Below are 57,671 nucleotides of genomic sequence, written 5' to 3'. Positions count from 1 at the left end.
TGCATTAATGTTTTGAACGACTTTGTAGAAAATTTAAAAGAAGATCAAGAAGATTTCATAATATCAGAAATTGTTTTTAGAAAAATACTAAAAATTTATGAATTTACTATGTCAAAACTTGCAAATGATTTTAAAACCACTTTATTTAAAAAAGGTTATAAAAGCGAAGAAGAATTAAGTGAAGCTTTGATTGATTCAGGAGTTGAAGGATATTATCTATTTTTAGAAAGTATAAAAAAAGAGGAAATTTAGAAGAATACCTCATTTCAAGGGTTATTTCAAGAAAATATTGGTCGCAAAAGATTAAAAATCTATATATATTTAGGTATAATTAAACTATTGGAGGTATTTTATGGGTAGATTCAATAAGGAATGAGTTAATGAATTGTTATCTAATAATCCAGCTTATACTTTAAGAGCTAATAAATTATTTGATTATCGAGATTTATTTTGATATCCCGAAAATATTTCTGAAGAGCATTCGGATAATTTTAAAGGAAATGTAGATAATTTAGTTCTTTCGTCAATAAGAGGTCAATATAACTGAACTTTAGGAAAGTCATTTTATCCTTTAAATACAAGAAACGAAGTTTCTAAATATAAAATAAATATTCAAGGAAATGAATTTAATTTAAAGTTATATCCATCTTATATTGAAGATGATCAGCTAGATGATTGACTTTATCAAACAATTAAATATACATATAGCAGAAATCTATTTAAAACAAGCTTTTTTAAATATTGTAGATATTTAGCTTATACCATAAATCAAAATGTAAAAAGGTTCAATCATTTTTATCAAATAGATCTTTTTAAAGATAAATTTTTTGTTTTAACAGTACTAAAATTGTCACAAGAGTTAACAAGTTTTTTTGTTTCAAAATTAAGTACAGCTGTAAACATGAATTTTGAGGGAAAAGAAAATGAAAAAATCATAATAGATATAATAGAAATGGGGAAACCTTACTATGAAAAATACACAGAATATTTGTTTGAGTTATTTGAAGAAGTTTGTCAGTTATTAGAAGATATATCAAGCTTAAATAAATTAAATAATAAAGATAGTTTTGCAAACATTTTAGGTTCAAATGCAAGTTTTATGGAAGACTCAAACAGTTTTTTTGCAAATGATTGAACTTTAAATCCAAATATTACTATTGAACAAAATAGAATGTTTATAAATCAAGATTTTGCAAATAATTTTGATGATAATACAAATACATTTGATTATAATTCAAGAAATAGTATGTATAAAAACAACAGAGAAAACTTTGAAGAATTTAGTAGACAAAACAAGAATTTTTATCAAGGTTCTGAAGACAATGCAACAGATTTTAGAAATTCAAAAGATCTAAAAAATGAGTATTATTATTGAGAAGATTGATGAAAAGAAGCATATAAAAATAATAGTAGTAATCAAAATGAAAATAACTATAATGAAGGAGATTATAATAATCAAGAATTACAAAATGCACTTAAGTTTTTTAATTTAAGTGGTAACACAACCTATGAAGAATTTAAGAAAAGATATCGCGAGTTAGCAAGAGCATTTCATCCAGATAGTGGAAGGGAAAATAGTCAAGAGCTGATGACACTTTTAAATAAATATAGAATGCTTTTAGATAACCATTTCAAAAATCATTAATTAAATTTTTTTTAAAAAACTTATATATAGAAAGGAAATATTAAATGTATATAACAACAGATGAACAAAGAAAAATATTAGACTATATCAATAAAGGTTATAATGTTGAATTAAATTCCAAAGTCGGTACGGGTAAATCTACTCTTGGTTTGATAATTGCTCAAAGTAATTCTGAAAAAAGCATTTTGTTTTTAACATATAGTCAAAAGTTAGCAGTTGAATACAAAATATTAGCAGAAAAAGAAAATCTGAATAATATTGAAGTTAAATCATTTAATACTTTTTTTCAAAACTCTTATTCAACCGATAAGGATATAAAAACTGATTTAGATTTAATTCACTTGATTGAAAACAATACCACATTATTAGATGAATTACCTAATTATGACATAATTATAATTGATGAGGCTCAAGACCTTGATTTTTCTATTTATAAATGTTTGACTAAAGTGCTTGCTAAAACCTATAAAAACTCTCAATTAGTTGTTATGGGTGATGCTGATCAAAATATATATAGATTTAAAGGTTCTGATACAAGATTTCTTGATAATGCTCAAGCGGTATTTAAGTTTAATGATAGAGAGTGAAAAAAAGCACATTTATCAAAAAGTTTAAGGCTAACAAAAGATATTACAGATTTTTTAAATAAAATATACTATCAAAAAGATTATATTGAAAGTGATATATCTATAAATAATTCTTTTAATTATATTGTTTGTGATTCTGCAGATGTGTATGATTTATATAAAAAATTAGAACCAATTTTTGACAAATATAAAGATGAAGAAATTATAATCGTCACTTATGCATATAGATACTATGAGCAAAGTCACTTTTCAAACTTTTTAAATTTTTTATCTTCTCAAGACCATTTAATATATAAACAAAATCATCTAGATCATGAAGTAAGTGTGAGTGATTATAAAAATAAAATTGTAGCTACATCTGTGCTAGCTTCAAAAGGTTTTGAAAGAAAAGTAGCAATTTTATTTGATTATGATAATGAGTATCTGGACTATGTTATGCAAGATGTGCATAATAAAAAACCAACCAACTTTCATATGGTAGGACTTACTAGAGGTAAGGAAAAAACTATAATATTAAATGATTATTTGTCTAGTCCTTTGCGTTTTTTAAACAAAGAAAATCTTTTGAAATGTGTGTCTACTACATTAGAAGATGACAAGTTTAATGAATGAAAAGAAATATTAGATGAACCAGACTATAAATATCAAGAAGCTTTAAAAGGTAAAAAATATAAATATAGTGTTAAAACACTACTTAGGAGTGTATTGATAACTAATTTAAAAAATGAGTTGCAAGGTCTTAGGTTTTATGAAAAAGATCTTGTTTCTAATTATGATTTTAATGAAGTTATAAGCAATATAAGTTACTACAAACAAGAAAAAGATAATCAAATTCTTTATACAGAAAACGTTAATATTTTAAATGCTTTATTTTTCAAGATGTATTATCAATATAAAAAAAATAAACTTGATGATTTTATATCTAAAATTGAAAGCATATTTGAATTGATAAATGTTGAAAACTACAAAGGGGAATTAAGTTATCTATTACCATATAAAGAGCGTATAAAAAAATTTATTGATAATTACAAAAATAATGACTTTAACTTAATGGAGTTAGTTTTAATAGTGTATGTTTTTAAAGAACATAAATTTTTTAAATTAAATCAAATACAAAAAAATAGTTGAATTACTGATGAACAAAAAGTTGCAGCATTTAAATTATATGAAAGTATTTTATCTGATGATACAACTTTTGAATTAAATTTGGAATTAAAAACTGAAAGTATTGAGTTATATGGTGTGGCTAGTTGTTTTGATCATAAAACCAAAACAATATGAGATTTTAAATTTACAGATGAAGTTTCATTGGCCAGTATGTTACAACTTTTAGTTTATAAATATATAATATTAAAAAATGAAAATTTTGAAGAATATAAGGATTACCAATTAAAAATATTCAATTTAAAAAAATGTAAAGAAATGACATTTTATTTAGATGATGAAAGTATAATACGATTGGTAGAAAAAATAATTTCAATCAAGCTCGAAAATAAAAAAGAAATTGGTGAAGAACAATTTCTACAAAAATGTCTTGATTGAATTTTGAAGCAGTAGGATGTATATATGAAAACTTTACTTAACTTTTTAGCAATTACAACAACAGGATTAAATACAATAACATTATCAATTAATTCTCAGTCATGTCATATTGAAGGTGATTTAAACAGATTGAATTATGTGGAATCAATAAATGACAAATCTTTTATAAATGAATTTTTGCAAATAAATCCAGAGTTATATGATAATGGTAGAAGTAAAATTCAAAAAAGGCTTAATATAAATGAAAAAAATTTTACTCTTGAAGAAGATTATAATTGTACAAAAAATCTACGTTTGGCAAATAATGTATATTTAGATTTTTTAACAATTGAAGGAAATGTGGTTTCTAGTTTCGATATATTCAAAAATAATTTTATAGAACTTAAAAATATAAAAGAATTTGAGTATAGTGATGATCGAGATGATTTTACACAGTATATTCCTACATTATATGGTCAAAAAGGGGATAAAAATATCGTAATAAACATTTTTAAATTTGAATTTAAAAATAAAATATATATTAGAGAAAATATTTTAACTTATTCTTATAATAGAATATATTTCAAAAAAATAGCATTAATTTAAATAGTATTTTGAAATAGAAAAAAGGAAGCTAAGTAGACCAGTTGTATATACAACTGGTTTTTATATTAGAAAGGAAAATATGCCTAGAAAGTATAGTGAAGATTTAAAAAAGAATGCCTTAAAAAGGTATTGGTCAGGAGAAAATTTAGATAAAATCGCTTTAGAAATGAATATTAAGGCTGGTTCTCAATTAATAAGAATTTGAGATAAAAAAAGTAAACTTACTCATTATGATAGTAGAATTAAAACATGCAAAGAAGTTGAAATAATGAGTAAAAAATTAAAAAAAGAATTTGTATATAAGGATTTAAAAACAAAAGAAAAAGAAAATAAAGTTTTAAAAGAAAAAATTAGACTTTTAGAAAAACAATTAAAGTTCGAAAAAGAAGAAAAGATATTAGCAATGGCAAGTAAAGAAATTTTGGAAAAGTCCATACCTTCTTGCACAGCAACTATAATGTTGAACATGTTGAAGATGAGCAAGAAGGACAAGATAATGATAATGGCAACAAAAGCTTATAAACATTATGCATGCTGTCAAATATATTATTTTATTGCTAAGCATGGTATGGGGACTAATAGATTAATTAGTTATTTTAAAATTCATAAAAATACATTTTCTAAGTTTAAACTAAAAAATAATTTAGAGAACCCAATAATTATATTTAAAAATGGTCTATATTTTAATGATTTACCAAATTTTAATAGTCCTAAATATACAATAGCCAAAAAACTAATAATAGACTATAATCTAAAAAATAATAGTTTAGCAAGCGGCGCAAATTTAATAAGTAAGTGAATTTATGTAAATAAAGGCGTAAAAGTATCTGAAAAAATGATTAGAAAAATTAGAGTAGATCATCCATGAATATTAAATAATCCAAGTAGAAAGAAACGTAGTGTTAAGAAATCAGAATCAAAAAAACATAATATCTATGTTAGAGAAGACTTGGTGGAAATGAATTATAGTCGACCAAATATAATTGGTATGGATGGAACAAACTTTAAGATATTTTTAAATAATGGAAAAAACAGAAGTAAAATTAATTGTTTAATATCATATGATTGAGAAAAAAGAACTATAGTTAGTTATAGTTTTGATAAAAGTGAAAATTCAAATAGTGCATTATCTGTTTTTAAAGAAACAAATAACTATGCCATTGAAAAAGCAAATCAAAAGATAATACAATCTGATAGAGGTTCTGCCTTTGCTAATGAGCTTATTTTTAACTATGTAAATGAAAATGATTTTATAGTTCATTCTATGTCTAAAAAAGGCTTTAAACATAATGCACCAACCGAAAGTCTAAATGGATGAATTAAACAAAAATTTTATAAAACTTTTGGTAATAAATTTGAAAATAAGGAAAATTTTTATTATTATTTTAAGAAGTTCTCAAATATTTACAATAATTTACAACAAATAAAATATAATTTTAATATATAAAAGACCATTTATTATATTTGCAAATGGTCTACTTAACTTCCGTTATTCTAATGCTATTTTTTTTAAAAAAATATATAATAAGTTATATAAATTAAAAAAGATTAACAATGAGTTCAAGAGGTTGTTTATGAAGGTTAAAGAAATAAATTTTGACTATGAGTATATATATGTATGCTTTTTAAATAAAGTTTTTGATGATTTTAAAAAGTATGCAAATAAGGTTTTTCCATCTTCAAAAGTGCTGATAAAAAAACTTGAAAAAGTAAAAGAGTTTAATAAAATAAGTGATATTTTAGTTTTTACTCAAAGTTTTGAAAAATTATATAATAAGTATAATAGTGAAGAAGGAATAATTTATACACAAAATATTTTAGATGATTTAAGAAACTTTTTAATTAATTACAAAACTTACTATTCAATTTTAAAACATGCGTCAATACAAGTCAAAATGCATAACATATTAAAAAATGCGAAAGAATTAAGAATGTTTTGTAATTTATTGGCGGCTATTTTTAAATTACAAGTAGAAGAAGTTCTTGTTGAATTTGATAATATAAAAGAAGAGTACAAAATTGACTTTCCCTTTAATGAAATAAATAAAAAATTAATGGAGTATGATAGCACTATAGATTTATGAAAATTTTATGATATTTTTGAGAGTAGTAATAACTTATTTTTTGATTATATTGAACTAATTGATTCATATGATATAAAAATGAAAGATCAAAGTTTTTTGAAAAAAATTCATAATAATGGGAGTTATGCAAGGATGTATTCTAGTTATAAAATATTGTATTATTATGCAATATTTTCATATAAACTTTCATATTTAGCACAATTATCTTTAAATAAAAATATATCAAATGAAGAAATAGAACAAATATCTAAAGACTTAGTTTTTTTTGAAACTAATATTGAAGATATAAATAGATTCACTCATAATATAGAAAATTGTAAATATGTTTGTCCAGTTCATGGTTTTGATAATTATTTGAATGTTACAGGTGATTTATATACATCATTTACAGGCGAGGATTGAAGTTTAGACGAGGATTTTTTTAGTTTTTTTAAAAATAACTTTAATTAAAGGATGACAAAGTACTTAAATATTTAAATTAAATAAAAAATTGTATTTATTTCAAAAAATTTAAAATACTTTTTTTATTTTTTTAAAGGTATATAATATAATAAATCTTATTTAATATTTAAGTTTTTTATAAATTATGTTTAATATAACTTTAAAAATTAATATTCTTTGTTTTGTCTGAATTAGTTATATGAAAGTTAATTTATTATAAATCTTTATTTAAAAAATTTAAATTAAAAAGCACCAAGTTTAGGGAGGAAAAAATGCAAAAAATTGAGGAAAGAATAAAATTTTTTTCAAAAGATAAGTTTAAAAAATATGGAGCTTTATTAAAAGGAGCTATAAAAGCACACCCAGCTTTATTTTGAAGTTTTTTATGACTGTCAATAATAGATACTTTACTTTTTTCTGGTATGTCTCTCATAATTTCGAATCTAATTAAAAACATTACAAATGAGGGTGGAAGTAATATATTTGGATTAAATATGCATTGATATAGCTGAGTTGCTGTTGGTTCGATTATGATTTTTTTATATGCTTGTATTGAATTTTTATTAAACTATGTTGGTGGTATTTGAACCAGAAAAATTGAAATTTGAGTTAGAGTTAAATGTTTAAAAGCTTTGGTAGATGTGGACCTAAGTTTTTATTCAAAACATCAAATAGGTAACTATATGACTAAGATTATTGGTGATTCACAAGGAGCAGCGGATGGTTTAAATGAGTGATTTACTAATTTAAATTATGTGATCATTATGTTTGTAACTATAAATATAATAATGTTTTCATTAGATCCTTTTATAGCTGGAATAGCTGTTGGAATTTTTATTTTATTATTTGTAATTTCGTTAATTGTTTTTTTTGCTTATCAAAAAGCACTTATCATATCATTGGATTACAAACAAAATCTTGATGCTGATAATACAGATAGACTTATGAATATTAGACTTATCAAATCTAGTGGTACTGAGTTAAGTGAGATTGATAGAATTAAAGGTTATAACGAACAATACGGTAAAAAAATAAATAAAATAGTTTGATTGGAGACTTTATTAATTATTTTTGCTAACTTTTTTGGTTGAATATTACCAGGAGTCATAACCATATGCATAATTGCTTTGTATAATGGTACACACACACTTGAACAAATATCCGCTTTAGTAATTCCATTTGTTTCAACTCTTTCAATTTTGACTGGAGCAATGTTTTTGATGCCGATGATTTTAAGATCTTTATCAAGATCAATGAATTGTAACTGAAGACTTAATTACATTTATACACAAAAAAGTCTTCTTGATTATGTATCAGACCCAATCAAAATTGATAAAATAGATACAATCGAAATAAAAGACTTAGAGTTTATATATCCTGAATCACCAAATAAGTTAATATTACCTGTAACATCATTCAAGTTTGAAAAAGGTAAAAGCTATGCCTTTGTTGGTGAAACAGGTAGCGGTAAATCTACAATCGCAAAAGTGCTTTTAAGATTTTATGATCCATCTAAAGGCCAAGTCCTTGTTAATGGTATAGATTTAAAAAATATTGATTTACAAAGTTATTTAGATAAAATTGGCTATGTTGAACAAGAACCCCAAATATTATATGGTACTGTTATGGATAATATTAGATATGCAAAATTTGATGCAACCGACGACGAAGTGATAGAGGCTGCAAAAAAAGCGAGACTACATGACTTCATATTAACTCTTTCTGATAAATATGACACAATTTTAGGAGAAAGAGGGTTTATCTTTTCGGGTGGACAAAAACAAAGGTTAGTTATTGCGAGAATGTTTTTAAAAAATCCTGAATTATTAATTCTTGATGAAGCGACTAGTGCATTAGATAACATTGTTGAAAAAGAGGTTCAGGCTCAGTTAGATAAATTGGTTATTGGTAGAACTACAATTGTTATTGCGCATAGACTCTCAACAATAAAAAAATGTGATCAAATTATTGTTTTAGGGGGTAATGCTGGAGGTATTGTTCAAGTAGGTACATTTGATGAGTTAAAAGTTAAAGAAGGACATTTTTCTAAATTGTATAATGCAGGACTGATGGGATAGGTGAAAGTAAAATGATTTATGAAGAAAAAACGAAATCTAAAATACAATCTAGTATTTTAGAGGAAAAAAAACAACATGGTTATTTATGATTGCTCTTCTCATACTTAAAAAAACATCCAGGATTTGGAATTTTGATTTTTATCCTATCAATATTAGGTAGTGCTATGGCAGTTTCAATACCATTATTAATGCAACAAACACTTAATTGTTTAAGGTTGGGAAATGGGGCAACTACAACTTTTGTTATTTGACAATTTGCTTGGCAAGATTGAGTTGCTCTACAATTAGTTTTTTATGTGGTATTGGCTATATTTATTTTTACAAGAAATATAGCGGTTGGAAAATTAGGTAAAGATATAGAAATATTCTTAAGAAATGAAACATTAAAAGCTTTAATTAAACAAGATATTTCATACTACAGTAATCAAAAAATTGGGGAAATTCTTACTAAAATTGGAGCTGATACTTGATTGATTGGTGAACAAACTCGTCAAATCCCGACAATGATGTTAATGGCCGTCTTTAACTTTATTGGTTCAGCAATTGTTTTAATATTCATTGACTGAAAACTTGGTTTAATATCTATGAGCTTTGTTCTGTTTGGTCTATCAATGATGTTTTTCTTTTTAAAAAGAGTAAGAATGTGAATTGGGAGATTAAGAACTACTATAACTTATGTTAATGGAGATATAACCGATAGAATCGGAGTGATAAGATTAATAAAAGCTAGTGGAACTGAAGAATATGAGAAAAAACGTTTTCAAGAAATACATGGAGATTTTTATGATACTGTTAAAAAGTTCTTTAAAAGATTAAGTTTTGTTTTGACAGGAGCATTTCTAACAATAATGTCTATTCAATTGATTGTACTGTCATCTGCTTATGGTTTTTATAGCAATGATCTACAACACTTGGTAATAATAGCAACAACATTTATTGCCGGTTTGGGAACTATGACTTCACCAATATTTTTATTGTTAAGATTTGCTTTTGGTTATATGATGGCAAATGAATGTACAAGAAGAGTTCACCAAATTACAAACTCAAAACCAAGATTTGATGCTCATTATTATAAAGGTGAGGGTAAAGAACTACTACAAATTGATAAAGACATTGTTTTTCATGAAGTTTCATTTAATTATCCCGAAAAACCAGAAGTAAATGTTTTACCAAATTTTAATTTCACTTTTGAAAAAGGTAAAAGTTATGCCTTTGTTGGTGAAACTGGAAGCGGTAAATCATCAATAGCAAAATTATTACTAAGATTTTATGATCCAACTGAAGGTAAAATACTTATAAATGGAGAAGATAATTTAAAAGACTTGAATTTAAAATCATATTTAGATAAAGTGGGCTATGTTGAACAAGAACCACAAATAATGTTTGGTACTGCAAAAGAAAATATTATGTATACAAGCCCAAATGCTTCAGAAGAAGAAGTTATTGCTGCTGCTAAAAAAGCAAATTTACATAATCTAATTATGAGTTGACCAAATAAATATGAAACAATGCTTGGTGAAAGAGGATTTATGTTATCAGGTGGGCAAAAACAAAGACTTGTTATTGCAAGAATGTTTTTAAAAAATCCACAATTATTAATTCTTGATGAAGCAACTAGTGCTTTAGATAATATTGTTGAAAAAGAAATACAAGCTGAACTTGATAAACTCATGAAGGGAAGAACAAGTATTTCTATTGCACACAGATTATCAACAATCAAAAATGTTGACCAAATAATAGTTTTAGCAAGAGGTTTAGGTGTTGTTCAAATGGGAACATTCAACGAGTTGAAAAATCAAGAAGGGCACTTTAAAAACCTTTACGAAGCAGGATTAATGAAAGAAGAAAAAGCTGTAAAAGAATAAATAAAAAAGGTGTAATATCCTTTTTTATTTATTTTTTAAGTTATAATGTTTAGGAGTTTATGACAAATAAGGAGTATTATGTTTAATTTACATGAAATAAAAAAAGCAAGAATTATAATATTGGTTTGATTTTCATTTTTAATTTTTTTAACTTTTATTCATTTAGTAGTAATAAGTTTAATATATTCATTTATGCAAAACGACAAATCATATTTTGTAGATAAATATTCAGACATAGTGGGAACAAAAATATTTGAGTTTATCACTGCTAGCAAACCATTTTCTATAATACCTAATTTGATAACATCAATTTTAGTAATTATTGTTTCGGTCATTGTTATATCTAAAATTTATAAATTCGCAACAATTGATATAAAAGATGAAGTTTCAATTGACTGAAATATAAAAACAGGTTTGATAGGATCAAAAAGACGTAAGGCCAAGGAATTAAAAGAACTTAATTATGTTATTTCTGTGCCTTTGGTAAATGAAAGACTTTTTGTTAGTATAAGTCTACTTTCTATAGTTGCTGCAATTGTTTCTGATGGTATATTTATATTTTCAATATACAGTGCAATGAAGTTAACAATGGTAACAATTTTGATAAACTTAATTTTATCTTGAATTATATCTACTTTTTTAAATTGGTTTATGAATAGAGTAAGAAAATTACCTGATAATGATAAACTAAGAAAAAGCTTTAATAAAGAAAAAATATCACAATTAAGTTCACATAATATTAGACACTATGTTAAAAATATGAATTTAAAAACTATTCAATACTATGTTAGTCCAAAATGAATGTTTAAAAATGATGAAGTTGAAAAAATGAGAACAACTTATCTAAGTCTTGTGGTTTATTTGGAATCAGAGTTATTATTATTTTCAAATTTGATAAATATTGAAGATTTAAATCAAGAAAGAATAATTTCTTTAAAAGCTAAGGTTCTAGAATTAAATAAAAATAAATTAGACATAAATAGCAAAGCAAATAAAATAAGAAAAATTTTAGAAGAAGCTAAATTTGATAAAATAAATTACAAAAAATTTAGTGATGAAAAAATATTAGAACTATTTTATATTTTTAAAATATTTTTATTTAAAAAATTTATTTACACAGATTTATATAAAAATTATTTAACTAGTTTATTTAAATTAAGTAATTATCAATCTGACATGCTAGCTAATGACGTTGAATGAGTATATAATGAAAAACAATAGAGATAACTCTATTTTTTTTTAATCTAAATATTTTTTTAAAAAATTCATTATACCATTATCGAGACAATTATCTGTTATGTATTTAGCTGCATCTTTTACTTCTTGTAAAGAATTTCCCATAGCAACACTATTTTTATATAACTTTAATGCAGGTATGTCATTACCACTATCTCCAAAAAAAATAATTTCTTCATTTTTATAACCTAAACTCTCCAAAAACTTAAATGACTTAATTCCTTTATTTGCGCTTATATTTGAAACTACGTAATGAATTTGTGTTTTTTCATCATCGCAATCTCAAATAACAGATATATTTTCTTGATATATATCTTTCAATTTTTTAAAAAAAATGTTTAATTTCGAGTCTATTGGAAAGTGAGAAAACATAAAACTTACATTCTCAAAAAATTTTAATTCATTATTTTTTATCAATTCATTTTCTCTTGAAAAAAACTTATGTTCTAACCCAAAACTGTTTGTCAAAAATATATTTTCGTTATAAAAGTTTTTTAAAAAAACAGCTATTTTATCTTTGGTTAATTTATCAAATATTTCCTTTACAACATTTGAATCAACGAAATCAATTAATATTGGATTGAATGAGCTAACATCTGATAAGTAAACACCATTGTCACATAATACTTTATTAAAAAACTTATCTATTTTTAATGTTTTTGCCACATCAATTGTTTGCAATCAATTTCTTCCTGTGGCTATCATTAATTTAATACCTTTTTTTTGTAAATTTATCAAATATTCATTTTGTTCTTCACTAGCATATTTATTATTAAATAATAATGTTCCATCTAAATCGGTTATTATAACTTTTATATTTTTTAATTTCATCACTACAACTCCAATTTTTTTTTCAAGAAATTCATAATACCACCATCAACACAGTGATCGGTAGTGTATTTTGCTATTTTTTTAACCTCATTATCAGCATTACCCATAGCTACACTATTTATAAATACTTTCATTGCAGGTATGTCATTACCACTATCTCCAAAAAAAATCACTTCTTCATTTTTATAACCAAGACTTTCGATAAGTTTTAAAGTTTTATCACCTTTATTAGCATTTTTATTAGAAATCATATATGCTATTTCTTTTCTATCATCTGAAAAACCTCAAGCAATTAGTATATCTTCATGGTATTTACTTTGTATATCATCAAAAACTTGATACATATCTAAATCCGCTTTAAATTGCGAAAAAAAGAAAGTTATTTTTTCAAAACTAGCAATATCATTTATATTTTCAACCAACTTTTTAGTGTTTTTAATATTAACCTCATCGTTTTCATTTTTCAAGATATTTACTTTGTTGGTATACAATATATCTTGTTCATCTATTTTCTGAAAATAAACTTTTATATTTTCAGAGTTTAGTTGCTTAAAAATATCTTGTGCTATTTTTGGTTCTAAGTAATCAATCATCATTGGTTCTAAATTGTCTACTTTTGTAATGTATGAACCATTTTCACAAACTACAATATTTGCAAACTTATTTAATTCTAATTCCAAAGCTCAATCTTTTGTTTTGATTCAATTTCTTCCTGTTGCAAATATTAGTTTTATGCCTTTATTCTGCAACTCTTTTAAATACTTATTTTGCTCTAAATTGGCAAACTTATCATTATAAAGTAAAGTACTATCCAAATCTGTAACAACAACTTTAATATTTTTCATTTACTTATTCTCCTACATAGTAATTTTGCAATAAATTAATAAAAAAAGCAAAATAATGTTTAAAATCTATTTATGAATGACTTAAAAAATAAAAAAATAGGGCCAAAAGAAAAAAAGCAGTTTGATTGATTAAAATACTTGATGCAAAATCTAGACATTTTTTTTCAAATTTCAAAAAAAAATGTAGCATAATATTTGAAAATAACGAGTTTTTAGAAAAGTTAAAAAATATTGATATCTATTTAAATAAAAAAAATCAGCCTTTTATTATTTGAAATTTCTTGAACAAGAATAGTCAATCTTTAAAAGTATCTGAAAACTTTAATAAAAAATACTTTTTTTACAATATAAGAATAGAAAAAGTTTTCAAAGCAGCAGACAATATAATTTTTTACAATGATATGTTTTTAGAAAACGACTGTAAAACTCATTTGATAGATAGTTATGATTATTTTAATAAAAAGCTTGTGGATAATTTATGAAAAGGAATGTTTACAGTAGTTGATCAATATATAGGATATTGCATACAAAATAATGTTTTTTACAATAAAAAAAGTGTTCTATATATAATCCAGCAACATTTATTAGATATTCTTAATATTTACAAAGAAGATAAAAGGGGTAATTATAAATTACTTTTTGAAAGTATCGAAAAATACTTTAATTTAATTGATGGTATAGATTTTTATAATGAGGCGAAACCATTTTTAAAAGAAGATGTCAAAAATGGAGTATTATTTTTGTTAGAAGTAGCTATTGAAATATATTATCAATTTATATTTATAATTAAAATAATAAATAATTTAAATGATAATAATAATTTTTCTAGTGAAATATCAAAAATATCAGATAAAATTTTACTATTTTAAGCCATTATTTCACATTATAAAAAATTTTTTTATAATGATTAGTCTATAATACATATAGTAAAGTTTAAGTGTTATTTTTTATTTAAGAGGTAAATATGACAAAAAGATTTAAATTTATTTCCAAAAATAGTAATTGTTCATTAAAGATGTCTTTAGTTTTTTTTGTTTTTACAATTTTAGCCTCATTGATTATTGTTTATAATAAAGCTAATTTTTATGTGAATATGTCGATGTTTTTGGCGTTGTTTTTTATGCAAATTTTGAAACTGCACTTAATTGTAATTTCAAAAAGTTTTTTTTATGATATTTTTCAATCACTTAACGAACTTATAAATGAAACTAAAAAAATAATAAAAAAAGAAATTATTTTAAAATATACAGCTTTGATATTTGTGGTTATGAATATTCCTTTAATATTAACTTTTGGTAATATAAGAATACTAAAGCTCATTGATATATTTTTTATCCTAAATTTTTTAATTGCAGGTATCAATATACTTATGGGTGTTTTAATAATGTATTTAGAAATTATTATTTGAGAAAATAAAAATCATATTTTAAATACTATTTTTTTACTTATAAAAAAAATTAGTAAAAAATTTAAACGATTTTTTATTATTCAGTTAGTTTTTTTTATTGATTTACTTGAAAAAGTTAAAAAAACTCACTTTAAGTCCGTAATAAATTATAAAAAAGCAAAACTTTTAAAATTAACAAATTGCTTAAATGGTGATTATTTATAATTTTGCTTTAATTTATAAAATAAAGATTTACTAGAAAAGGAGAGTTTTTATGAAGGAATTAGAAAAAGATTCAAATAATAACATAAAAAAAGATAATACTGAAAACGTTAAATTCAAAAGTAAGAAAAAGGGATCATTTTTCAAAATAATTTTTCACTATTTAAAAAGACATGTCTTAGTTGGAATAGCAATAGTGATAATAGCAATTATTGCCTCATTAATGACAGTTTTAAGTCCAAAAATAATACAATATATGTTGCGAAATTTATTAGCACCTACATCTGCACTAATAATTTTTCATAGTTACCAAGCACAAGGTAAAACAGTCGATGCAGAAGCTATTAATAGTGGTTTAAAAGATAACAATGTAAAGATTATTGATAACGGAAATATAACCGAAGAATATTTAAAAGATTCAAAAAACTATTTTTCAGATGTATTTGGTTTACATCTTGGTTGAATGGATTTTATTTATGTACAACTGGTTATGTTTGTTATTTTAGGTATAGCAACATTTTTAACAAACTATGTTGCTGGAATAATGGGTAAAAACATAGAAATTGAACTTAGAAATAAAACTCTAGAAAGACTTGTGAAACAAGATATGAGTTATTATTCGGACAAAAAAATTGGTGAGATATTAACAAAAGTTGTATCAGATACGCAAATAATTGGAGATCAAGCGCAACAAGTGCCAGTTTTGATACTTTCTGCCTTATTTACATTTTTTGGTTCTCTTGCAACCTTATTAACGATTGATGGTTACTTAACATTGGTAGTTTTAGTATTAATGGCAACAATTTTTATAGTCTTATTTACTACTTTTGGAATAATTAAAAAAATTGCCACAAAAGTCAGAAAATCAATAACAATAATAAATGGTGATGTTACTGATAGGATATCAACCATAAGACTTATAAAAGCATCCGGAACTGAAAATTATGAGACAGAACGTTTCAAAGAAGTTCATAAAGACTATAGTATCAAAACAAGGGCTCTAATAAGAGTTCAATCAACAGTTGTAACAATTTTAACTGTTGGTGTTAGTTCTATACAAATAGTTATTGTTATTGCAGCAGCTTTGATTTACTACGATAACCCGAGTTATCTAGCAATTACTTTATCTTCATTTATTAGTGGGGTTGGTACAATGGTTGGACCGATTATGCAAACAACAAGAATGGTTGCTGGTCTAGTGCAAGCATCAACAAGTTCAACAAGAATAAATGAAATACTAGCATCTAAATCAATTTTAAATATAAGTTATGACAAAGATAGTGGAATAAAAATAAATGATATTAATGGAGACATAATTTTTGATAAAGTTGAATTCAGTTATCCTGAAAAACCTGAAAAAGTTATACTACCAGATTTCAGTTTTACCTTTGAAAAAGGAAAAAGTTATGCTTTTGTTGGGGAAACTGGAGCTGGAAAATCAACAATTTCAAAATTATTACTAAGATTTTATGATCCAAGTAAAGGAAGAGTTTTAATTAATAACGATGTTGATCTAAGAAATGCAAATATGGCAAGTTATTTAGATAAAGTTGGATATGTTGAACAAGAACCACAAATTTTATATGGTAATGTCCTTGATAACATCAAGTATGGAAGATTTGATGCAACTGATGACGAAGCAATTGAATCTGCCAAAAAAGCTAATCTACATGATTTAGTTATGACTTGACCTGAAGGATATAACACTATATTAGGTGAAAGAGGATTTATGTTATCTGGAGGACAAAAACAAAGACTTGTTATTGCAAGAATGTTTTTAAAAAATCCACAACTATTAATTTTAGATGAAGCAACAAGTGCCTTAGATAATATTGTTGAAAAAGAAATTCAAAAAGAATTAGATAAATTAATGGTTGGTAGAACAAGCATCTCTATCGCACATAGATTATCTACTATTAAAAATGTTGATAAAATTATAGTTTTAGGTAGAGACCAAGGAGTAGTTCAAATAGGAACATTTGATGAATTAAAAAATAAAGAAGGTCACTTTAAAAAACTATATGAAGCAGGTTTGATGGACTAACATATAAAAAATCAGCGAAAGCTGATTTTTTATATGTTTAGCGCCTCAATAAAGTTTTTAACCACTTTAATTCAGTTTGAATAAATTTTTTCTCTTGCTATTCTTATTTCATCGACTTTTTTAGAAATTGAGTTCTCTGAATCCTCAATTCTCTTGAATTGATCTTCAAATAATTTTGAAATTGTATTAAAAGTAGTATTTTTTCAATCTATAAATCTTTTAATTTTTTCATTATTATCATTAGATCCATACTTTTCTTCTAGTCTTGCTTGCGTGATTATAAGAGTTCTTATAATATTACCAACGAAGGTAAAACTATCTGGATCGGTTAGATATATATTTGAACTAAAATCAGATACTTTAAATGGTATACCTCTGTATTTATCGTTGAAACTAGTTGCAACTAAAATTCCATATTGCGAACCTTCTTTTGTCATATCTTCAATAAGTTTTTTTTCTCAAGAATTACTTCATTCTGCATTTTTCACTTCATAAACAATTTTACCTAACACTTTATTTTCTTCTTTTATTGTTTGCAAATAATCTGCTTTTTTTGATTGACTAGTTATTTTTTCTATTATGTCATTAACAAAAACTTTTCTTAATTCTCCCTCAACATCATGTTCAAAATTTTCTCCCTTAGTTTTGTTTTGAATAACCTTAAACTGTAAATTAGCTTCTTTTAGTTCATTAATTTGATTGTTTAGCATATTTAACTTATTTTCATATTCATTTCTTAAATTCTCTTTTTCTCGTAGAATATCTAATTTATTTAAATTTTCAATATTATCAATATTAGCTTTTAAATTAATATTTATTTTTTCTAATTCTAGTATTTTATTTAAATTTGATTCTATTAACTTTTGATACTCTTCTTTAACACTAAACTTGGCTTTTTCTATTTCACTTTCTTTATTTTTGTTAAAATCATTTATTTTAAGCTCAAGTTTAGCAATTTCTATTTCTGATTTTTTGTTTATATCATTGATTTCTAACTCTTTTTTTGACTCTAGTAACTGCATTTCTTTTTCTAGGTTACTTATTTGCTTGTTAAAACTCTCTTTTTGTTTTGATAATTCTAGCTCAATATCTTTTCTTTTTGCTTCTTCAAAACTTTTATATAACTCTTTTTTTAATATTTCTTTAAACTCTTCTTTTTTAGAATTTAAAAATTCTTGTAAATTATTTAAGCTTTTTTCACTTTGTTCAAAATCTTCTTCATTAATATGATTACCACATTTTGGGCAAATAAAATCGAGTTGCATAACAATACCTCCAAACACTATTTTTTATTACTTATTATCATAAAATATTTTACATTTTAATAAGTAACATATAAAGAAATAAAAAAAGAAAATAGAAAATTAAAATTTAATAATAAAATACTTATGTAGAGGAAATGTATATGAAAAAAATTGTAGATAATTTATATTTAGGTGATCAGCATAGCACTCCTAAAGGCACTGAACTTAGATTATGTTGTGCTGAAGAGTTATTTTATTCTGATGGTTCAAATAATATTCTAGATATCTTTAAAGATAATCAAAAAGGAGTTTTTTATTACAAATTTGAAGATTATTCTAATTTAAAGGATATGCAAATAGAAACTATAAATGATGCAATATCTGAAATTGAAAAAAATATTAATAGTAAGCAAATTTATGTTCATTGCTTATGAGGTGTAAATAGAAGCCCATCAATTGTATTTATGTATATGGTGAGAAATAAATTAATTGGTGGTAAAAGCTATAAAGAATCCCAAAATGAGTTTTGAAAAATTTATCCAAAACATAGTCCAAATCCAGGTTGGAAGGAGTTTTTGATTAAAAATTATCCTTATAATTTTTAATTTCTTTTAGTAAAGTATAAAAAGAAATAGTTTAGTTAATTATGGAAAATATTATCAAAATTAATTGATAAATGTATATATTAAATATTAAAAAGGGTGTATAGTTATAAAGTAAAGGAGAATTATTAATGGGACAAATTGTACAAGTAACTATTACTAACATTGTGAATTTTGGTGCTTTCTGTGACGCTGTTATTGATGGTAAGTCTTACAAAGGACTTATCCACATTTCAGAAATTACAGATGGTTATGTATCAGATGTTGCAGATCACTTAAGTGTTGGGCAAAAATTAGATGGATATGTAATTTCAATTGACGAACCAAAAAGTCAAGCTAAAATTTCTTTAAAAAGAGTTTAGTCAACTAAAATAAGCACTTTATAAATAAAAATATTTTTTAATTAGTTACTTTAACATTTTGTAGTTAATAGCAAATAATTCAAAAACATATTTAATAAATAAAATTGTGCATTTTTTTAAAAAAATACTTTTATTTAAAAGTATTTTTTTTTAGTAAAATGGTATCATTTTAATAAGAATTTTTAATTCTAGAAATATTCTAATTATTAATATAATTTATAAAAAGGGGTCTATATGAAAAAGTACACAAATAATTTACTTATATATAAAATTTTATTTGCCGTTTTATCAATTATCGCTGTTTATGGTCAATGAGTTTATAAGTTAATTGATAATTCAAATTATGGTTCTGATACTCAATTGATGTATCATGGAAATAATGAATTAGCAACAATTGAACACTTTACAACATTTACTTTATTGTCAAATATATTTTGTCAAGTATGATTTATCAATGCATCTATAAATTGCAAAAAAGAAGGTCTTACAAAAGGAACAAGTTATACATCTGCTATGACTCTTTCTATATTGATAACTATAACTTGTTTAGTTTATAACTTGGTTTTAACACCAGTTAGTGGATTTCCAAAAGATATTGTTGGAGTATTGTGTTCTATAATGAATCACATAATTATGCCAATAGCTTTTGTATGTTATGTAATATTTTTAATGCCAAGAAAAAGAAAAGTTAATTTAAACTTATTTTTTACTAAAAAATTTTGAATACCATTTACTATAATCTTGAGTTATTGTGTAATGGCAATGGCCAAAGGTGAGTTAAGATGATCAAGTATGGATAGATCAATATATGAGTATGTAGACTCACTAGGAAAAAATAAAGATATATATTATCCATATTTCTTCTTAAATATTCACAAAGATCAGTTTGGACTTCCTGGTTATGCTATATTCATTTTAACTTTCTTTGGAGTATTTGGTTTAATGGTTGGTATTACTTATTTATATAACTATGCAAACAACAAAATTGTTGAGAAAAAATATTACCAATATTTAAATGAATATGATGTTGAGGTAACAGAAGTAAAAGCTCAAAGCGAACAAAAATAGAGTAGTAGAAATTTTTAATAACCTTTAACTAAAAAGATTATTTATGATAAATTAAGAATATATAACTAGTTTGTTTAATGATAATAGGGTGTTGATATGATTAATAAAAAAGAAAAATTAAAAGATATATACAATTATTTGAAAGAATGTGGTTGCACCAGTATTGAGTTTTATTTACCTCAAGATGTAAAGTTTGAAGCGAAAAACTCAATGCGTGTAATAAGAGAAATTTATAAAATTAGTTTTATGAATAAAAATTTCAAGGTTTTTAATTTTTTTTTAACTTTCAATACCAACAATATTCTGTATAGAGCAGAAAACACAACTAATGCTTCATGGTGTATAACCCTTGATGATAAGTCAAGTCAAGAAGTAGAAAGAATTTTGGATGTTTATTTAAATAAAGATAGTGTAATGGGGTTGAGTAAAATGGAACAACCAATACAATCAACACCAATTAGATTTTTAGATACTCTAGATCCAAATCAATTTAATATATATGTTGAAATTCTTAAGTATAAAAATATAACTAAACAATCTTGCAAAATAACTGATTATATGTTTTTTGATGAATTTGATGTTTTTTTTAAAGAGTTTCTACCTATATTTACTCAATAACTTAAAAGTTTTGTATCGTAATTTACGGAGGTTTTAATGAAATTAAACGAAAAAATATTGAAGTGTTTGAATAAAGAGCTTGATAGACAAAAAAGTCACATCGAGTTAATTGCAAGTGAAAATTATGTATCAGAAGCTATTTTAGTTGCTAATGGGTCAATTTTTACAAATAAGTATGCTGAAGGTTATCCGGGAAGAAGATATTATGGTGGTTGCAAATTTATTGATGAAGTTGAACAATTAGGTATTGATACAGCAAAAAAACTATTTAATGCAGAACACGCTAACATACAACCACATTCTGGTAGCCAAGCAAATGCAGCAGCATATAAAGCACTACTAAAACCTGGTGATAAGGTTTTGGCAATGGATTTAAAAGCTGGTGGTCATCTATCTCATGGGTTTAATCTTAATTTTTCAGGGGAAATCTATAATTTTAAATTTTATGGAGTTAGTGAAAAAGATTATCGAATTGATTATGAAGAAGTTAGAAAAATAGCTTTAGAATTTAAACCAAACTTAATTTTAGCTGGAGCTAGTGCATATTCTAGAATAATTGATTTTAAAAAGTTTAAGGAAATTGCAGATGAAGTAGGAGCACACTTTATGGTTGATATGGCTCATATAGCAGGTCTTGTGGCCGCTGGAGTACATCCAAATCCATTTCCATATGCTGATGTTGTAACAACAACTACGCATAAAACACTTAGAGGTTCTAGGGGTGGAATGATTTTATGCAAAGAAAAGTTCGCAAAAAAAATTGATAGTGCTGTTTTCCCCGGACATCAAGGTGGACCTTTGGAAAATTTAATAGCTGGTAAAGTACAAGCTCTTATTGAAGCTAGTCAATCTGAATTTATTGATTATGCAAAGCAAATAGTTAAAAATTCACAAGCACTAAGTGATTCTTTGATAGAAAATGGGATTCTTGTTTTAACAAATGGAACAGACAATCATCTAATTAATTTTGATGTTAAATCAACTTTTGGTATTTCTGGTAAAAAAGCAGAAGAAATTTTAGAATCTATTGGAATTGTATGTAATAAAGAATTATTGCCATTTGATACAGAATCTTCTGTTAACACTTCTGGTTTAAGAGTTGGTACAGCTGCTATGACGACTAGGGGTTTTAAAGAAAAAGAATTTAAAAAAGTAGGTCAAATAATAGTAGATGCTTTAAACAATAATAAAGACATGGATGTTTTAAAAGAAGAAGTATTAACATTATGCAAGAATTTCCCAATATATGAAAATATAAAATATTAACATAAAAATGCAAAATTTATTTGCATTTTTTTAAACTCTTTTTTTGATAGAATTAAATTAATGTTAAATTAATTTATTAGAATATTAGGAGATTTTTTTATGATACAAGATAGTGGTAGTTTTAATTATGTAGAATGTAGAGATGTTGAAACTCTAATAACAGAAATTAAAAAATACATAAAAAATGAAAATGTTATAGAAAACATAAGAAAAGCCTATTATTTTGCAGAAGAAAAACACAAAGATCAAAAAAGAAAAAATGGAGATCCTTTTATAATTCATCCACTTTCAACTGCATATTATTTAGCACAATGAAAAATGGGGGAAAAAACTATAATTGCAGGACTTTTACATGATGTTGTTGAAGATACTCCTGTAACTTCAATAGAAATAGAAGAAATGTATGGTAGCGATGTATCTTCAATAGTTGAATCAGTGACAAAAGTAAGTTATTTTACTAAAGAAAATCGAGCACAAATGAAAGCTAGATATTTAAGAAGGTTATTCTTATCGATGATTAGAGATATTAGGGTAATAATTGTTAAAATAGCTGATAGAATGCACAATATTTTAACTTTAAAATATATGAAGCCTGAAAAACAAAAATTAATCGCAAAAGAAACATTAGATATTTATTCTACAATTGCTCATAGAATTGGTATGAAATCTGCTCAAAATTTACTAGAAGACTTTAGTTTTGAATATTTACATCCAGATGATTATAAAAAAATAGTTTATCTACTTGAAGAGGATAAAGAAGTTCGTTTAGAAATTATAAATAATATAATGTTGGAAATTAATACTAAAATAGCTGACTATATACCAGATAAGGAAGTATTGGTTTTTGGTAGATCAAAAACAGTATATTCGATTTATAGAAAAATGCATATTTTTGGTAAAGCTTTTCAAGATATTAACGATATTATTGCTGTTAGAATAATTGCAAAAAGTGTAGAAGATTGTTACAGGATTTTAGGAATTGTACATCAAATGTATACACCATTATCAGGAAGATTTAAAGATTATATTGCAACTCCTAAAAACAATCTTTATCAATCACTTCATACAACATTGGCAAGTAAAGATGGAGTTATATTTGAAGTTCAAATTAGAACGCAAGAAATGGATGATGTCGCAGAGCATGGAGCAGCAGCTCATTGGAAATATAAAGAAAATGACGGAAATCTAGATGTTGAAAAAGTACAAAAAGAAATTGATGAAAAAGTTGATATGTTCAATAGGTTAACTAATTTAGAAAAGGCTTCTGGTGATTGAGAAGAAAATGGTTATGAAAACTTAAATGAAAAGTATGGGGAAAATGTTGAAGAAGCGTTTAGAAATGATTATTTAACTGCCTTAGTTTATATATTAACACCTGATGGACATGTTGTTACTTTACCTTTTGGTTCTTCTGTTTTAGACTTTGCATATAAAATCCATACTGATGTTGGTAATAAAACGATAGGTGCAAAAATAAATGGTGTTTTTTCACCTTATAATGCAACACTAAACTCAGGTGATATGGTTGAAGTTCAAACAGCTAAAGACGTAGAACCTCAAGAAAAATGATTGAGGTTTGTTAGAACATCAACCGCCAGAAAAGCAATAGAATCACACCTTTCTAAAAAAGCACTAATAAATAAAGAAAAACAAGAAAATAGTAATAAAGCACTTATTCAACACACAAGAAAACAAATTTATAGATATATAGTAAGCAAAAATTTAAAATGAAAAGTTAATTCAATAGATGAAATTCAAAGAAAATTAAAAGTTTTGGATTATAAAAATATTGACGATTTTTTACTTTCAGTAGGTAATAATGACTTTACCATTGAAGAAGCTGTTAATATAGTTTTTGTATCAAAAGATGACTTAAAAAATTCAGAACAATTAAACGATATGAAAATAAGAAAGTATCGATCAATAATTGGTAGAGATGATATTAAAGTTAATGGTATTGAAAAGTTTAATTGTTCTCTTGCTCAATGTTGCTATCCAATACCTTTTGAAAGTATTAGTAGTTTTTTATCAAAGACAAAGGGTATACAAATACACAGAAGTGAATGTGTCAATATTGTTAACATAAAAAAAGTTAAAAACATCTTAGATACAGAATGAATTCCTTCAAAAGTTAGAGACAAAACTTACAGTGTAAAAATCAGAATAAGCACTCAGGATAGACCGGGAATAATGATGGATATTTTAAGCATTTTTGCTTTTAAAAGAATAAATGTAAGTGAATCTAAAATGGTAGTTTCAGAAAAAGACTTTACAGTTCATGGAACTTTTATCATTGAAGTTTTAGACGCTGAAGAATTAAATACGACTTTAACCACATTACAAGAATCTCCTGGAGTAATTAAGGTTTGAAGATCACTATCAAATGGAGAGGAAAATAATTAAATTATAGAATTTAATTTACTAAAAAATGAAAAATCTTTTTACAATAAAAAATATATGTATTGCTGGTTTACTAACAGCATTAATGTTTGTAATTGCTTTATTTTCAAGTTTTATATCATCATTATTTGGTAAATCAATTTTTCAAGTAAGTGATATTGTTTATTTATCGATTTTTGTAACTACAATTAATCCTATTATAAATATTATTGGAGCAGTTCTAGCTGGTATGTTAACTGATATATATTATGGAGGATTTATATATATTCCTATGACTATATTAGTTAAAATTTTAATCGGTTTGATAATGATTTTTCTTTTAAAAAAAATAAAAATTTATTATGCTATACCAGTTGGATATTTACCAATATTTATATACTTTTTTTATTCTTATTTTATTTATGATATTAGTATGGCTGTTGTTGAAGCAATAACCGATTCAATTCAATATGGTGTAACAGTGGTTTTTTCGATTGCAATAACCTTAACTTATGACCTTAAAAAATTAAAGTTAGAAAAATATAGTTAGAATATAGCTCAGTACAACCATATCTATTGTTCCTAAGACAATAATGTGTTATACTATAATAAATTGCAAAAAGAAAGGGAAATATATATGAAAAAAGAAATGATATTTTTGCCCGTTACCGAGTTTGTTAATGCGAATTTAGATTCTAATATAGCATCAAATAGAAGAGATTCAGAATATGATTTTAATTATACAAGATGAAAATCGCTAATCTATTCAAGTCAAAAGCTTAAGTTTATCTTGAAGTATTGTCAATCAGTTATGCAGTGATTGAGCAAAAATGTTGATGTAAAAAATTATAATGTATCAATTGATACAACAACTGTTGATAGATTTAATCTTTCTGTTTATGAATTTGAAAACCATATCTTTAACTGTACTTTAATTACAAACTTTTATTTAATACCTGAAAGTGAATGAGCTACAAAAATTTTTGAAATGCATTTTTCAAAATATGATTTAATTAACAATAATCTTCAAATAAATGATGGAGCATCATTTTGAAGAGGGGAAGAAGGTTTTGAAAAATTTGTAAATATGTTATTCGCAATTATGAAAGAACCATATAAATTTGAAAAACATGCACCAGTTCAGTGACAAGTTGAATTTAAAGATAAAAAACTTTCAAGCTCACAAATTAGAATGCAATTAGCATCATTAGTTAGTCCAGGAATTAGACCTGAAGATCCATACCTTACAATGGAACAAGCTATGGAAATTGAAAAAGGGGCAAATCCATTGGTTGTAGCTCAAAAAGCAAAAGAAGAAAGTGAAAAAAAAGAAGTTATAAATCCATTATGAGATGAAGCAATTCAACAAGAACAAAAATATAAAGACTTGGAATTTGCTAGAAGAGCAATGCATGGTGATTTACCATTACCAAAGAAAAGAAAAAGAAGATAATTTTAAAACATTCAAGTGAGTGTTTTATTTTTTTTGTAAATTTTGGTTGTTTTTTGTAAATTTTGGTTGTTTTTGGTTGAAATATATAATTTTAGGTATAAAATTAATTTGAGGTGATAAAAGTGTTAAGAGAAGAGCGATTGAAACTCATTCTGGATTTTGTTAATGCAAACGGTTATTGTTCTAATGAAGATATTTCCAAAGCATTAGGAATACCTTTTACCACCCTAAGAAGAGATCTTACTGACTTAAACACTGAACAAAAACTTAAAAGAGTTCATGGTGGTGCTAAGTCAATAAAAGAGAGGTCTATTTTAGAAGAGACTTTAGATCAAAAGCTTACTTCTCATATAGAAGAAAAAAAAATTATAGCTCAAAAAGCTTTAGTTTGTATAAAAAAAGGAGAGACTGTATTTTTGGATGCTGGTTCTAGCACTTATTTTCTAGCACAGCTAATAACTCCAGAATTAAATGTAAGAGTATATACAAACTCTATTATTAATGCACAAGTATTGGCAAATAATGGAGTTAGTGAAATTCATATTTTACCAGGTAAATTAAAATTATCTACAAATGCAATATGCGGTGTAGAAACAATAGTTAGCATGTCAAAGTTTCATTTCGATGTTTCATTTTTAGGAGTAAATGCTGTTGATAACGATTTCAATTTTTATACAACAGATGAGGATGAAGCACTTGTTAAAGTTAAAGCAATTGAAAACTCACAATTTGCATTTGCTTTAGTAGATAATAGTAAAATGAAGTCAAAGGCATTTATAAAGTTTAGTGATAAGAGCCAAATAGCACTTATAAGCGAAGAGGTATAATATATGATATATACAATAACATTAAATCCAGCAATTGATCACATTATTTTATCAAATAAACCTGTAGAATTAGGAGTTACAAATTACTATGGTAGCGAATATCAGGTTGTTGGTGGTAAGGGAATTAATGCTGGGGTTATATTAAATAATCTGAATGCAAATGTTAAAGCAATTGGGATTATGGGAAATGACAATAAAGAATTATTTCTTAATAAATTTAACGAAGTAAATCTAAAAAATGAATTTCACTTTAATCCTGGAAATACAAGGGTTAACTACAAAATAAAGCATTTAGAATCTCATCAAGAAACAGAATTAAACGGTCTTGGTTTTGAAACAAAACCAAAAGTAATTGAAGATTTTTTAAAATATTTAGAAAACAATTTAAAAGCAGATGATATTGTAATTGCAACAGGTAGTGTTGCGAGAGGAATTGACAGAGCTATTTACAAGCAAATTGGAGATATAGTTAATAACAAAAGTGCTTTACTTGTTTGTGATGCTGCAAATGATTTATTAAAAAATGCATTAAGTGCAAAACCATATTTAATAAAACCAAATATTGAAGAAATATGTTCTACATTAGGTTTAGAGTTAAAAAATGATATATCATTTGAAGAAGAAAAAAAACTAATTAAATCTCTACAAGATTTAGGAGCACAAAATGTATTATTAAGTAAAGGTTCTCAAGGAAGTTTATTTTTTACAAAAGAAGGACAAGTTTACCAAGTTGGTATAGCAAAAGGTAAGTTGGTCAATTCAGTAGGTGCAGGGGATAGCATGTTAGCTGGTTTTGTATATGGTATTAGTGAAAATATGCCAATAGAAAAAACATTGCAATATGCTGCAGCTAGTGGAGCTGCAACCGCTTTTAATGAATGACTAGCTTCAAAAGAAGAAATTATTTCATTAATTGATCAGATATCAGTTAATAAGAAGTAGGAGGTTTCTATGGAATTAAAAGAATTGTTTCATAAAAAAATAGCATTCTTTGAAACAGATTTAAATTCTAAAGACGAAGTTATAGATTTTTTAACCAGTACTTTAGAAAAAGAAAAATTTATTAAAGATGCTAAAGCTTTTAAAGATGCAGTTTACAAAAGAGAAGGTGAAGGTTCAACAGGAATCGGAGATGGAATTGCAATTCCTCACGTATTAAACCCAACTGTTAACCAATCTGCAATTGCTTTTTGTAAACTAAAAAACAAAATTGATTGACAGTCACTTGATGGTCAACCAGCAGATTTAATTTTTATGATTATGACAAATGGTAAAGATGGAAATGAACACTTAGATGCGCTAGCAAATTTGAGTGGTTATTTAATCAAAGCTGAAGTTCAAGAAGGACTAAGAAAAGCAAAGTCTGTTGATAAAGTTAAAGAGTTGTTAAGTCAACCTAAAGAAAAAAGAGAAGTAAAAGGTGATGGTGGATATGATGTTGTTGGTATAACAGCATGTCCAACTGGAATTGCTCATACTTATTTAGCAGCTGAAAAATTACAAGAATATGCTAATCAACTAGGAATGAGTGCAAAAATTGAAACACAAGGTCGTAGAGGTGTAGAAGATAAACTAACTGCAAAAGATATTGAAAATGCAAAAGTTGTAATTTTAGCACACGATAAAGCTATTAATGGTATGTCAAGATTTAACGGAAAAAAAGTTATTGACACAACAACTAAAGATGCTATTTATAATGGTAAAGATTTGATTGAAAAATTTGATTCAAATCCAAAATTAAAAACAATTGAAAACGCAAAAGATGAGGAAGATGGAGGATCTGGTGAACTAACATTATCTCAATTTAAAAAAGTTAAAGATAATTTATTAGCCGGAGTTTCAAGAATGCTTCCATTCGTTGTAGCAGGAGGTATTGTTTTAGGTCTAGGATTTTTACTAGACTATATATATACAGCGGCTAACGGAATGATAGCTGTTGCTTCACTTGATGATTTTGAGAAATATGGTTTAGGTAATGTTATTACTGGTTACACTGAAAAAAATGAAGCGGTACATTTAACATACAAAGCATTTACTGGAATGGCTGGCTCTATAGATTATGCTGGGCAAACGTATTATTCATCAGGCTCATTTGGAACTATTTGACAAGTAGCTCACTTCTTCTCAGGGGTTGGTAAAATAGGTATGGAATTGATGATTCCAATATTAGCTGCTTATGTATGTTACTCAATAGTTGGACCACAAGGTTTAATGGTTGGAGCAGTAGCTGGTTTAATGGCTAATGGAGATGGAATGGTTTATGGAGCTATTGGTTCATGATCAGGAGCTTGAACTAGATTCTTACCAAAAGATTTAAGTGGATTATCATCAGGATTTATTGGAGCTTTAGTAGGGGCTTACTTAGGTGGACTTGTTGTTTTTGGTTGAACAAAAGCAATGAAAAAATTTGGTAAAGGACTACAAGGGGTTAGAGATATAGTATTTATACCAGTTTTATCATTAATTTGTATGGCTGTAATAATGTTAGCTATTAACATTCCGTTAGGATATGTAATGTATGGATTACAACAAGGTATAACATTTATGGCTGAAAAAAATCTAATGGCAATTGTATGTATAATTGTTGCATTAATGATGTGTGTTGATATGGGTGGACCTATTAACAAAATCGCATATACTCTTGGTACATTATCAGTTGGGTATGCATTAGTAAAAGATTCATCATCACCTGCATATGAAATGCAAACAATGATTATGACAGCTGCTCTTTGTGGTGGAATGGTTCCTCCACTAGGGATTGCTGTATCAACAGTTATCTTCCCAAGACAATGAACTCAAAAAGCAAAAGATGCAGCTAAAACAAACTGATTAATGGGAGCTTGCTTCATATCAGAAGGAGCAATTCCATTCATGATTGAAGATCCAAAAAGAATTCCTGTTTCAGCAATCGTTGGGGGAGCAATCACTGGAGCAGTGGTTGGTATATTCAAAATAACAATTACTGCACCTCACGGAGGAATATTTGTATCACCTTTAACAAACTCACTATTATTTAGTGGTGATGCTATTCAAAAAGCTATGGGAGTTGTGTTCTTCTTTGTAGCAGTATTAGTTGGAGCAGTTGTTATGGGAGTTATCCTTGGATTCTGAAGACTTGCTGATATTAGAAATGGTAAATTAGTTTTATCAGGAACTAATGGAGTTAAAGAAGGATTGGAAGTAAAACTTGCAAAATTAAACGCTAAAAACAATCAATCAGGAGTTGCTAAAATCAACTCTAAAATACAAAAATACAATGAATTTGAAAAAGCTTTACTTATTAAACAAGAAGCACATAAAAAAAATATTGAATCTAAAGTAAAAAAATAATAATTTTTTAAAAAGCACCTAATTAGAGGTGTTTTTTTATTTTGCAATTTATTTTGGAATATTTTTTCAAAACTGATTGTTATTTTTTATATCTGTTGTAAAATTAAATTGTAATTAAATAGGAGTGCTTTTATAATTCAACATAATGGGTTGAAGTTTCTACGCTAGACCGATCTAGACACTATTGGCAAATAAAGAGGGGAAAAAATAATTAATCTGAATTTTTATATATAGTATAAAATTTTTTAAAATTGTAAAACCATAATAATAAGAATTCTCTTCTAATAAACCTCCAATAATTAGCAATGCTATTTACTTACAAGTAGAATTTAAGAGGGAAAAAAGAATGAAAAAATTGATTTCTATTTTAATGTCTTCTGCAGTTGTTGCTTCAAGTGCAGCAACAGCAATCGCTTGTGGAAAAACACAAAAAGTTTTTAGAGATATTTACTTGATAACAGATGCTGGTAAATTAAATGATAAATCATTTAATGAATCTGCATATAGCGGAGCAAACAAATTTTTAAGTGAAGTTTATTATCCAGCTAAAGGAGTTGCCGATGCTGATAGATTATCATCAGTTGCAGCAATAGAACCAAAAGATTTAAACAGTTTAGATCAAGCTTACAATGAAGCAGTTAAAGCTGGGGCAAAAAACCTTGTTTTGCCTGGATTCCACCATGCTGTTGAAGGTGCATATAAAGCCGCAGAAGCAGTTAAAGCAAATGATGGTTCAGCAATTATTTTAGATAGCTCATATAACAAATTCGATAACCAAATTGGTTTAATCTATAGAGGAGACGTTTCAGGTTTCTATGCTGGAGTAGCTGCTATTGTTTGATCTATTAATAATAGTAATTATGATGAAAGCTCAAATACAGTTAAATTAGCAACATATGGGGGAGTTCATAACAACTCTGCGGTTGATTCATTTATGCTAGGATTTGAAGCAGCAATAGCTTGATATAATAAAATTGATAATGAAGCTAAAAAAACTTTAGGTTTAAAAGATGAAGATAAAAGCTACAAAGTTAAAGCTGATAGAGTAGCATCTCAACAAACTCTACCAAACCAAAGTGGTTCTGATGCAAATGATTCAAAATGATTTACAGGTTCATTTTTAGTTGGTAGTGGTAAAACAATTAGTGATGCATTAGTTCAGGAAAAAGCAGATGTAATTATGCCAGTTGCTGGTGGACAAACTGATGATACATTAAAATCAATTAAAGAAAAAACAGCAAAAACTATGTTGGTTGGTGTTGATACAGATCAAGTTGAAGCATATACTAATTTTCAAGATAAATTTATAACATCTGCTGAAAAAAGTTTAGCTTCAACAACAGCCATTGCTTTAGGTCACACAAAATTATATAAAGAAGATACTAAAGTGCAAGAAGCAATTACAAAATATTGAAAAGATAAATTAAATAATATTGAAATTACTTTAGGTAATGATGGTAAATCAATGAATGAAGAAGAAAGCTGATCAGCATGAGAAGGACATGATTACTATGTAAATGGTTCAATTTCAACTTCAGCAAAAAATAAAGTTTCAGAAGGTGATCTTGGAAACAAAGTTTTAAAAGGAATTGACAGCAAAAAATTATTATTAGCTTCTCAAAACTTATTCAAAGAAATTGATGAAAAAGGAAATCCAAAAGAAGGTTTCTACCATATTTTAAACCAAAAAACTATTGATGCTTATGTTAATACTGTATTAGGTCAAAGTGAACAAAAAAAATAAATAAAAACTATGTTTAAAATAATATTTTAGAATTATAATTTATTTAGTATAAAGAGTTAATCAATATAGATTAACTCTTTTATATGTAGGGGTGGTTATTTTGAGCGAATTTGCAGTGGAAATGAATAATATCACAATGATTTTTAATAAAAAAATTGTTGCAAATGAGAACATAACATTGAAAGTAAAAAAAGGTGAAATACATGCCTTGGTTGGAGAAAATGGTGCAGGAAAGTCGACTTTAATGTCAATTTTGTTTGGTATTTTGCAACCTACAAAAGGAAGTATAAAAATTAATGGCAAGGATGAAATTATTAATTCACCAATAAGAGCTGCTAGACTGGGTATTGGTATGGTTCATCAACATTTTAAAATGGTTGAAATATTTAAACTTTGAGAAAATATAGCACTAGGTCAAGAAGAACTAATAGCAAATGAATTTGTTAATTCAAAAAAAATCAAAGATAAAATAACTAAAATAATGCAAAAGTATAATCTAGAAATCGATATAAATAAAACAGCTATGAATTCAACTGTTGGGATGAAACAGAAAGCTGAAATTCTAAAAATTCTTTATAGAGAAGCTGACATATTAGTTTTTGATGAACCATCAGCTGTTTTAACACCTGTCGAAATAAAAGGATTACTAGATGTTTTACTTGAACTTAAAAAGGCAGGAAAAACAATTATATTAATAACTCATAAAATGGCAGAAATCAAAGCTGTTGCTGACTCAGCAACAGTAATAAGAAGAGGTAAATTAGTTCAGACATTTGATATGAAGTCTACAAATGTTGATCAACTTTCTGAAGCTATGGTTGGAAGGAAAATTGTTGAAGTCAAAAATACTTACAAAGAACCAATGGATAAGGTATGTTTAAAAGTTTCTAATTTATCTATGAAAAAAGTTACTAACCCAAAAGTCATGGGATTAAACAATTTTAACCTTGAAATTAAGTATGGTGAAATTGTTGCTATTGCCGGAGTAGAGGGAAACGGACAAAATGAACTAGTAAATGCTATTACTGGTATGAGCAAAGTTTCTAATGGTAAAATTTTTATAAATAATATTGATATCACAAATGCATCTGTAAGGGATCGTTATTTAAAGTATCATATTAGTCATATACCTGAGGATAGACATAAGCACGGACTTGTGCTTGATAATAACATAATTAATAATATGACTTTACAAGATATTGATAAGTTAAAATTTAGTAAGCATAAATTGATTAAACAATCTTCTCTGCAATCATATGCACAAGAAGTCATTGATAAATATGATGTTAGAAATGCAGATTTTGGTTTTGCAACAGCTAGGGATTTATCGGGAGGTAATCAACAAAAAGTTATTGTAGGTAGAGAAATGTCGAGAAAAAGTGACTTGATAGTTATTTTTCAACCCACAAGAGGTTTAGATGTTGGATCAATCGAATACATTCATAACCAAATTTTAAAAGCAAAAGAGGAAGGCAAAGCTATTTTGCTTGTCTCATATGAATTAACAGAAATAATGTCATTAGCAGATAGAATAATAGTTTTAAGTTCAGGTAAAAAAATTGGTGAAGTAAATGGTCAAAAAGCAACTATTGATGAAATAGGAAAAATGATGCTTGGAGAAAGGAGAAATAAAGATGAAATTCAATCTAAAACAATGAACGTTTAAGCAAAAAGTCTACCTTTCTTTAAAATCAAACGAAACTAAAAATAAACTTAAATACGCAAAAGCGTCTATAATTGCGATATTAATTGGATTTATAGTTGGATTTATAGTTGTATATCTAGCAGGTGGTGATGGAGTTCAATATATGCAGGCTTTGTTTACATCGGCGTTTTCAAATTTCACAGCTGGAGGAGTTTCTGCATCTCAATTATCTGTTACTTTAAATTACTTTGTAGTTTTTGCATTAATGGGTCTTGGTCTTGCGCTTGGATTTAAAGTAGGACTATTCAATATGGGTGGTTCTGGACAAGCTGTTTTTGGCTTTGGAATGGCTTATTTAGCTTTATTGTCAATTACTAAAGAAAAAAATATATCTATGTCTGAAATAGGTAGTGGTTACATTTTTATATTATTTATTATCTTTATACTGTCAGGTGTAACTATTTCATTAATTGCAGGAATATTAAAAGTATTTTTAAATATTCATGAGGTTGTTACTACAATTATGTTAAATTGAATTGTTTGATATATGGTAAAATTTTTTATTAACCAAACAAATACAAACTTTATAGAGCAATCATTCTTGGCTGTTGGCGGGTACAATTGATTAGGTGGACTAATTGCTGTTGTATTGAGTTTTGCATCAGTATGATTTGTATTAACATTTACAACCTATGGTTATAAATTTAGAATCATTGGAAAACAACCAAGTGCTGGAAAATACGCTGGTATAAACAGTAGACTTTACATTGTTATTACAACCGCATTTCAAGGACTATTTATAAGTATGGGTGGATTTTTCTATTACTTTACAATAGCTAGACAATTAAATTATTATGCAGATGTAATTCCAACTATCGGTTTTGATGCAATTTGTGTTGCTCTTGTTGCTTTTAATAATGTTCTTGGTATATTACCGGTTGCATGAGTTTGAGCAATTTTAAATAGTGGAGCAATATCTGCTGCTAGTTGAGGATTAGTTGCAAAAGAAACATCTTATTTGATTTTTGGAGTTATTATTTATTCTGCAACAATTTATTCACTTTTATTTAGGTTTGTTCCTTTCAAATGAGCTAAGTTTTGAAATTATTTTGTGAGAGACACTAAATTAAAATTATATGTTAAATCTATTAACTCACAAATTAAAGATTTAAAGAAAAGTAAAAGAAATATAAAAAACGAACAAGCAATAATTTTAGCAAAAGAAGAACTTATAAAATTTAAACAAGAAAATAAAAATAATAAAGATAGTAATTTTAGTTTAAAATATAAAAACCTCAAATTAAATTTTGAAGATTTAAATGATCAGTATAGAGGTAAATATCATAAACAAATAATAGAATTAAAAGAGATGAGAACTGAAGCAATTGATAAAGGTTTTGAAAATTATTATAATAGAAACTTGTCTGGAGTAAAACAAACATATAATAATGCCAAAGTTTTAAATATTATTGGAATTTTGAATACAGCAATTACAGATTTGAATGAAGTTGATAAACTCTTATTTGATTATAATAGTAATTTTAAAGAACAGATTAAGCAAGATAAAAGCGCAAAATCTGAGTTAACAAATAAGAAAAAAGATTATAAAAATAATTTAATTCAGAAAATAAATAGCAATTATCAAGAAAAAATTAAAGAGATAAATAATATTAATAAAAATTATACAGCTCAATACAAGCAAAATAAAATTCTTCTTAAAGAAGAATTAAAACAAATTAAGCTTGATTTAAATAATAAAATCAAATTAGAAAAAGACAAAGTCAAAAAAAATGAGTTATTAATAGAAAAATATAACAAAATTTTGGAGGTGAATGATAAATATGTTTTTAGCGGAAAATAGTGATTTTTCACTTCAAGTTGTTAGTTATATTTTAGGATATTTTGTTATATTTTTCATAGCCGCAATGGCTGGAATGGTTTCAGAAAGATCTGGAGTTGTAAATATCGGTATAGAAGGATTTATGACTATAGGAGCACTAATTTATTCTATATGTGGAGTTTATTTTCATCCAACCATGGGTAACTGAAGTCAAATTTTAGGAATGATTTTTGCGATAATTGGAGCTAGTGTATATTCCTTGCTACATATTTTAGCCACACTAAAACTAAAGTGTGATCAGATAATTTCTGGAACAGCTATAAATATTTTGGCACAAGGAATAGGTTTATTTGTTGTATATAGCGGATTGATTGGTGGAGACACTACAAAAATCGATAGTACTTATGGACAAATAGCAGCTGATAAAGGTACAAATGCTTTTAGTATCTATTTAGTTATCACAATAATTATTACTTGTATTTTAGGAATATATTTTTCATTAACAAAAACAGGTAAAAGACATATTGCTGCAGGAGAAAACCCATATGCTTTGGAAGCTGCTGGAATAAGTGTCATCAAATATCGTTTTATTTGAGTAGTTATATCTGCTGGTTTGGCTGGTTTGGCTGGAACTTTCTTTGTGATGATTAGATTACAAGGAAGTTTTAGAGGAGATGTTCAAGGGTATGGATTTTTAGCTATGGCTATTATGATCGCTGGTCAATGAAGAATTAAATACATTGCATTGTTTACATTGTTATTTTCAATATTTTTCTCACTATCAGAAGTTGTACCTTTAAAAGTACCATCAATACCAACTGGAAAATGAATGAGTGCATTGCCTTTTGTTTTTTCATTGATAGCTATGATTGTCATTGCAAAATGGTCAAAACCACCAGCAGCTATTGGGCAACCCTATGATAAGGCAAAAAGATAGAATATATTAAATAATAATTTATATTTGTAAAACATCAAAAATGAATCAATATTTATAGATTCATTTTTTTATTTTATTCTATATAATAATATCTAGAAAATAGGTGTTAAAATGATTTTATGAGTTTCTAAGTTTTTTATTTCATTTTCGTTGACGTTTAGTAGTTACTCCCAAGTTTTTTTAGTAACTAAAAATTGTATTTATCAAAGCTCTCGAAATGATTTAAAAAATATTTCAACAAAGCAAGAAAGTTATAATTATAAAGATTTACTTATAAATGAATATGATTTATCTGGTAATATCAGCGTAAATAAATTTATGTTTTACGGAAGAATTCTTAAATATTATTATGCTAATAGTGTTACAGACATATCAGCAAAATCATTAAACACTTTCAATTCTTGAATAAATTCTATTACTAATGATCAAAACAATTATATAAGTTCTCATGTTATTCAAAATTACATTGCATCAACTTTTAATATAAGTGTTTATGGTTCAACAAATGATAGGGAGTTTTTTGCAGAGGCATTTGCAAAATGATTACTTACACCTGATGCAATAAAAAATAAAAGTTGAGAAGTTACTAATAATTTTTTCCTAAATGTTATGCCAAAGTTGATTGATAATGGTGGTATGCTTGTTGATAAACAAAATGATATTAAACAAAATGTTTTATCAAGTATTTCTACAAAATATAATTTGGAATTGAGTGATAAAACTAGCGATCTTAATTTAGGATATGAAAATTTAAATTATGTTGGTTGACAAACAAGCACATATTATCAGAATGCATCAACTAGAATACTATCTGATTGTAATTTAAGCAAAAATAATTTAAATGGATCAATAAGTTTGATTTTAAATAAATGGATGAATGACTCATTTACAAAAGCTAGCGAATCTTCATTAACAGAATTTAAAAATTTCAACACTAGTTTTTTTAAAGACTATAATGACTTAAATGAAAAATTAAAAGATAGTATTAAAGACGCTAATCAAAATAGTATGATTTGACTTTCGAGTTTATTTAGTGCAATCGAAGCCAAGTATACTAGAGGATTTTCTAAAAATGTTGATTATATTGGTAGTTGAACTAGTGATACAACATATCGATTAAAGGCTGTTGTTTTGAAGTTATATAATTATCTTTATTCAATTATAAAAAATGAAAGCTGAGTTTATAAAGTTATTTATGCATTAATAATTTCTCCTGATTATCCATTGGAAAGTGATGATGGTAAAAATTTAGAAGGGGTATTGGGATATACATTAACAGAAGGTCAATCAAACCCTAACACTATTAATAATTCATATATAGTTATAACTGGTAGGAGTTTATTATACAAAGATTATAATTCTCAATATACTGTAGGTTGATTCTCAAGTCCAGAAATGTTTAACACAATAGTTCATGAGATGGGACATGCATTAGATGCATTTGGTGGAAGAATTAATTCTTATAGAAATAAAGATGATACTCAATACTATTTATACAACAGTCTTTATAAGGGTAAATATTTTGAAGATAAGAACCCAAGTTTTATAGATGATAAAAACGTTTCTAGTGGAACAGAAACTGGAGTTCCACCAAAATCAAGCAATGATACTGATAAAACATCAAATGATTCATCTAGTGAAACCAATCATTTAAATGCTTTGATTTATATTTCTATTGGAATTTCTATTATATTATCAGTTTTAGTGGTTTGATTTATCGTAAGAAATATACAAAAAAAGAAAAGGGTATAAAAAAATATTTATTATATTATTTAAAAGGAATATGTATAATTAAAATAGTTAAGGATTGGTTTATGATGAAAAATATGATCGATTTGAAAAAATTAATGTTAAAAATCTATAACATATCATTTTTAGATTTCAAAGATAATTGAAAAGAAGTTTTTGAATATAACCAAGATTTTGAAAATACATTTTTAAAATATTCAAACATAAAAGATATGGAAGAAGTTGAATATTTTGGAAGAGAAATAGAAAAAAATTTTAAAAGTTTAAAGACAAAAAAAGATTGTGGTTTATATATTTTTACACCTTTGTATTTTTTAAGTATAAATTATGCTGCATTTATGCTTTATTGTAAATTAAAATCTGATTTTGAAAAATTTTATTTAATAAGTATGAATATCGATATCAAAAAAGATGGAAATAAAGTACTAGAATCATGTATGAGAGCAGTTGATTATTTCTCTAAATTAAGTATTAATTTATATAAAGATTCTAAGATGGATGAAGAAAAAGAAAATGCTTTGAACAAGTTTAATAACTTCTTATTAAAAATGTCTAGAACAAATTATAAAGATAATTTTAGGGCATTGGTTGATGATTTTCTTCTATATATTAAAACTTTTAATTTTACACCTATAACAGCTATAAGCAGTGGGTTAGAGTTTGAAAAATCAGATAAATATATTGAAAAGTATAAAAAAAGAATGGAAATGTACAGAAGCTATTGTGATTTATATTTTATGTTATCAATCTCATTAGCTGTTGTTTCTATAGTTGTTGGTCGAGAAGATAATCATGATTTAAATGAAGAATTGGATAAATTTTTACCTCAGCTAAGAATTTTAAAACCAAAATTAAAAAAATAAAGAAAAGAGGTATTTTATGAAAGAAGGTAAAGCTCTAGTATGTGTTGGTTCATTCGGGCTTTTTATATGTCAAGTATTATCAATTATAACTCTAAAAGATAAATTAAATGAAGTTATCAGAAATTCTCAAAACAGATATGATCAAATATTTGCAAATACTGTATTTTATTTTGTAGTGTTTATATCAGTTTTATCTGATTTTCTAATTTTATTATGTGTTGCATTTTTGATATTTAAAGATAGACCAAAACTAAATAAAGCAGGAGCTATTATATCTATTGTTATTGGAGTTTTTTCTCTAATTGGTGCATTTACAGCATTTAGATCTGAGCAGCAAATTTTGTCTATTGTTTTATATTTGATGATTGCAGTATATTTTTTATTTGGTGGTATAATTATTATCAAAAAGTTAAAAGTAGACAACCAAGTAGAATTTTTAGATCCTATTTTGGATCAATAGTTTGTAGAGGTATATAGATGAAACTATTTAATAATTCTGACAATTTTGATTTAAAACAATGAAATTTTTTGGATGAAACTATTTCTAATAAAATAAATAATGATAATCAAGTAAAAACATTATTAGATAAATTGATCTTGGTGTCAAAAAAAATATATAAAAGAATCTATATTGGAGCTTCATATTTAACAATTGGCATTTTATTACTTATAGCAGCTTTCGTATACTATGAATTGGTTGAATTTGATACTAAATTAAAAATTACACTAGTATTTGCTGTTATAGGAACTTTATTTTCTGCTTTTGGATTTATTTATATATATTTGTCTATGCGATTAAAGAAAAATAAAAATATGGGTGAAGATTATCAGTTTGCACAATATTTAGTTGAAAGCAATTTTATATCAAGCACATATCAACTTTTTTTTGATAAATATTATAATGACAATAATGTGAGCGATTTTAATATTAGCATTATAAATTATGTTGCTGAAAAAGACATTTATAACGAAGAACCACATAAATGTTGAAGTGAAAAAAAACAGTTGGAATATAATGAGAACTTAAATAGCTTTTCGCTTTTGTATAAAGATCATAAATTAAAGTTCATGATTAATAAAACAAAAAAATTTATTTATGAAGTCATAACAACCGATAGTAAAGGTAATGTGCACAGAACAAAAAAAATTGATTATATTCAAAGTGCAGCAATTTTTTTGAATAATGATAAACATGAAGATGATTATATAGGTATACAAATAAGTAAAAAAAAGTCAAAAAAAGATAATTACCAAACTGAATCAATTTATTTTAATAATCATTTTTCAATTAATGTAAACTCAAGTGATATAAGAGGGGCAAAGTTTTTAACACCAAAATATATAGACTCATTTGAAAATATAGATTCAAATGGCTTTAATAAAGTGGAAATAATTAAAAATTACTTTTATTCTGATTGATGAGTTTTCAACAAAGATAAAGAAACAAAGATAATCAATGATGAGTTGTGTGCATTAAAAAATAAAAATTATTTAAAAATAGATGATTTTAAAATAAATTTGATAAAAAAAATAACTTATGATTTTGAATTATTTACAAAACTATTTAGTTGAGTTAAAAATATTTATTAATATTTTTAACTCATTTTTATTTGCTTTCTAAATATTGATCTACTCTTTCTCTTCTTTTATATTCCCCACCAGGACCAAAATCTACTAATAATATCAATGTTCATCATCTTGGTTCATTAACTGTACTTGCCAATATGACTGAAATGAAATTAAACACTAAATACAAGACTCATATTGAAAGTACAACAAATTGGATATATTCTATTGTTGCAACATAATCTGGACCAGCTCTTCTTATTGTAAAAATATTAATTGAAATATAACTTAAACAAAACATAAAGTTTGGATAGGCAAAAAAGATAATATAAAGTGTGTATTTAAAACCTTTACTTAATTTGTGAAAAAAAGTTAATATAATTAAAAATATTGCATCCCAAGTTATGTAAAGAATACCAAAAATTTCTGTATACCCAGTTCTTGTTTCTAAAAAATAAAAACTTAAAGTTAAAATCATTGCAACTACTGCGCTTATTATTAAATTTCAAGTAGTTGCCATTCTTCTTCTAAAATTACTCATTTTTTTACCTCACACATTAATACTATTTTAAATCAAAATTGTTATATTTCAAAATCTTTTTACCTTTTTATTTAAGTGTATAATATAAAATAATAAAAAGAGGTATTTATGAAAGAAATAAAAATTGAAAGTTTTGATAAAAAGCAGTTACACACTTATGTATGAGATCAAGTAAATAAACCTTTAGGAATAATTCATTTAGTTCATGGAAGCGCTGAACATTCTCTAAGATATGAAAACTTTGTAAATTATTTGAATAAAAATGGTTGAATTGTTGTTAGTTCAGACCATAGAGGACATGGAAAGACTGCAAGTATAGAAGATTCTGAATTAGGTTATTTTGCTGATGAAAATGGTTGGGAGACAATAATAAATGATTTAAAAATAATAAATGATTATATAAGTAAAAAATATGAAAAACACAAAATTGTTATTATTGGACATTCAATGGGAAGTTTTATGGCAAGATCATATATAAGTAAATATGGTGAAACTATTGATGGAGCAATTTTGGTAGGTACAGCAATTTACTCTAATTTTATTCTTAATTTTGGTAAAAGTTTTGCTACAAAAAATCAAAAAAAATATGGAAGTAAGTATATAGATAAATTTGTATGAAAACTTAGTTATAAACCGCTTAATAATAAATTTAAAAAATTTGGAAAAACAGGTGCTGAATGGTTGTGTTCAGATCAAGAGGTTGTTAAAAACTTTGTAAATGACCAATTATCTGGTCAAATATTTACAAGCTCAGCTTTCAAAGATTTATTCACAGGATTATTAGAAATTCAAACTGATGAATCAATAAGTAAAATACCTAAAAATCTACCAATTTTTATAATTTCAGGTAAAGAAGATAGTGTAGGTAATTTTGGTAAAGGCCCACAAAAATTACAAAAATTATACTTAAAAAATAATCTTAACTCAAAAATTAGATTATATTTGAATATGCGACATGAAATATTGAATGAAGTTAAAAAAGAAATGGTTTGAAGAGATGTTTTAGATTTTTTGAGTGAAATATATAAAAAGCAAACTAAATTATTACCTAAAAAAGTTGTTTAATTGGTTTTAAGATACCCTTTAAATTTAACTTTTTTTTTGCTATAATTACTACAAATAGTTTGAATAAAGGAGAATGTGTATGCAGGTTAAAAAAATAATTGTAAAAAACTTTATAAATCCTGGTAAGCAGGATTTTGTTTTTGATGACAATGGATATTTAAAAAAGGGTAATTTCTATAGTTTAGATCAATTTGCTATTATCAGAAATATTTTCAATGGTGAGTGAATGAGACTAACAAATAGTTTTGAAAAATACTATCCAAAGTTCGCAAGAAAAATATCTGATATGGATTTACAAATGGATGCTTTGATTGTTCTTGATGAAGATGAATTAGCAGAGTTGAATAAATTAGCTATTCCATTAGTAGGTAGAGAACAAAAATCATTTGCATGATATTATTCAATAAAATGTGTTTATCCATACATTTTCCCAATTGTTTCATTAGTACCTGCTGAAAATGTAAAGAATGACACTACATTTGCGCTAGGTAGTCATTATGAAAAATTTATAAAATCAAATTCTTCTAAAAGAACACTTATACAAGTAGCAGGAATGAATGCTGCGGGTCAATTAAGAGATAAGTACTTTGAATATAGATCTATGGATGTAAGTCCTAATCAATTAAAAGACCATAGAAAATATTTAGATGTTATTAAATCAACATTTAGATATGATGAAGAGTTTATCAAAAAAATAGGTAGAATACTTTATAACATTGATGATGGAGACGTTATAAATTATGGTGATGAAGCTGAACTTTTTTATAGAAACCGTGATTTAAATGAGCTTTTAGATAAAGTAGCGATTTTGAGAGAAAATAAAGAAATACGCTTTGACTTTCTAGAATTATTGTTTGAATGTTATTTTAAAGATTTACAATGAGCATATGCTGCAAAAACATCTAATGATATATACGAGATCAGACAAATTATTCACAAAGAAAATTGTTTAAGACCTTTAACCAACATGAATTTTTTAGATAAATTTAAATTTGATATAAATATTCCTGAAGAGCTAAGTAAGAAAATAATTGAAAAAGAGTTTGTAGATGACAAAATAAAACCTGTATTATTAAAAGAGCATTATCAATCAATAAATCTTTTTGGTTCTGAAGAAGTAAAATTTGATTTTAGCGAAGAAGATGAAAGAGCAGAATTAAATGAGTTAAAAGCATATAAAGAGCAAGTTAAAGCCGAAGAACAAAGAATTAAAAATGAAGAATTAGAAAGCATAAGAGAAGCTAAAAAAATTGCTGAAAATGCAAGAATTCGTGAAAGAGAAATTAAAGTTCAAAGTGCTAGAAAATTAAAAGAACAAGAAAAAAAATTAAAAGAAAAAGAAGCAGAAATAATGAAAAAAATAGAAGAAAAGAAAAAGGCTGCAATAGCCTGAGCAAAAGAACAACAAAAAATGGTAAGCAATTATCCAAAGAAAAGGGCTTAAAAAGTAATAAAAAAACAAGAATACATATTCTTGTTTTTTTATTAAAATAAACCTAATAACTTTAATTTACAAGTAGATTATTTATGATTATAATAAAAAAAGAGGTAAAAAATATGCAAAAATCAGAAAAAGAAAATAGTTTGATAGAACTTACAGATAGAGTCGAATTGTACAAACAAGCTAAAAATATTAATATCACTGATGAAGAAGCACAGAACTTTGTTAATTCAATACTTGAAAATTATTTTTTAGATAATGATAATATAAGTTTTTTGCAAAAAAATGGATACAATTTTTTTACATTTTCTAACAATGAATTATGTTTTTGCTTAAGCGCAAAAACATACAAGGAATGTTGTAAAAACTTATTGAAACCAGAAAATGAAGAAAAAGATCATATAAGTTTAGAAAAAGCACTAATAAATAATAAGGATTATGAATCATATCTTATTTATATAAGTGAATTATATAAAAAACACTATGAAATGATAGCTAATCAAGAAGTGTGTCATTATCCAAATTGTGCAGAAAAGTCTATAGAATGCAAATTGTACAATATAGATTTTGAAAAGGATGAGTTTGTAACTACCAATAGAATTAACCCCTTTGACAATAATTTCAAAATCGGACAAAATTTTTTTCAACAAGTTACAAAAGATCATTTTAAATTTTATGGTTTATGTAAAAATCACTATAAAAACATTTCTTCATTAAATTTATCAAAACAAAGTTCTGAAGAAGATGTGTTAAATACTCATTTATTACCTATTTTGCATAGAACTTTTATTTTAAGAGTAGAGTTAGAAACAATAAGAGAAGAATTTTTAGAAAACTATCTTTCAATGAAAGATGAAGGATATAAAGCTTTACTGGTTTATAGAATTAAAAAAATATCAAATCAGTTGAAATCAATTGTAAAAACATTAGAAGGTTATATAAAAAATTTACAAAAAAACACAAATTTAAAAGTTATAAGACTTGATGTTCCAAGTTCTCATGAAATTAAAGTTTTGGATGTTTTATATCCACAAATTTCTCCAGATGATTTTGGTTTGGTAAACTCAATAAATAATATCTATGTAGAAGAAAACACTGCAACCATGAGTATAGAAAATGATAGAACAAACTCTTTAATTTTTTATGTATATAATAAAAAAAATATTAGAGTTGATAATTTCTTTAAACAATATCTAAAAATAATTAAAGCAAAACCAAAATTTGAAGCATCATTTGCATCAAATTGTGCATTGATATTAACAGACAATGTCTTATTCACTAAACAATATTTTGAATTTTTATCTGATGAAGAAAAAGCACTTTATTCAGCCTTGAATAAATTTAGATTTGAAAATCCAAATATGGGTCAAGAATATCTAAAAATGAAGTTTTTTGCAGGATTTAATAAAGGAAACAATTTCTTTAAATAAAGAAATTGTTTTTTTGAGGAAATAACAATATGTATAAAAATAAAAATTTTGATAAAGTAAATGGAGAAATGGTTGTCAGAAAAATTATTTCTGAAATTTATACACAATATAGAGGAATTATTGGAATTGATGGGCCAAACTCATCTGGAAAAACAATTCTTATGGAAGAAGTTGCTTTTAGGTTGGCAAGAGAAGGATTTGTAAGAGTTGATTTTGATTTCAAAAAATTTATAAATGGTAAAGACCTGCTTAAAAATTTTTTAGGCAACATACTTTTGAATATATCTGAATTTATTGGAGCAAAATTTTTGTACAAGTTTTCAAAAGAAAATAACATTAAATCAGTTAATAAAATCAAAAAAAATAATACAGGTTATGATATTGATTTAAAATTTAATGTCAATCATAGAACAAAGGATAAAGATTTTCAAAAAGAAAACTTGCTAACTATTATCAAAAGTTTTGATAAGTTTTTAAATGATTTTGGAATTAGAACTATAATCTGTTTTGATAATTTATTTGATCTTGAAAAAAGCAAAATTAAAGTAGGGTATGACTTTTTTGAATCTATATCATTAATTGCTCCACATATAATAATATTATGTACTATTAACAATGATAAGTTAGATCAAAAAGACCAAAAAATAAGTTTCAAAAAAATCTTTGGGAATATTTATGACTTACAAAAAAACTTTAAAACTTATGAACATAACAATATACAAATAAAAAATTTTATTAAACTTGAAAAAATAAAAAATTTGAAATTAATAGAAACAATAAACGAAGATTTATTAATAGTTGAAAAATGACTTAAAAGGTCATATGATTTTCACTTTACCGAAGAAGACACTAAAAAATATTTTAACGAACTTTGTTTTTTATATTGAGTTCTAAAATATTATTCTTTTGTAAATATTGATTATATTTCTTTGCTAAAAGAGAAAATAGAACTTTTAACGGATTTAAGAAAAGGTAGAAGATTTACCGATATTAATCAATATCCAAATTTACACGAAATTGCTATGTGTTTAAGAGAAGAAGACTATGGATTCAAAAATAAAAACAAAATTTTAGAAGTTATAAATATGATTGAAAATAGATTTTTATCAAATATACCAATAGCTTTGATATATGTAGATGAAAAAAACTATAATATAGTAAATGAAATGATGTTTTTATTCATATTTGATTGTAAAATTACAAAAACTAAATCTATTTTAAATAAAAACCCCAATATTACTTTATTAATTCAAAATAATACATTAGTAAAAGAAACTAAAATGATAATTGAATTATTAAAAAAGAGAACTGTTGAAGAATTTGAAAACGAAGATTTAGATAAAAGATTTTTTAATCATTACTTTGAAGTAATAAGCAATTATTTTGAACTTGAATTTTTATAATAAAAAAACACTATATTTTGCCACACTTAGCAATATATAGTGTTTTTATTCTTCTTGATCATCAACTGAATGACTTCAGTCAATATCATTTTCTTCATCTTTACTTTTTTTATAACATTGATCGCAAACTGAAACTGCTATTTCATCTTCAATTTTTTCATCATACACATAGATTCTTTTAGGATCTTGCGCATTAATATCATTTGAACAACCTTCATTTTGACATTTATTCATATAACCACCTCATAATTATTTTATATCAAATAAACTAAAAATTACTTGTTTTTAAAATAACATAATCAACTTTTTTAATATCTTTTACTTTTGTGCCTCCAGAATAAGATATCGAAGATTGAAGATCTTCATTCATTTCTTTATATGTTTCAAGTAATTTACCTCTTACCTTAATGAGCTCTTTTTTACCTTCAACATATCTTTTTTCACCTTTATTATACTCACTAGCACTACCATAATATTCTTTAAATAAAACTCCATCAACAGTAATATTTTTTCCAGGCGACTCTTCATGTGCTGCAAATAAGCTGCCAATCATACACATAGTTGCTCCGAAACGTATTGATTTAGCAATATCTCCATTAACTCTTATCCCACCATCGGCTATTATTGGTTTTGTTGCAACTTTACTACATCATTTAACAGCTCCTAATTGTCAACCACCAGTACCAAATCCAGTTTTTAACTTAGTAATACATACTTTACCTGGACCAACACCAACTTTTGTTGCATCTGCCCCTCAATATTCTAAGTCTCTTACGGCATGTGGCGTCCCAACATTACCTGCTATAATAAAAGTTTGATTTTTCATAGACTTTCTAATATGATCAATCATTTTTTTTACATTTAAAGAATGTCCATGAGCTATATCAATTGTAATAAACTCAGGAATCAAATCTTCTTTGGTTAATTTATCAATTAAATCATAATCTTCTTTTTTAACTCCCACAGATATTGATGCGATTAAACCTTTTTCTTTCATCATTTTTGTAAACTTTAAAGAATCTACATTAAATCTATGCATCACGTAAAAATATCCTTGTTCAGCTAACATTATACATAATTCTTCGTTTACAACAGAAGCCATATTAGCTGGAACAACAGGCATTTTGAAAGTATAATTACCTAATTTAATTGAAGTGTCACATTCACTTCTTGAATTTACCACACAAAGACCTGGTATTAACTGTATATCATCATAATCAAATGCGTACATATTTATCTCCTTATTAATATTCTACAAGACTATATTAAACAAAAAAATGAGTTTTTATTAACTCATTTAAAATTTTTTAGCTGCGTCTTTGATTTTATCTGACAATTCATCGATTGCTTCATCTGGATTTGATGTAGAAACAGGTGCTAATTTTGTGCCAGCAAATAAAATTGGCTCATTAACTTTAGCTCCCATAAACTCTCATGTTCCTTTTAAAAATGCTGTATGATCACCAAATGGATATCATCCAACTGGTGCACCCTGAGTAGTTAAAATTTGAACAGATAAGTGGTCTAATAACCCAACAGATCCATCTTTTTTACTATATTTGTATGAAAATGTTTTTTCAGCTAATAAAACGTGATCTAAATAATTTTTTATTAGAGCACTAACTGAAAAGTTATTCATTGGGCTTGAAATAATAACTTTATTAACTGATTTTAATTGTTCGATATATTTTATTGAATCTTCTTCATTAAAAAAAGTAGACATATTATTTCTTGTTAAAGTTTTTTGCGCCATTTGCTCATTATTTAAATCTAAGTAAATAATTTCATCATTAGGATTTAATTCACAATACTCTTTAACAAAACGTCTTGATAATGCTAAAGAAAACGATTTTTCTTCAGGACTTATTGTTCCTGAAATAACTAAAACTTTATTTGACATATTGCTTCCTCCAAACTCATTTTACAAAAAAAATATTGAAAAATATTTTTATTTAAGAAAAAAATAAATTAAAGTTTGTTAAAATTTTAAAGAGGAAATTGTATGAAAAAAGTTACGATTATAATTATTGCTGGTGGTAGTGCTAGTGGAAAAACAACCGTTGCAACTAAAATTGCAAATGAAATTTTAAAAGATGAATCTGTATCTCATTTATCAATGGATAATTACTATAAGAATTTTACTGATTTAAGTTTCGAAGAGAAACAAAATTTAAATTTTGATCATCCCAATTCATTAGATATTGAATTAATTTGTAAGCATTTAGACATGTTAAAAGGTGGCAAAGATGTGGAAACGCCAATTTATGATTTTAAAACACATGCACAGTCAGGAGAAACAGTTACAACAAAAGCAAGTGATGTGATAATTTTGGATGGAATATTATCATTACATATTGAAGAAATTAGAAAAAGAGCAGATATCAAAATTTTTATAAGAACAGATGACGATATTAGATTTATTAGAAGGTTAGAAAGAGATATTTATGAAAGAAATAGAGATTTAAAGCATGTTGTTAGTCAATATCTTAAAACAGTAAGACCTATGTATAAGTTTTTTGTAGAACCTTCAATTGATTATGCTGATATAATAGTACCTTATTATGAAGGTAATAGTATTGCGGTTGATTTAATAGCTACAAAAATAAGAAGTTTGATAGATAAAAAATAAATATATTCATTCTTTGCTTTAAAAAAGCATTTTTTTTATGATTTTTGGTAAAAAAAATAGTTTTATTCTATAATAAAAAAGACATTTAAAAAAAATTTGACTTTATCAAAAAACCAATATATTATTTGTGGTAAATGGGGCAATAAACTAAACATAACATTGTTGATTGTTATTACAATGGTAAGAAAGGGAATTATTATGGCAGAATCAAAAAATGAATTAAATTATAACGAAGATAGTATTCAAATTTTGGAAGGTTTAGAAGCAGTTAGAAAAAGACCGGGTATGTATATTGGGTCAACAGATGCTAGGGGGTTACACCATTTAGTATGAGAAATAGTTGATAACTCAATTGATGAGTCATTGGCTGGATTTTGTAATGAAATAAATGTAACCATTGAAAAAGATGGCTCACTAACTGTTAGGGATAATGGACGTGGTGTACCTATTGGTATGTATAAAGGAACTAATCAATCAACTCCTGAAATAATTTTTTCTGTTCTTCATGCTGGAGGAAAGTTTGGTGGTGATGGGTATAAAACTAGTGGTGGTTTACACGGTGTTGGTTCATCTGTTGTTAATGCTTTATCATCAAAATTTCAAGTAACCATTTATAGAGATGGAGTTATTTCAAAAATTAAGTTTGCAAATGGAGGTAAGCTAGTAAGTCCTTTAAAAACAACTGGAAATTCTAAACAAACTGGTACTGAAGTTAACTTTACTCCGGATGAAACTATGTTTAGTACTACAAAATTTTCTTTTTCAACAATAAGTGAGAGACTAAAAGAATCAGCTTTATTAAATTCAGGATTAAAAATATCTTTAAAAGATGAAAGAAGTAACAAGTTTGTTGAATACAAATATGAAAATGGATTAATTGAATTTGTAAATGAGCTTAGAGGTAGTCAAAAAAACTTATGTAATCCTATTCTTATAAAAGGTCAGGATTTGGACATTGAAGTTGAGATTGCATTAACATATACTAATGATTTTGCAGAAAATGTAGTTGGTTTTGCAAATAATGTTAAAACTAGTGATGGTGGAACTCATGTAACAGGTTTTAGAACTGGTTTATTAAAAGCATTAAATGAATATGGTAGACAACAAGGTGTTTTGAAGGATAAAAGACTTGACTCAAGTGATGTAAAAGAAGGTTTAATAGCAATTGTAACAGTGAAAGTTCCTGAGAATCTTATTCAATATGAAGGTCAAACAAAAGGAAAATTAGGAACCAGTGAAGCAAAAACAGCTTGTGAAAAAATTACTGAACAAATATTTGGTTTTTGATTGCAAGAAAACAAAACCATTGCATTAGAAATAATTGAAAAAGCCTTATTAGCAAGAAAAGCTAGAGATGAAGCAAGAAAAGCTAGACAAGCTGTTAGAGATCAAAAATCTAAGAGTAGAGGAAAGACTATGCTTGGAAAGTTAACTCCAGCACAAGGTAAGAACAAGGAACAAAATGAGTTATTTCTAGTTGAAGGAGATTCAGCTGGAGGAAGCGCAAAATCTGGTAGAGATAGAAAATTTCAGGCTATATTACCACTTAGAGGTAAAGTTATAAACGCTGAAAAAACAAAGTTGATAGATTTATTAAAAAATGAAGAAATTACAACAATCATTAATGCTATTGGGGCAGGTATGGGGAGTGAATTTGAACTTGATGAAGTAAATTATGGAAAAATAATTATTATGACTGATGCCGATACTGATGGAGCACATATTCAAACATTACTATTAACATTCTTTTATAGATATATGAAAGAACTTATTACAAATAAAAAAGTTTACATAGCCATGCCACCATTGTTTAAAGTAAGTCAAGGAAATAAAAAAGACTTTGTGTATCTTTGAACAGAGGATGAACTATCAAAATATATGAAAAAAGCAAAATCAAAGGTTGAAATTCAACGTTACAAAGGTCTTGGTGAAATGAATGCCGATCAGTTATGAGAAACAACAATGGACCCAGAACAAAGAAAATTAATTCAAGTTACAATAGATGATGCTTTGGGTGCTGAAACTACATTTAGAACATTAATGGGTGACAATGCTGAAAAAAGAAAAGAATGAATTGAAGAAAATGTTAAATTTACATTAGAAGATAACATTGATTATGTAGAAGCATAATTATAATTAGTGAGCGAGGTGTATTATGAGCAATCAAATGAGTTACGAAACAAAAGTAAAAGCATTTATGGAAAAATTTGAAGAGTATAACAAAATAAACAAAGACATTAAACGTTTTGGTGTTTTTAATAGTTTTTCATTTACTTATAAAATAGAAAAACATTTTTTGTATTTTGAGTTAAAAAATACAGATGATGATGCGCATGAACTTTTTACAGCAGCATATAGTGAAGAGTCAGTTTTTATAGATATCAATAACGACAATGATGCTAATTGACTTATTAAAACTATTAATAGATTAATAGAAAAAGCAAAAGAAACAATGAAAAAGGCAAGAGATTTAGCAAAACCTCATGTAGGATTGCTTGTTTACGATGACTATAAAGATCGCTATTTTTTAGACCCAGTAAGTGGAGAGAAACTTTTAAATAATCCTGAAATATCTAAAATAATCTCATCAACTAGATTAGATTTATTTAGTGTTTTTTTAGATTTTAGAAAAGTTAGAATACACCATAACAGTGAGTTTGAAATTGTTGGTATGAAGTCATTTGAAATAATAGAGTTAATAGATGAAATCACTGCTGAAATTAGATATATGGAAACTCAATTAAAAAAAATAGAGGGTATGCCAAGATATATATGTAATTTTGGAACAAGCGATAAAATAAATTATAATTTTAGTTCTTATGCAACAGATGCATTTCCTAATCAGCTTCAGAATGCTAAAAAAATTAACGAAATTAATTTATCAATAAGTTTGGAAGCTCAAAAAGGATGTGGAACAGTCTATAATTTAGTGAGAATGATTCAAGATACTTCAAAACAGTTATTAGAACTTTCAAGAGCAATGATCGCAAAAAATGAACCAAATCTATACAAACGTGGAGCTTCAAATAAGTTATGGCTACTAACTCCTGAAGGAAACGAAACAATGAAAAGTTTAAATTTAATGGATTTTTTAGACAAAGATAAAATAGAAATACCAACTAATTAATTTTGGGAAGGAAATAAAATATGGCAGCAGATAATAAAGAAAAAGGTATATTGAATTACTCTCTAGAAGATTTAATGGGTGATAGATTTGGTAGATATGCTAAGTATATAATTCAGGAAAGAGCTCTACCAGATGTAAGAGATGGTTTGAAACCAGTTCAAAGAAGAGTTTTATATGCTATGAATGAAATCAATCTAACTCATGACAAACCATACAAAAAATCAGCACGTATAGTTGGAGATGTTATTGGTAAATATCACCCTCATGGTGATACATCGGTATATGATGCTTTAGTTAGAATGAGTCAACATTGAAAATTAAATGTACCATTAGTTGATATGCATGGTAATAATGGTTCTATTGACGGAGATAGCGCTGCTGCTATGCGTTATACTGAGGCAAGACTGTCTCGAATAACAAGTTTATTATTAAATGATTTACAAAAAAATACAGTTTTATTCGCACCAAATTTTGATGATTCAGAAAAAGAACCAACTGTTTTACCTGGATACTTTCCAAATATTTTAGTTAACGGTTCAACAGGTATAGCGGCTGGTTATGCAACAAATATGCCTCCACATAACTTGGGAGAAATTATTGATGCAACAATTGAAACGATAAAAAAACCAAATATAAATCTATCTGAAATTATGAAAATTGTTAAAGGACCAGACTTTCCAACTGGTGCTATTGTTATGAGCAAAGAAGGAATTCAAAATGCTTTTGAAACTGGTAAGGGTAGAGTTATATTACAATCAAAAATGCATAAAGAAGATAACAATATAGTTATTGATGAAATTCCTTATGAAATTGTTAAGCAAGATTTAGTTAGAAAAATTGGTGAAGCTGCTGATTCAAATAACTCAATTGACATAAAAGAAGTTAGAGATGAAACTGATAGAACGGGTTTAAGAATTGTTGTAGAATTATCAGAAAAAGCTGATTATGAAATCACAAGAAAGTTTTTATTGAAAAATACTCCACTTCAAGTTTCTTATAATTACAATAATGTTGTTATAGTTGATAAGCAACCAAAACAACTTGGGTTGATTAATATTTTAAAAGCCTATATTGTTCATTACCAAGAAGTCTTTACAAGAAAAACACAATTTGATTTAGATAAATCTAAAAAAAGATTAGAAATAATTGATGGTTTAATTAAAGCTATTTCAATTCTTGATGAGGTTATTGATACAATTAGAAAATCTAATAATAGATCAGATGCTATTCAAAATTTAATTAACAAATTTGATTTTACAGAAACTCAATCAACTGCTATTGTAGATTTAAGACTATATCGATTGACTTCAACAGACATTTTAAAATTAGAAGAAGAAAAAGCTGAGTTGGTTAAAATGATCGCTAAGTTTGAATCAATATTAGGTGATGAGAATGTTTTAAATAAGGAAATTATTTTAGAACTTAAAAAAGCAAAAGAAGAATTTAATATACCTAGAAGAAGTCAAATAGTAGATGAAATTGAAAATATTGATATAGAAATAAAAGAAACAATTGTAGAAAAAGATTACTCTATTTGAATTTCACAAGATGGTTATATCAAAGCAATTGAAGATTCTAATTTAGGAAAATTCTCTATGACAGAATTTAAAAGAAAACCAAACGATATATGAATAGCTAATTTTCCTGCATCAAGTTTAGACTATCTTTTATTGGTATCTAGTGCTGGTACATATTATTCTATTCCAGTTTATAGAATCAAAACAAGTAAGTGAAAAGAAACAGGAGTTCACTTAAATACTGTTGCACAAATGACAGGTCAAAATGAAAAACTGCTAGCAGCCTTTGTGGTTCATAAGTTCGAAAATGCTAAACAAGAAATTCTTTTAGCAACAAAAAATGGTTTAATCAAAAGAACACCTGTTGAAGAACTGCAAACAAAAATGTTCTCTAAGTCATTTAGAATTATCAAATTAGCTGCAGATGATGAATTGGTTTCTGCTTCACTAGTAACAAGTAAAACAAAGTTTGTAACTATGGTAACAAAAACGGGATATGCTGTTAGATATGATATAACAGATATTCCAAGTGCAGGGCCAAATGCAAAAGGTGTAAAATCAACTGTAGTTAAAGATGAAGATATTATTGCAGGTAAGTCATTTGATTCAGAAGATGTTTTGATATTGACAAGTAATGGTAATGTAAAAAAAATAGATCACAATTTAATACCTTTAATGGCAAGACCAAAACGAGGGGTTCGATTGTATCCAACAAATAAAAAAAATCCAGACTATGTAACTTTTTTATATAATGTAAATTCCAAAGACATAGTTAATATACTAGATGTTGAAGATAACTTGACTCAACAAAATGTAAAAAACTTTAAATACGCTGATTTAGAAAGTGTTTCTGAAGATTTAGACATGGCCGAAATCTTAACAACATCATTAGAAAGACAATATATTATTAAAAATGGCGATTTACCTCCATCTCCTAAAAGTGGTGATGACGGAAGTGGTGTAGATGAAGAAGAAATAACAACAAATGGTAATAAAACTTCAGAAGAAAAACCACAAGTAAAAAAAGCGGAATCAAAAGATAAAAAAACTATAAATATAAATGATGAAAAAACAGAAGAACTAATAATAGATTTAGATGATTTAATTTAAAATACCAATTTTGGTATTTTTTTATGTAAAATACTTTTGAGGTTATGTATGAAGATTCAAATACTAGGACACACATGCTCAGGTAAATCACAATTGGCAAGATATTTGTCTAAAAAGTTAAGTTTCAAATATATTGAAACAGATAGATATTTATTGATTGACAATTTTGATGATAGAATTGAAAGTTATATTAACGATATTAAATATGAAAATTGTTACATAGTTGATGGTTATGTTGATGACTGATTTACATCTGGTCACTATAAATGTGATTTTATAATTTTTTTAAAAGTGGATGAAGAAAATAGAATGATTTGATTGAATGATAAAGAAATGAGAAATCAATTCTACGAATCAATAAATAAAGAAGTAAGTAAAAAATATGATGAGAAATATTTTAGTTTAGCTAGAGATATAGAAGAATACGAAAAAAAACAAAATTTTTTTAATATTAAGCTGTCAATTAGTAAAGCAAAAAAGTTAGTTGTAGATGGGAATTTATCTTTAAAACAAATTTATTATATAGTAATAGATTTTTTAGATAAAAACAAAAAAGGAAAAAAGAATGATAAAAGTAAAAGGAAAAATTAAAAACTATATTTATAACAATGATGCATATGGTGTTGCAGTTTTTAATTTAATTGACAATGATAAAAGATCTTTGATTATAACAGGTGATATATCAATTATGAAAATAGGGGTAGTTTACGAACTAGAAGGGGAAATAGTCACTGACAAAAAAAGAAATCAAACAAGTTTTGTAGTAAGTACTATTGAACAAGTTAAGAAATTTAACAAAGATTTTTATATAAAATATATTTCTTCTTCTTTATTTCCTACAATTGGAAAAGACCTTGCAAAATCAATTGTAGATTTTTATGAAACTAACATATTTGAAAAAATTTTAAATAATAAAAAAAGTCTTTTAGATGTTCCTGACATGACTGAAGAAAAAGCGATGATTATCTATGATGTAATAAGGGAAAATTTTCAAGATGATGATATTTTAAACACTTTTAAAAACTATGGACTGAAGTTAGAATTTTATAATAGAATGCAAAAAGACTTTATTGATAAAAATGAACTTAAAGATGTTTTAAAAAATAGTTTTTATGAATATGCATATATGAATAACTATTCACCTTTTTTGGAAGTAGATAAAGTAGCACTAGCTTTTGGTGTTGATGAATCTAGTGAAATGAGAGTTTCATGAATTGCTTATAATATTGGTAATGAGTTGTTGAGAAAGTCTGGAAATACTAGTTTTACATTAGATGAACTAAGAAAAAATATAAAAAACTATTTACTAATTCAAAATGAAGATATAGACAAAAAACTTCAATATGCCAAAAAAAATAAAATATTGTATTTTGAAAATAAAAGAGTTTATACAAAAGAAAGTTATGAAAATGAAAATAATATAGCAAACAAACTTTTTGATATAGAAAAAAATAATGTTGAATTAAGAGAAATAGACTTTGAAAAATGTTTAGTAGAAGTTGAAAAATTTGTAGGTTCTAAAATAGGAGCTGAAAATTTTACTTACAATATTGAACAAAGACTAGCATTAAAAAATTTTTATGAAAACAATGTAAGCATAATTACTGGTGGTCCAGGTACAGGAAAGACTACTTTGATTATGGGAATAATAAAGTTTTATGAAATAATTTATAATGACTCTAATTATGCAATCGTTGCTCCAACCGGAAGGGCAGCAAGTAGAATAAGAGATCAATCAGGCTATCATTCTTCAACGATTCATAGATTATTAAAATACATTGGTAATAATAATTTTGAATATAACAGTGAAAGACAGTTGAATAAAACACTATTAATTGTAGATGAGTCTTCAATGATTGATAGTAAATTATTTTCTTCTCTCTTAGATGGAGTTTCTGGAATTGAAAAGTTTGTACTTGTTGGAGATGTACAACAGCTACCAAGTGTTGACTATGGTAATGTTTTTGAAGATTTAATAGAAAGCTGTAAATTTTCTATTACAAATTTATCTGTAAATAATAGACAAATTACAAATAGCGAAAAAAATTCAATTGTAGATATTGCAACAGCTATTAAAAATAAAAAAATACAAGAGTTTGACTTTGATGATACAAATAATGTTGAAACATTTTTTATTGATGACACAAATCAAGCACTTAAAAAAATAATTGAAATCTATACTATAAATAGACCCTCAAATTTAGACGAAGAAATTAATAAAATACAAATAATCGCCCCAATGTATAAAGAAGACTTAGGTATTAGTATTTTAAACAATAAAATACAAAATATTATCAATACAAATAAAGTTGAATATAAAAGAGGTAATACTATTTTTAGAATCAAAGACAAAATAATGTTTACAGAAAATGATCCAATTATGATGCTGTCCAATGGTGATGTGGGATACATAAGTGATATATTGTTTGATAATAAAAAGTTTAAAAAAGTAATCACTAACTTTAATGATCAAGTAAAAGAAATTGCTACAAATCAAATATCTAAAATAGAATTAAATTATGC

48 protein-coding genes (2 of these 48 running past the window's edge) are annotated in these 57,671 nt (G+C 25.7%); 41 read left to right on the top strand and 7 right to left on the bottom strand.

The window, feature by feature from the left end; genetic code table 4:
* The 9 genes from SHELI_RS03340 to SHELI_RS03300 all read left to right on the top strand — a co-directional run.
* Positions 1-252 carry the 3' end of a hypothetical protein gene (locus SHELI_RS03340; protein ID WP_069116677.1) on the top strand. Its footprint begins 1,095 nt before the window's first position, so 252 of the gene's 1,347 nt are visible here — the last part of the coding sequence; its start codon lies beyond the left edge, outside the window; the stop codon is at positions 250-252.
* 100 nt (positions 253-352) lie between these two features.
* The gene (locus SHELI_RS03335; protein ID WP_069116675.1) at positions 353-1,645 is read left to right on the top strand and encodes a J domain-containing protein; all 1,293 of its coding nucleotides are present in this window, start codon (positions 353-355) and stop codon (positions 1,643-1,645) included.
* Positions 1,646-1,689: 44 nt separating this feature from the next.
* Positions 1,690-3,789 carry a UvrD-helicase domain-containing protein gene (locus tag SHELI_RS03330; RefSeq protein WP_069116673.1) on the top strand — a complete coding sequence of 700 codons (2,100 nt, stop codon included), beginning with the start codon at positions 1,690-1,692 and terminating at the stop codon, positions 3,787-3,789.
* Between the two features lie 9 nt (positions 3,790-3,798).
* The gene (locus tag SHELI_RS03325; protein ID WP_069116671.1) at positions 3,799-4,359 is read left to right on the top strand and encodes a hypothetical protein; all 561 of its coding nucleotides are present in this window, start codon (positions 3,799-3,801) and stop codon (positions 4,357-4,359) included.
* 79 nt (positions 4,360-4,438) lie between these two features.
* Positions 4,439-5,806: a hypothetical protein gene (locus SHELI_RS03320; RefSeq protein ID WP_069116669.1), complete on the top strand. Its 1,368-nt coding sequence runs from the start codon at positions 4,439-4,441 to the stop codon at positions 5,804-5,806.
* Between the two features lie 127 nt (positions 5,807-5,933).
* Positions 5,934-6,893 (top strand): hypothetical protein, encoded by a 960-nt coding sequence (locus SHELI_RS03315; RefSeq protein ID WP_069116667.1) that lies wholly within the window; start codon positions 5,934-5,936, stop codon positions 6,891-6,893.
* A 263-nt stretch (positions 6,894-7,156) separates the two neighbouring features.
* Complete coding sequence (locus SHELI_RS03310; protein ID WP_069116665.1) at positions 7,157-8,962, top strand: ABC transporter ATP-binding protein; 1,806 nt, start codon at positions 7,157-7,159, stop codon at positions 8,960-8,962.
* 11 nt (positions 8,963-8,973) lie between these two features.
* A complete protein-coding gene (locus tag SHELI_RS03305) occupies positions 8,974-10,827 on the top strand; it encodes an ABC transporter ATP-binding protein (protein WP_069116663.1) in 1,854 nt (617 codons plus the stop codon).
* Positions 10,828-10,905: 78 nt separating this feature from the next.
* Positions 10,906-12,048 carry a hypothetical protein gene (locus SHELI_RS03300; RefSeq protein ID WP_069116661.1) on the top strand — a complete coding sequence of 381 codons (1,143 nt, stop codon included), beginning with the start codon at positions 10,906-10,908 and terminating at the stop codon, positions 12,046-12,048.
* A gap of 18 nt (positions 12,049-12,066) precedes the next feature.
* Here the strand turns inward: SHELI_RS03300 and SHELI_RS03295 are convergent, their stop codons facing one another.
* Both SHELI_RS03295 and SHELI_RS03290 read right to left on the bottom strand, forming a co-directional pair.
* On the bottom strand, positions 12,067-12,894 hold the full coding sequence (locus SHELI_RS03295) for an HAD-IIB family hydrolase (RefSeq protein ID WP_069116659.1): 828 nt from the start codon (positions 12,892-12,894) through the stop codon (positions 12,067-12,069).
* Positions 12,895-12,896: 2 nt separating this feature from the next.
* Positions 12,897-13,739 carry an HAD-IIB family hydrolase gene (locus SHELI_RS03290; protein WP_069116657.1) on the bottom strand — a complete coding sequence of 281 codons (843 nt, stop codon included), beginning with the start codon at positions 13,737-13,739 and terminating at the stop codon, positions 12,897-12,899.
* A gap of 125 nt (positions 13,740-13,864) precedes the next feature.
* Between SHELI_RS03290 and SHELI_RS03285 the strand changes: the two genes are divergently transcribed.
* The 3 genes from SHELI_RS03285 to SHELI_RS03275 all read left to right on the top strand — a co-directional run bounded on the left by SHELI_RS03285 (position 13,865) and on the right by SHELI_RS03275 (position 17,392).
* Positions 13,865-14,608, top strand: a complete 744-nt coding sequence (locus tag SHELI_RS03285) for a hypothetical protein (protein ID WP_069116655.1) — start codon at positions 13,865-13,867, stop codon at positions 14,606-14,608.
* Between the two features lie 95 nt (positions 14,609-14,703).
* Positions 14,704-15,351 carry a hypothetical protein gene (locus SHELI_RS03280; RefSeq protein ID WP_069116653.1) on the top strand — a complete coding sequence of 216 codons (648 nt, stop codon included), beginning with the start codon at positions 14,704-14,706 and terminating at the stop codon, positions 15,349-15,351.
* A 49-nt stretch (positions 15,352-15,400) separates the two neighbouring features.
* Positions 15,401-17,392 carry an ABC transporter ATP-binding protein gene (locus SHELI_RS03275; protein WP_069116651.1) on the top strand — a complete coding sequence of 664 codons (1,992 nt, stop codon included), beginning with the start codon at positions 15,401-15,403 and terminating at the stop codon, positions 17,390-17,392.
* Between the two features lie 29 nt (positions 17,393-17,421).
* Here the strand turns inward: SHELI_RS03275 and SHELI_RS03270 are convergent, their stop codons facing one another.
* Positions 17,422-18,657 (bottom strand): DUF2130 domain-containing protein, encoded by a 1,236-nt coding sequence (locus SHELI_RS03270; protein WP_069116649.1) that lies wholly within the window; start codon positions 18,655-18,657, stop codon positions 17,422-17,424.
* Between the two features lie 140 nt (positions 18,658-18,797).
* Between SHELI_RS03270 and SHELI_RS03265 the strand changes: the two genes are divergently transcribed.
* The 19 genes from SHELI_RS03265 to SHELI_RS03175 all read left to right on the top strand — a co-directional run bounded on the left by SHELI_RS03265 (position 18,798) and on the right by SHELI_RS03175 (position 40,909).
* On the top strand, positions 18,798-19,241 hold the full coding sequence (locus tag SHELI_RS03265; protein WP_084449247.1) for a protein-tyrosine phosphatase family protein: 444 nt from the start codon (positions 18,798-18,800) through the stop codon (positions 19,239-19,241).
* A 128-nt stretch (positions 19,242-19,369) separates the two neighbouring features.
* Positions 19,370-19,600, top strand: a complete 231-nt coding sequence (locus SHELI_RS03260; protein WP_069116645.1) for a S1 RNA-binding domain-containing protein — start codon at positions 19,370-19,372, stop codon at positions 19,598-19,600.
* A gap of 234 nt (positions 19,601-19,834) precedes the next feature.
* Entirely contained in the window at positions 19,835-20,668 is an 834-nt protein-coding gene (locus tag SHELI_RS03255) for a Pr6Pr family membrane protein (protein WP_069116643.1), read from the top strand.
* A gap of 96 nt (positions 20,669-20,764) precedes the next feature.
* Positions 20,765-21,286, top strand: a complete 522-nt coding sequence (locus SHELI_RS03250; protein WP_069116641.1) for a hypothetical protein — start codon at positions 20,765-20,767, stop codon at positions 21,284-21,286.
* A 36-nt stretch (positions 21,287-21,322) separates the two neighbouring features.
* A complete protein-coding gene (locus SHELI_RS03245) occupies positions 21,323-22,552 on the top strand; it encodes a serine hydroxymethyltransferase (RefSeq protein WP_069116639.1) in 1,230 nt (409 codons plus the stop codon).
* 99 nt (positions 22,553-22,651) lie between these two features.
* Positions 22,652-24,955, top strand: a complete 2,304-nt coding sequence (locus tag SHELI_RS03240) for a RelA/SpoT family protein (protein WP_069116637.1) — start codon at positions 22,652-22,654, stop codon at positions 24,953-24,955.
* Between the two features lie 25 nt (positions 24,956-24,980).
* On the top strand, positions 24,981-25,481 hold the full coding sequence (locus tag SHELI_RS03235; protein ID WP_069116635.1) for an ECF transporter S component family protein: 501 nt from the start codon (positions 24,981-24,983) through the stop codon (positions 25,479-25,481).
* Between the two features lie 87 nt (positions 25,482-25,568).
* The gene (locus SHELI_RS03230; protein WP_069116633.1) at positions 25,569-26,384 is read left to right on the top strand and encodes a hypothetical protein; all 816 of its coding nucleotides are present in this window, start codon (positions 25,569-25,571) and stop codon (positions 26,382-26,384) included.
* Between the two features lie 122 nt (positions 26,385-26,506).
* Positions 26,507-27,211 carry a DeoR/GlpR family DNA-binding transcription regulator gene (locus tag SHELI_RS03225; RefSeq protein ID WP_069116631.1) on the top strand — a complete coding sequence of 235 codons (705 nt, stop codon included), beginning with the start codon at positions 26,507-26,509 and terminating at the stop codon, positions 27,209-27,211.
* Between the two features lie 3 nt (positions 27,212-27,214).
* Positions 27,215-28,153, top strand: coding sequence for a 1-phosphofructokinase (locus tag SHELI_RS03220; protein ID WP_069116629.1), 939 nt, complete (start codon positions 27,215-27,217; stop codon positions 28,151-28,153).
* 9 nt (positions 28,154-28,162) lie between these two features.
* Positions 28,163-30,541, top strand: a complete 2,379-nt coding sequence (locus SHELI_RS03215) for a PTS fructose transporter subunit IIABC (RefSeq protein ID WP_069116627.1) — start codon at positions 28,163-28,165, stop codon at positions 30,539-30,541.
* Between the two features lie 346 nt (positions 30,542-30,887).
* Positions 30,888-32,285, top strand: a complete 1,398-nt coding sequence (locus SHELI_RS03210; RefSeq protein WP_069116626.1) for a BMP family ABC transporter substrate-binding protein — start codon at positions 30,888-30,890, stop codon at positions 32,283-32,285.
* A 121-nt stretch (positions 32,286-32,406) separates the two neighbouring features.
* Positions 32,407-33,951: an ABC transporter ATP-binding protein gene (locus SHELI_RS03205; RefSeq protein ID WP_069117609.1), complete on the top strand. Its 1,545-nt coding sequence runs from the start codon at positions 32,407-32,409 to the stop codon at positions 33,949-33,951.
* Positions 33,920-35,791 carry an ABC transporter permease subunit gene (locus SHELI_RS03200; RefSeq protein ID WP_069116624.1) on the top strand — a complete coding sequence of 624 codons (1,872 nt, stop codon included), beginning with the start codon at positions 33,920-33,922 and terminating at the stop codon, positions 35,789-35,791. The genes SHELI_RS03205 and SHELI_RS03200 overlap by 32 nt, the downstream gene beginning before the upstream one ends.
* Positions 35,772-36,707 carry an ABC transporter permease gene (locus tag SHELI_RS03195; protein ID WP_069117607.1) on the top strand — a complete coding sequence of 312 codons (936 nt, stop codon included), beginning with the start codon at positions 35,772-35,774 and terminating at the stop codon, positions 36,705-36,707. The genes SHELI_RS03200 and SHELI_RS03195 overlap by 20 nt, the downstream gene beginning before the upstream one ends.
* A gap of 111 nt (positions 36,708-36,818) precedes the next feature.
* Positions 36,819-38,459, top strand: a complete 1,641-nt coding sequence (locus SHELI_RS03190; protein ID WP_069116622.1) for a hypothetical protein — start codon at positions 36,819-36,821, stop codon at positions 38,457-38,459.
* A 65-nt stretch (positions 38,460-38,524) separates the two neighbouring features.
* Entirely contained in the window at positions 38,525-39,319 is a 795-nt protein-coding gene (locus SHELI_RS03185; protein WP_157087583.1) for a hypothetical protein, read from the top strand.
* Positions 39,320-39,335: 16 nt separating this feature from the next.
* Entirely contained in the window at positions 39,336-39,779 is a 444-nt protein-coding gene (locus SHELI_RS03180; protein WP_069116618.1) for a hypothetical protein, read from the top strand.
* Between the two features lie 17 nt (positions 39,780-39,796).
* Positions 39,797-40,909 carry a hypothetical protein gene (locus SHELI_RS03175; RefSeq protein WP_069116616.1) on the top strand — a complete coding sequence of 371 codons (1,113 nt, stop codon included), beginning with the start codon at positions 39,797-39,799 and terminating at the stop codon, positions 40,907-40,909.
* Between the two features lie 16 nt (positions 40,910-40,925).
* On the opposite strand, the gene SHELI_RS03170 is transcribed toward SHELI_RS03175, so the two are convergent.
* Positions 40,926-41,426: a hypothetical protein gene (locus tag SHELI_RS03170; RefSeq protein ID WP_069116615.1), complete on the bottom strand. Its 501-nt coding sequence runs from the start codon at positions 41,424-41,426 to the stop codon at positions 40,926-40,928.
* A 108-nt stretch (positions 41,427-41,534) separates the two neighbouring features.
* On the opposite strand from SHELI_RS03170, the gene SHELI_RS03165 reads away from it, so the two are divergent.
* From SHELI_RS03165 to SHELI_RS03150, 4 genes are all read left to right on the top strand, one after another.
* Positions 41,535-42,491, top strand: a complete 957-nt coding sequence (locus SHELI_RS03165; protein WP_069116613.1) for an alpha/beta fold hydrolase — start codon at positions 41,535-41,537, stop codon at positions 42,489-42,491.
* Between the two features lie 79 nt (positions 42,492-42,570).
* Positions 42,571-43,935: a hypothetical protein gene (locus SHELI_RS03160; RefSeq protein WP_069116611.1), complete on the top strand. Its 1,365-nt coding sequence runs from the start codon at positions 42,571-42,573 to the stop codon at positions 43,933-43,935.
* Positions 43,936-44,048: 113 nt separating this feature from the next.
* A complete protein-coding gene (locus SHELI_RS03155) occupies positions 44,049-45,362 on the top strand; it encodes an SEC-C metal-binding domain-containing protein (protein WP_069116609.1) in 1,314 nt (437 codons plus the stop codon).
* 29 nt (positions 45,363-45,391) lie between these two features.
* Positions 45,392-46,765, top strand: a complete 1,374-nt coding sequence (locus tag SHELI_RS03150) for an ATP-binding protein (RefSeq protein WP_069116607.1) — start codon at positions 45,392-45,394, stop codon at positions 46,763-46,765.
* A gap of 45 nt (positions 46,766-46,810) precedes the next feature.
* Here the strand turns inward: SHELI_RS03150 and SHELI_RS03145 are convergent, their stop codons facing one another.
* From SHELI_RS03145 to SHELI_RS03135, 3 genes are all read right to left on the bottom strand, one after another.
* Positions 46,811-46,999 (bottom strand): hypothetical protein, encoded by a 189-nt coding sequence (locus SHELI_RS03145; RefSeq protein WP_069116605.1) that lies wholly within the window; start codon positions 46,997-46,999, stop codon positions 46,811-46,813.
* A gap of 34 nt (positions 47,000-47,033) precedes the next feature.
* A complete protein-coding gene (locus tag SHELI_RS03140; RefSeq protein WP_069116603.1) occupies positions 47,034-47,996 on the bottom strand; it encodes a GMP reductase in 963 nt (320 codons plus the stop codon).
* 66 nt (positions 47,997-48,062) lie between these two features.
* Positions 48,063-48,665, bottom strand: coding sequence for an FMN-dependent NADH-azoreductase (locus tag SHELI_RS03135; RefSeq protein ID WP_069116601.1), 603 nt, complete (start codon positions 48,663-48,665; stop codon positions 48,063-48,065).
* Between the two features lie 102 nt (positions 48,666-48,767).
* Here SHELI_RS03135 and udk point away from each other — a divergent pair, with 102 nt between their 5' ends.
* The 6 genes from udk to recD2 form a co-directional block, all read left to right on the top strand.
* Positions 48,768-49,394: a uridine kinase gene (gene udk / locus SHELI_RS03130; protein WP_069116599.1), complete on the top strand. Its 627-nt coding sequence runs from the start codon at positions 48,768-48,770 to the stop codon at positions 49,392-49,394.
* Between the two features lie 198 nt (positions 49,395-49,592).
* On the top strand, positions 49,593-51,524 hold the full coding sequence (parE, locus tag SHELI_RS03125; protein WP_069116597.1) for a DNA topoisomerase IV subunit B: 1,932 nt from the start codon (positions 49,593-49,595) through the stop codon (positions 51,522-51,524).
* 37 nt (positions 51,525-51,561) lie between these two features.
* Positions 51,562-52,521 (top strand): hypothetical protein, encoded by a 960-nt coding sequence (locus SHELI_RS03120; protein WP_232306371.1) that lies wholly within the window; start codon positions 51,562-51,564, stop codon positions 52,519-52,521.
* Positions 52,522-52,541: 20 nt separating this feature from the next.
* Positions 52,542-55,148 carry a DNA topoisomerase IV subunit A gene (gene parC, locus SHELI_RS03115; protein WP_069116593.1) on the top strand — a complete coding sequence of 869 codons (2,607 nt, stop codon included), beginning with the start codon at positions 52,542-52,544 and terminating at the stop codon, positions 55,146-55,148.
* Between the two features lie 48 nt (positions 55,149-55,196).
* Positions 55,197-55,739, top strand: a complete 543-nt coding sequence (locus SHELI_RS03110; RefSeq protein ID WP_069116591.1) for a P-loop NTPase family protein — start codon at positions 55,197-55,199, stop codon at positions 55,737-55,739.
* Positions 55,714-57,671, top strand: the 5' portion of a protein-coding gene (recD2, locus tag SHELI_RS03105) for an SF1B family DNA helicase RecD2 (protein ID WP_069116589.1). It continues 244 nt past the right edge of the window; the window shows 1,958 of its 2,202 coding nt (coding positions 1-1,958); the start codon lies at positions 55,714-55,716; its stop codon lies beyond the right edge, outside the window. Before SHELI_RS03110 ends, recD2 begins: the two co-directional genes overlap by 26 nt.

Origin of the sequence: Spiroplasma helicoides (assembly GCF_001715535.1) — a bacterium.
Taxonomy (GTDB): domain Bacteria; phylum Bacillota_I; class Bacilli_A; order Mycoplasmatales; family Mycoplasmataceae; genus Spiroplasma_A; species Spiroplasma_A helicoides.
Note: the sequence above shows the minus strand (reverse complement) of the source record. Positions and strands in the feature narration are given on the sequence as shown.